This window comes from Onishia taeanensis (genome assembly GCF_013349955.1).
GTDB classification, from domain to species: domain Bacteria; phylum Pseudomonadota; class Gammaproteobacteria; order Pseudomonadales; family Halomonadaceae; genus Onishia; species Onishia taeanensis_B.
Genome location: NZ_JABVXC010000001.1, coordinates 114,092 through 171,762 on the forward strand (window position 1 = coordinate 114,092; position 57,671 = coordinate 171,762).

Genomic DNA, 57,671 nt, shown 5'->3' on the forward strand with positions numbered 1-57,671 from the left:
GTCAGCGCCGCCACTTTCGAGGTCAATGGCACGCCCTTGCTACACCCCACCGATCTCGCCCTGGCTCCCGGTCAGGTGGTGGGGCTGATCGGCCACAACGGTTCCGGCAAGTCGACCCTGCTCAAGCTGCTGGCTCGACAGCAGGCGCCGAGTCGAGGTGAGATCCGCCTGGACGGCACGACACTTGGCGAATGGAAAAGCCGCGCCTTCGCCCGCCGGGTGGCCTACCTGCCCCAGCAGCTGCCGCCCGCCGAGGACCTCACCGGCCGCGAACTGGTGGGCTTCGGGCGCTATCCCTGGCAAGGCCTGCTCGGTCGGCCAAGCCGCGAAGACAAGGCGCAGGTTGCGCGCGCCATGAACCTGACCGGCACTCAGGCCTTCGCCGATCGTATGGTCGACACTCTGTCGGGCGGCGAGCGCCAGCGGATCTGGCTGGCCATGCTGCTGGCTCAGGGCAGCCAGTACCTGATGCTCGACGAGCCGCTGGCGGCGCTGGACATCGCCCACCAGATAGAGGTGCTGGAGCTGGTGCGCCGGCTGTGCCAGGAGCTGGAACTTGGGGTCGTCATCGTACTGCATGACATCAATCTGGCCGCCCGCTACTGCGACCGACTCGTGGCGCTGCATGCGGGTCGCCTGCTGGCCGAGGGCACGCCGGAGACCATCATGACCGGCGACACCCTCAAGGCCATCTACGGCATCCCCATGCATGTCATCTCACACCCAAGCGGTGAGCATCGCGTCGCCGTCGCTCACTAAGCGCAGGACTCTCCATGTTTCATCCAAGCCACCTGCTTGCCAGGCTCATTGGGCCATTGGCCCTGCTGTTCGCCTTCGCCGCGGCGACAACGGCGACAGCGGCTCCAACGCGACTGGCCACTCTCGACTGGACGCTCGCCGAGACCCTCATCGCCCTGGATCATCCGCCAGTGGCGGCCGCCCAGGTCGATGCCTATCATGCCTGGGTCCGTGAGCCCAAGATGCCCAGTTCGGTCAGTGACCTCGGGTTGCGGACCCAGCCCAACCTCGAACTGCTGGCGAGCATCGATCCAGACCGCATTCTGATTTCGCCCATGTTTGCCAACCTCGCCCCCCGGCTCGAACGCATCGCCCCCGTCGATACTCTGACGCTCTTCAGCCCCGGTCGCGACACCTGGGACGAGATGTGCGAACTGACCCGCTCGGTGGCCGCTCTAATCGACCGCCCCCAGGCGGCCACGCGGCTGATCGAGGCCACGGAGGCCGAACTCGCTGATCTGACGTCGCGGCTGGACGATGACGCCACCCCGCTGCTGATCGTGCAATTCATGGATGCTCGCCACGTACGGGTATTCGGTGAAAACGGCCTTTATCAGGCGGTCCTCGAACGCCTGGGGCTGACCAATGCCTGGACCGGCAACACCAACGCCTGGGGCTTCTCGCTGGTGCCTCTCGAAGCACTGGTGGGAATCGATGCCCGACTGGTGGTCGTCAAACCCTACCCGGCCGGCGTGCGCGCATCGCTCGCCGACAGCGGCCTGTGGCAGGAACTCGTGCGTCGCCAGGGCGCCCCCTTGATCCTGGAGCCCGTGTGGAGCTTCGGCGCCCTGCCTTCCGCCCGGCGCTTCGCCGACCTACTGGTGACCGCCATGGAGAACGCCAATGCCCGCTGAGTCTTTGCCTCGCCCGCCTCTGCCACGGTTTCGGTTGACCCCCGGCCATGCCTGCCTGCTGCTTGGCCTGCTGGCAGCCACGCTTGCCGTCATGCACCTGCAAGCAAGCCTGGGGCTGACAGGCGGTCTGCTGGCTCTGTTCAGCGTGCCGGACGCCAGTGCGGACAGCCTGGTGCTGCACGTTGCCTGGTGGCCTCGGCTGGCCATGGCGCTATTGGCCGGCGGCGGCCTGGCACTGGCGGGGGTACTGATGCAGCAGGTACTCAGGAACCCGCTCGCCGCCCCCACCACCCTGGGCGTCACCAGCGGCGCCAACCTGGCGCTGATGGCTGCGAGCCTGATGGCTCCGGGGTTGCTGGCGCTGGGTCGTGAATGGGTGGCACTGGCCGGCGGCGGTCTTGCCATGGGGCTGGTCTTCCTGCTGGCCTGGCGGCGCGGCCTGTCGCCGATTGTGGTGGTCCTGGCCGGCCTGGTGATCAACCTCTATCTGGGGGCACTAGGCATGGTGTTGCTGCTTTTCCATCAGGAGGCCCTCAAGGGACTGCTGATCTGGGGAGCCGGGTCGCTTGCCCAGAATGGCTGGCAGGACGCCGCCTTTCTGGCCCCGCGCCTGGCACTGGCTGGCCTATTGGCCACTTGGCTAGTGCGTCCGCTCGCCCTGCTGGAGCTGGACGAAGCCGGCGCGCGAAGCCTCGGCATCTCGCTCAAGCATCTGCGCCTGGCGGGGCTGGGCCTGGCGGTCTTCATCACCGGTTGCGTGGTCAGCGTGGTGGGCATCATTGGCTTTATCGGCCTGGCCGCCCCCAACATCGTGCGCCTGGCCGGTGCCCGCCGGCTCGGGCCCAGGCTGATCTGGTCGACGCTGCTCGGCGCACTACTGCTGGCGGTTACCGACCTGCTGCTGCAGCGCTTCAGCGGGCTACTGCCCACCATGATCCCCACCGGGGCCTTCACTGCCGCGCTGGGCGCACCGCTACTGCTGTGGCTGATTCCACGCCTTCGCTTCGGCGGCAACGCGCCGCCCCGCGAGGCCCGAGCGGTCGGCAGCCGGCATCCCGCCCCTCGCCGACTCGCCACCAAGCTTGCCGCCGCGCTAATGGCGCTGGCCGTGATCGCGCTGCTGGCCGGTCAGGGCGTAGGTGGCTGGCAATGGGCCTCGATCGGCGATGGAGACCTGCTACAGTGGCGGCTACCGCGGCTGCTGGCCGCCGCCGGCAGCGGCGTGATGCTGGCCATTGCCGGCACGCTGATTCAACGCCTCACCGCCAACCCGATGGCCAGCCCCGAGATCCTCGGCATCAGCGGCGGCAGCGCCATCGCCCTGATCGGCGCGATATTTCTCTTGCCGGCACCGAGCAACCTGACGCTGGTTGGCGCTGGCGTGCTGGGGGCACTGGTCTCGCTGGCGGTGCTGGTGCTGGTCAACCGCAACAGCGGCTTCCAGCCCCAGCGGCTGCTGCTTACCGGGGTGGCGATTACCGCTCTGTTCGAGGCGATCAAGTCCCTGGTGCTGGCCGGCGGCGACCCTCGCGGCCAACAGATCATCGCCTGGCTGTCCGGCTCCACCTACTACGTCGACCTGACCAGCGCCCTGACGGTAACCGGGGCGGCTCTAGTGCTGGCGCTGGCCGCTGCACCGCTGACCCGCTGGCTGGATATCCTGCCGCTGGGGGCGCCCTCTGCCGCGGCACTCGGCTTACCGGTGGTCCGGGCCCGGCTCGCCCTGCTGGCGCTGGTCGCCCTGCTGACTGCCACCGCCACGCTGGTGGTCGGTCCGCTCTCGTTCGTCGGCCTGCTGGCGCCCCACATGGCAAGGCTGATGGGCTTTAGCCGCGCCAGGGCACACCTTGCAGGCGCGGCACTTACCGGCGCACTGCTGATGGTGCTGGCCGACTGGCTGGGCCGCCAACTGCTGTTCCCACAGGAGATTCCCGCCGGCCTGGTTGCCTCGCTGCTGGGCGGCGCCTACTTCATGTGGGGGCTTGGCCGCCGCTGACGTTGCTGTCACGCCGCCCCGGTCCAACCAGACCAGGGCGGCGAAGCACGCAAAGGCTACTGGCAAGACCTCGCCCGGCCCTCGAGAAAACCGCCGCCCGCCATCGAAAAGACCGCGCCCGGCATGACGCCAGACGCGGTCGATGAAGACACCTAACCAAGAGTCGAATCAGAAACGGTAGCTCAGGCTGCCGATCACGCTGCGCGACTCGCCGTAGTAGCACCAGTAATCACAGCTGGCGATGTATTCCTTGTCGGTCACGTTATTGACGTTGACCTGCGCCCGCCAGCTGTCGGCGAAGTCGTAGCTGGCCATGGCATCGACCAGGGTATAGTCCGGCACGGTGATCTGGTCGTAGACGCTTTCGCCAACATAACGCACGCCGCCGCCCAGCTTGAGCCCTGCCATAGCGCCTTCCTGGAAGCGGTAATCCAGCCAGGCCGATGCCTGGTGACGCGGAATCAAGCTCTTGCGCTCGTCGCCTTCGCGCTGGGCATCCGTATAGGTATAGGCGGTGGTGAGCTGCAGCTGATCGGTGAGGTAGCCAACGCTCTCGAGCTCGAAGCCCTTGGAGCGCTGCTTGCCCACCTGCTCCTGACGCCCACCCCCCGTGGTGACCAGGCTGTTGCGCTGCTCGAGGTCGAAGACCGCTGCGGTGACATAACCATCCCAGCTACGGGGCGCCACCTTGACGCCGGCTTCCCACTGCTCACCTTCGAGAGGCTCGTAGAGGCGCCCGTTGCTATCGGCGCTGGCTTGCGGCTCGAACGACTCGGTGTAGCTAAGGTAAGGGTTGATGCCATGATCGCCTAGATACATCACCCCACCGGACCAGGAGACCTGGTCATCATCGGCACGCTGGGTAGTGCCGTCGGTGCGGTTGAAGTTATCGGTTTTCGCCTGGTCATAGCGCACGCTGCCCAACAGCACCCAGCGGTCGTCGATACGCAGCTGATCCTGCAGATACAGGCCGGTCTGCCGTTTGTCGATCTCACGCTCGGTCAGCTGATCGCCGCTCACCGGCGTGTAGTTGCCATACTGGGGGTCGAAGATGTCGATGGGGTCGCCGAAGCTGAAGAGGTCTGCCTCCTGACCTTCCAGGCCAAGATCCTGATAGCCAAGGCCGATCATCAGGGTATTTTCGGTGCGGTCACCATACCAGGTCCCGATCAAGCGATTGTCCAGCATCCAGCTCTCGATATCGCCATCGCGATACACCAACCCGCGGGATGCCAGGCGCTCGCTGCCAGCTTGGCGAGCGGAAATGTAGGTGCTGCGAAGTTTCAGATCCAGATGGCTATAGCGCAGGTTCTGTTCGAAGCGCCAGGTGTCGTTCAACCGATGACGAAGCTCATAGCCCAGAGACGCCTGGGTGCGCTCGTTGGTGTCGTAGTCCGGCTCACCGTAACTCGTCTGAGGATCGACCTTGCCAAAGGGCGTGTCCTCGACGGTGCCATAAGTCAGTTTGAAGGGGTTGGTGGGGACCGCATCGTCTTTCTGGACGCTGGCCAGGAAGGTGATGCTGGTATCGTCGTTGACATCCACCTCAAGACTCGGCGCGAAGTAATAGCGCTCGTTCTCGGTATTGTCGAGATCGCCATCGCGCTGCTTGGCCATGCCGACCACGCGATACCGCACATCTCCAGTCTCGGTCAGCGGACCGGAGGTATCGATGCCCAGCTGGCGATGATGCCGGTTCCCGACCTGAAGATTGACTTCACCCCGCCGCTCGGCCGTCGGTCGTTTGCTGACGGCATTGACCAGGCCACCGGCCGGCGCCTCGCCGTAGAGAATCGACGCCGGCCCCTTGAATACATCAACGCTCTGCAGGCCATAAGGCTCAGGCAACCATTGATAGTAACCGGTTCGATAAATGCGCAGACCGTCCTGGTAGGTGGCCTGATCGAAGCCCCGCACCTTGAACCAGTCAGTGTCGTTGTCGGCGCCATAATGTCCGGACAGCACGCCTGAACGGTAGCGGAAGGTCTCGTCAAGACTCTGGACATTGCGCTCGTCGAGCTCTTCGCGTCCGACCGTGGATACCGCCCGCGGTGTTTCGATCGTTGGGGCGTTGACCTTCAGCGCGGTGGCGGTCACGACCATAGGATCGGCCTCGGTGCTGGCGGCCTGCTCGTCCTGAGCCATCGCCAGCTGTGGCGCACAGAGCAGGGATAACGTCAGACCATAGCGAACGGCGACGGTCAGTGGCGATAGCTGCAGGTGCTGTTGCGAGTGGTGTTGCGAGTGGTGAAGAGGTGAGTGCATGGATCTTACCTGATAGTGGGAGGCGGGATGCGTCAGGGGATGACGGTTGTGACATATCAAGAAATTAAATGATAATTTTTTTTATTTAGATTAACAATGCCAACCCCTGATGCCGTTCAGCCCTCCCCCTGATCCAGTCTCGCCACCGCATCGCGACTGACTCGCTCCCGCTGGTCACCGGTCAACTCGCTCAGCCGGCCGCCGTGCATCTCCAACAGCCGATCGGCATGGTCGAAGTAGTGGTCGTCGTGGCTGATGGCGAACACCGTCTTGCCCATCGCCTTCAACTGGGGCAACAGGTCGCGGTAGAAGACCCGGCGAAACTGCGGGTCCTGGTCGGCGGCCCACTCGTCCAGCAACAGCAGGTCACGTTCCTCGGCGATCGCCATCAGTAGCGCCAGCCGCTTGCGCTGCCCTTGGGAAAGCTCGGGATTGGTCACCCGCTGGCCCTCGAACATCAGCTTGTCGCGCATCGCCAGATAGTCGAGCCACACTTCGACGAGCGCCGGATCGGCTTGGCCCCCTTCAGGGCCGACCAAGTCCGTGAACTGATGAAAGTCGGTGAAGACCGCAGAAAAGCGCTGCCGATAGGCCGGTATCAGGGCATCGTTCAGCGGCTTATGGTCCAGCAGCAGCTCCCCTTCCTGGGGCTGGTAGAGGCCTGTCAGCAGCTTGGCCAGAGTCGACTTGCCGCTGCCATTGCCGCCGATCAGAAACACCAGCTCGCCGCGCCTCAGGGTCAAATCCAGAGGGCCGACCCGGAAGCCTGGCAGAGCATCGCTGCCGGTATAGGTAAAGCTCACGCCGCGCAGCGTCAGGGTTTGCCAGTCCGCCGTCGCCGGCTCGGCCACCGCGAAATCCGCTTGCGGTTCGGCCAGCTCCAATGCCGCAATCTTGTCGAAGGCGACCTGAGCGCTCAGCAGCGTTGGCAAGGCTCCCACCGCCTGAATCAGCGGTGTGCGCAGGAACAGCAGCGTCAGCGAATAGGTCGCGGCGACGGCGGTGCTTGCCCAGCCCAAGCCATTGGCCAGATAGAACACCACGCCAATGGCGCCGAGCATCATGATGTTCGACCAGTTAACGGCGCTTAAATGGTAGGTGTCAGCCCGGATGATATGGTCACGATAAGCGCACGCGTCATCGGTATAGGGTCCCTCGAAGAGGCGCCGCGCCCGGCTGCGGTTGAGTGCCAGTTCCTTGCACCCCTGGATGACGGCCTCGTAGTCCTGATAAAGCCTGTCCTCGCTTTCACGCACCTTGGCCAGATGGCGATATACCCGCGCCACCAACCAGGAACCGCCGGCAATCGTGACCACCAGCCACAGGGCCGTGACCAGCAGGAGACTGGGCGACAGCCAGCCCAGATAGACCGCCGATCCAATGGTCAGCACGACGCCCTGCACCAGCTCGGGCAGGCGCACGAAGGCGATGGTGACGTTACGCACATCGCTGGACAGGCTCGCCAGCAGCTCAGCGCTGCCCAGCCGCTCGAGCCGCTCCACATCGGTATCCAGAATCTGCTTGACCAGACGGCCTCGCAGTCCATAGACGAAATGGTGCCCAAGCGTGGTCAACGCCAGCTGAGAGGCCAGGGTCACCACCAGCAGTGCGACGATCACCCCGAGAAAAGCGGGTAAAACGTTTGAGGGATCACCCACCGCCTCGATCAGCCGACGGTTGATAAAGGCAATGGCGCCGATGCCGAGCCCGGCGCTGGCCAGACTAAGCAACATGACGGCAAGAAAGTGCCAGCGATAGTGGCGAAAGATAACGCGAAGCAGATCCACGGCGGGTCCTTGTCCTGAGTCAGTGGGCCTTCGACCCCGTCGATGACGATGCCACTGACACAAAAATGAAAAGCATTATTAATTGCATTTGCAATTTTACCGAAACCTCGCGCCGTCACAATGCCAGCGCCCGCTGACCGCATGACGTCGCACCAACCGGCTGCTGTCTGGCTCGGGCCCCGCTTTCGTCGACATAGGCCCAACCAGCGCAAGACCCGGTGTAACGCAAGCGTCACGCCCTTGAAATTCCCCCAATGCCCTCAAGATATGAGGGTATGGCGCAGCATCCGGCCATGAAAAGGAATCTCAATCAGGAGTACTCGTTCATGACAGCACGGAATTCGCTCAAGACCGATCGCACAAGCAACCTGAAAGGTGCCCTGTTCGGCGCCATGCTCATCGGTGGCATGAGCGTCGCAGGCTCGGCCCTCGCCGCCCCTCAGGGACTTTATTCCGCCAATGAACTCAACGATGCCGACGTCGTCCTGAAGGCGACCCCCAGCCAGCAAGTCGGCGAAGTCGAGGATATCCTGCTAGATGACGACATGAAGGTTCGCGGCTTGGTCGTCGAGACCGACGATCAGTTTGGCCTGGCCGAAAAGGCCTACGTGGTCAACACCGGCGACTTCACTGTTGAAACACTCAATGGCAACAATCTCGATGAGGTCAGCTATGTCGTGCATCTCGACATGACGAGTGAAGAGATCAGCCAGCAGCCCGAATACACCAGCACCTGGTGGGCTGAGACCAAGGAGGCCACGAGCAAGGCCTGGGCCAATACCAAGGAAGGCGCCAGCAGCGCCTGGGAAACCACCAAGTCCGCGACCGCCGATGCGCTGACCAGTGCCGGTAACGCCCTCGAATCCGCCGGCGACAAGGCTCAGCAAGCCGTCGACGGCAATCAGTAAGCCTCTGCTGAGCCGGCTTGACGCTGGCTCCAGCAAGTAGCTTCAAAGACACGCGGCCCGGTCATCGACCGGGCCGCGTTGCGCCTGGCCTATGTTGTTCAAGATCGGCAGCGCCTAGCAGGCCCGTATGCTCCCCACTCGGCCGCCGTTCTGCAGTACCTGCCACACCTGGGTCTCTCGCTTGGCCTGACGGCTATATGCCCCTCATCGGCCAGCCCCATCGCGACCAATGTCTAAGCGAGGTCGACGGCAAAGTGATTGCCAAAAATGTCTGACATTAATATATTTAAATCAGATATTTTGGAGACCGCCGTGACCGCACTCTCATCACACGCCAAGCCCTCGCAACTTTCTCAGCTGCCCCAGCCCGCCGAACCCGGTGGCGCCAATGCGCTGGCAACGGTGCTGGCGCATGCCATTCTGTCCGGACACTGGGCGAGCGGTGACACCTTCCCCCGCGAGCTGGACCTGTGCCAGCACTTCGCGGCCAGCCGTAACCGCATACGTAACGCCCTGGCCGCGCTTAGCGCCAGCGGGCTGATCGAGCGCACCGCCGGCCGCGGCACCGTGGTTCGCGACATCGTCGAGTGGCACCTGCTCGACCCGCAGATGAGCGAATGGATGGCGGGGCTGGAGTCACCACATCCGCAATTGGTGCGCGAGGTCTTCGCCTTCCGACTTTCCGCCGAACCCTTCGTCGCGGAACTCGCAGCCCTTGCCGCCACGGCCCAGGACCTGGCGCGCATCGAGACCGCCTTCGACGGCATGTGCGAAAGCGCCGATGATCCGGCTCGCCGCGTGGAACATGCCGAACATGACGTGGCCTTCCATGACGCCATCTATCGGGCCAGCCATAACCTGGTCTGGCGGCAGATGGGCCTGTTACTGCGGCCCTCGATCGTCGCGCTGATCCAACACTCCCACCATCAGGCTGACTCGCTCGACGACAGCCTGGCGCGCCATCGTCGGGTGCTCGAGGCGATCCGCCTGCGCCAGCCGGACGCAGCCCGCGAGGCTACCGAGCAGGTACTGGCCCGCACCGCCGCCGACCTGGGCGTCGACAGCGGCGGTCGCCAACTAAGGCACCCGGTCGCCTTTACGAACGAATGAACGCTAGCTGACCGATAGCGGCCTCGCGCCGCCCGCTGCTGCGCCACACCCGACGCCAAGACCAACGTCAGGCCCGGCTCTTAGCCCGACACTTCGCCCAACATAAAAGGATGCATCGCATGAAAATCACTCGACTCAAGACCTGGCAGGTGCCGCCGCGCTGGCTGTTTCTCAAGATCGAGACCGATGAAGGCTGCTACGGCTGGGGCGAACCGGTCGTCGAAGGCCGCGCCGCCACCGTCGAAGCGGCCGTCCATGAGCTTTCCGATTACTTGGTCGGCCAGGACCCGCGCCATATCGAGCACCTATGGAACGTCATGTATCGGGCCGGCTTCTATCGTGGCGGCCCGATTCTGATGTCGGCCATCGCCGGCATCGACCAGGCGCTGTGGGACCTCAAGGGTCGTGAGCTGGGCGTGCCCGTACACCAACTGCTGGGCGGCCCGGTGCGCGACAAGATGCGCATGTACGCCTGGACCGGCGGCGACCGTCCCAGCGACGTCGGCACCGGCGCCCGTGCCCTGGTCGATCAGGGCTTCACCGCCTTCAAGATGAACGGCACACCGGAAATGCAGATCGTCGACTCCCATAAGAAGATCGACGATGCCGTGGCTCGTGTCGCCGAGGCCCGTGAAGCCGTAGGCCCGGATGTGGGCATCGGCATCGACTTCCATGGCCGCGTGCACCGGCCGATGGCCAAGGCGCTGATTCGCGAGCTCGAACAGTTCCATCCGATGTTCATCGAAGAGCCGGTCGCCCCCGAACATCTGCCGGCCCTCAAGCACATCGCCGAAGGCATCGCCACGCCGATCGCCACCGGCGAGCGCCTGCATACCCGCTTCCAGTTCCGCGACCTGCTGGCCGACGGCATGGTCGACATCATCCAGCCGGATATTTCCCACTGCGGCGGCATCAGTGAGGGGCTCAAGATCGCCACCCTGGCCTCCGCCTACGATGTGGCGCTGGCCCCGCACTGCCCGCTCGGGCCGCTGACGCTGGCCGCCTCGCTGCAGCTGGATGCGGTCTGTCACAACGCCTTCATCCAGGAACAGAGCATGGGCATCCACTACAACAAGGACAACGACGTGCTCGACTACCTCACCGACAAGTCGGCCCTCGAGATCAAGGACGGCTTCTGCGCCATCCCTCAGGGGCCGGGGCTGGGCGTCGAGATCGACGAGGCCTTCGTCGAGGAGCGTGCCAAGGTCGGCCACCGCTGGCGCAACCCGGTGTGGCAGCACGAGGACGGCTCGGTGGCCGAATGGTAAACGAGCGGTAAACGCCTTGCCCTACAGCACTTGCCGATGATGCAGGCGCCCTTGCCAGGGCGCCCAGCAATGGAGAACGCCACGATGACCGCTGATCAAGCCGCCCCCCTCGCCGACCGCCTTTCCTGGATCGCTGTCGACTGGGGCTCCAGCAACCTGCGTGCCTGGGCCCTGGACGACGCCGGTACCATCATCGCCGACGCCAGCGGCCCGCGCGGCATGCTGGGGCTGGCCCCGGATGAGTTCGAGGGCGCCCTGCTCGAGACGGTCGGCGACTGGCTGGCCTCAATGGCACACGACGAGGCCATCGAGGTACTGGTGTGCGGCATGGCCGGTGCTCGTCAGGGCTGGGTAGAAGCGGCCTATCTGCCGCTGACCGATGACAGTGATGTCCTCGCCGAGCTCGGCAGTCGCTTGACGCCGGTCCCCACTAAGGACCCGCGCTTGCAGGTGCGGATCGTACCGGGCCTGTGTCAGCGCCCGAGCGCCGAGGCGCCACAGCGTCTCGATGCAGGAGGTTTCGATGTGATGCGCGGCGAAGAGACCCAGCTCGCCGGGCTGATGAATCGTCACCCGGCATTCGATGGCGCCGTCTGCCTGCCGGGCACCCATGCCAAATGGGCCCGGCTCGAGAACGGCCGCATCAGCGGCTTCACGACCTTCATGAGCGGCGAGCTCTTCAAGCTGCTGAGCCAGCACTCGGTGCTCAAGCATTCGCTGGCAACCGATGACCGTGCCGGCAACCTCGGCGACGAGGACCAGCGGACGGCCTACCTGGACGGCATCGATACGGCCATGGCGGCCCCGGAACGCCTCAGCGCCGAGCTGTTCGGCATCCGCGCCCGGGACCTGCTCGACAGCCGGCTACCCGCAGGCGAGGCCCGAGGCACTCGCTTGAGCGCCCGCCTGTCAGGCCTGGTGTTGGGCCTGGAACTGGCGGGCGCCACGGCAAACCTGGCGCCTGGCAGCCGTGTGGTGCTGATCGGCGATACAGCGCTGTGCCAGCGTTACCGGCTTGCGCTTGAGCACCGAGGCTTCTCGGTCGACATCGAGGCCAATGCCGACATGATCCTGGCCGGTCTCGGGCGTATCCATCAAGCAAGCCTCGCCGCCAGCGGCTGAATAAGCCCCAATCCAAGATCCGTCATCTTGTGATTCATCAATGATGACCCAGAGCGCGCGACGCGGCTGTCTGAGCGATCCATGTCGTGCGAGTCACATCACGCTATACACATCATGCTACCTAAGGAAAGCCCATGAGCCTGCCACTGGTCGCCATTCTGCGCGGTGTCACCCCCGCCGAGATCATCGATATCGCCGAGGCCATCATCGCCGCCGGCATCACGCGTATCGAGATTCCCCTCAATTCGCCCCAGCCTCTCGAGAGCGTGGAGAAGCTGGTACGCCACTGCGCCGAGTATCATGGCGAGCGCATTCTCGTCGGGGCCGGCACCGTGCTGACGCCCGAACAGGTCCGCGACGTGCATGCGGTGGGGGGCCGGCTAGTCGTCTCGCCCAACTGCAACGTCGAGGTGATTCGCGAAAGCCGCCGCCTGGACATGGTCTCCATGCCCGGCATCGTCACTCCAACCGAGGCATTCGCGGCGCTCGAGGCCGGCGCCTCCGGGCTCAAGCTGTTCCCCGCCACTCAGGTCGGCATCGCCAACATGAAGGCCATGCAGACCGTGCTGCCTGCGGGCACCGAACTCTATGCCGTCGGCGGCATCGGCACCGACAACTTCGCCGAGTGGCGGGCGGCCGGCGTGCATGGCGCCGGGCTTGGCACCGCCATTTACACCCCGGGGCTGAGCGCCGAGCAGGTCGGCGAACGGGCCCGCGCCCTGGTCGCCGCCTGGCAGGCGGCCGACTGATTCACACCAGCCGACCTGGCGCATCTCGTACCTAGCTCGCATCTAAACAAGGAGCCCCCGCATGAGTGATGTCCCGACACCGTCATCCCCCTGCCTAGGTCATGCCAGGGTCTGCGTCGCCAGCGGCTGCGAGCTTGGCGAAGGCCCAGGCTGGGACGCCGAGCGCGGCGAGCTGCGCTGGCTGAATATTCTAGCCGGCGAGCTACACCGCGCCGGGCCTGATGGCCTCGATCACCGTGTCAGCCAGCTCGACCGGCGAACCTCTTACGCGGCGCTGACCACTGATGACGACTACCTGCTGGTCGCGGAACACCAACTGTCGCGCTTCGATCCGCAAACCGGCGAGATCAGCGCCTTCATGCCCTTCGAGGCCGACAACCCCGTCACCCGCAGCAATGATGCCCGGGTCGATACGCATGGCAGCCTGTGGCTTTCCAGCATGGGGCTTGGTGCCGAGCCAGGTGCCGGGAGTCTCTATCGCCTGCATCGCGGCGAGCTCACCTGCCTGCGCCGGGGAGTGACCATCCCCAACGCACTGTGCTTCTCGGCGGATGGCCGCCACGCCTATTTCAGCGATACCGCGACCGGCTGGGTGATGCGTTGGGCACTGGACGCCGAAGGCTTCCCTCAGCGCAACCGCGCCGGCGCCTTCATCGAGCCCGAGCCCTGGTCCGACCTGCGCCTGTCGGGCGGCGGACCGGATGGCGCCGTGATGGATGCCGAGGGCTGTATGTGGATCGCCCTGTGGGGCGCTGGCCGAGTGGCCAGGCTCGACCCCCAGGGCCAGGAGATCGCCCATGTGTCGCTTCCGGCGAGCCAGCCTTCTTGCCCCGTCTTCGGCGGGCCAGGACTAACCACCCTCTATGTGACCACGGCACGAGAAGGCATGGCTGACCCACAGCCCCAGGATGGCGCTCTCTGCGTCATCGACCTCGCCACCCATCTGCCCGGCTGTCACGGTGCTGCCGAGCCTGCCCTGCGCCTTGCCTAAACCTTGACGGAATTCTGTCCAAGCCGTGCCAGAACTGCTGGCCAGCACTGTTCGCCCATCCTTTTAGTCAGCGCTGAGCAAGCGACCCGTTTTACGAGACCGACGCAGGACTCAAGCCCGAGAGAGAGAACGCATGACCACCACCGCTTCGACCTCAGCGCCTCACAGCCAGCACCTGCAGGAGGCGCGGTGGCTGACCCTGACCGCCGCCGGCGTTCAGCTGCAGCTAGACCTTGACCAGGACAGGCCGCGCATCGCGCATTTCGGGCATACGCTGGCGGTCGATCCCGCGACACAGCGATTGATGGCCAGTGCCGCGACTCCCCAAGCGAGCCTCGACCAACTGCCGACCAATACGCTCTTCAATGACGCAGGAAGCGGTTTCGCTGGCCAGCCGGCATTGAGTGGCGATCGCGACGGCCAGGACTGGCTCAGCGACCTGCGAGTCGTCGACATCGCCTGTCACCACGATGCGCAGGCCGCCCACGCCCATCTGACCCTGCGCGACGAGCTCAGCCAGTTGGAGGTGCGCCTCTCGCTTCAGCTGACCGCCGAGGGCGTGCTACGCCAGCAGAGCACCCTACGTAACCAGGACAGCCGCGCTTATCGCCTCGAGTGGCTGGCCGCCGCCTGCCTGCCGCTGCCGGTGCGCTACGAGGAATGCCTGACCTTCGGCGGCCGCTGGGTGCAGGAATTCACCGAGACCCGTCATGCCATCGGCGAGGGCATGTTCGCCCTGGAAAACCGCCGCGGCCGCGGCTCGCACCAGCGTGTACCGTCGGTGATCGTCGGCACTCGGGGGTTCAGCGAGCAGCGTGGCGAGGTCATCAGCGCTCACCTGGCCTGGAGCGGCAACCATCGCGTGCTGGTCGAGCGTCAGTTCGACGGCAGCACCCAGCTGCAGCTGGGCGCCCTGCTGCTGCCGGGCGAACAGACCCTGGCGGCCGGCGAATCGATCACCACCCCGGAGGTGGTGCTGGCCTGGTCCGACAGCGGCATCAACGGCGCCAGTCAGCGCCAGCATGCCGCCCTGCGCGCACGCCTCGACTGGCCGCAATCGCACAAGCCGCGCCCGGTGCACGTCAACACCTGGGAAGCGCTCTACTTCGACCACGACGCCGCCCGTCTCGATGAGCTGGTGGTGGCCGCTGGGGACGTGGGCGCGGAACGCTTCGTGCTGGATGACGGCTGGTTCGTCGGTCGCGACGGAGAGCGTGCCGCCCTGGGCGATTGGTATCTCGACGAGGACAAGTACCCCAACGGCCTCGATCCGCTGATCGCGGCGGTCCACGCCCAAGGCATGGAGTTCGGCCTGTGGGTCGAACCCGAGATGGTCAACCCGGACAGCGAGCTCTATCGCCGCCACCCGGACTGGATCCTCGGCCTGCCCGGCCGCGACCAGCCGCTGGGCCGCTACCAGTGCGTACTGGATCTGACGCGTCCCGAGGTCGGCGACTACCTGTTCGAGCGCCTCGATGCGTTGCTCGCCGAGTACCCTATCCGCTATCTCAAGTGGGACATGAACCGCGACCTGACCCATGCGGCCAGCCAGGCCGGCGAGCACGCCGGTCGCCCGGCGGCTCATGCCCAGGTCGAGGCGCTCTATGCCCTGCTGGCCCGGCTGCGCGCCGCGCATCCCGAGGTCGAGATCGAGAGCTGCGCCTCGGGTGGTGCCCGCACCGATCATGGCATCCTGCGCCACACCCATCGGGTCTGGACCTCGGACTGCAACGACCCTCACGAGCGCGTGCATATCCAGCGCGGCGCCGGGCGCTTCTTGCCACCGGAGCTGTTGGGCGCCCACATCGGGCCCGCGCATGCTCATACCACTTCACGCCGCACCAGCCTGGCCTTCCGTGCCAGCACCGCCCTGTTCGGGCACCTAGGGCTTGAGCTGGATGTCAGTCGGCTCGACCACGACGAACGCGCCGTGTTGAGAGGCTGGACCGAGCGCCACAAGGCACTGCGCGGCCTGCTGCATGGTGGCATTAGCTGGCGCCTGGATTGCCTCGACCCGCACCAGCAGGCGCATGGCGTGGTTAGCCCCGCCGCTGATGAGGCGCTCTTCAACGTCAGCCAGCTCGCCATGCCACGCCACGCCTTGCCGGCATCTCAGCCACTGGCGGGACTCGACCCAACGCGGCGCTACCGGGTCGAACTGCTCGAGCTCCCCGAACACCCCGAGCGGCGCATGAAGGCCCTGCCGGCCTGGATCGATGCCCAGCTCAACCGAGGGGAAACACTGGAAGCGAGTGGCGAGCAGCTGATGATGCTCGGGCTGGCCCTGCCGGTGCTTGACCCCGACCAGGCCTTGCTGCTGCACCTGCGGGCCTGCGGCTAGGCCAAGACAACTATTTGGACCAACAGACTTTCTTATGTAGCCGCCCATTTATAACTAAGGAGTAACGTCATGCAGCTAGGCGTTTGCTATTACCCCGAGCATTGGCCCCGCGAGCGCTGGGCACAAGATGCACGAGACATGCTCGCCGCGGGCATAAGCACCGTGCGCATTGGTGAATTTGCCTGGAGCCGGCTGGAACCCCGCCCGGGTCAATTGGACTTTAGCTGGCTGGACGATGCCGTGGAGGTGCTGGCAAGCGCTGGCCTTAAGATCGTCATGGGCACACCAACTGCCACGCCTCCGAAGTGGCTGGTAGATGCGCACCCAGAGATTCTCGCCGTCGATGAAAACGGCGACGTCCGCGGCTTCGGATCTCGTCGGCACTATTGTTTCGCCTCACCGGTCTACCGGGAGCTTAGTGAGCGCATCGTGCGCCTGATGGCTGAGCGCTACGCAGGCAACCCGGCTATCACGGCTTGGCAGACCGACAATGAATACGGCTGCCATGACACCATCCTCAGCTACTCGGCTGCTGCTCGCTCACGTTTTCCAGAGTGGCTCGAAGCCCGTTATGGCACCGTCGATGCGCTCAACGACGCCTGGGGCACAGTATTCTGGAGCATGGAGGTCACGGCTTTCGACCAGGTCGAGGCCCCGGTGGGAACCGTCACTGAGCCGCACCCGGCTATCGTGCTCGATTACCGCCGTTTCTGCTCCGATATGGTAGCGGAATACAATCGTCTGCAGGTCAATACACTTCGCGCAGCGGGCGTGAACGTGGATATCGTGCACAACTTCATGGGCCTCTTTACCGAGTTCGACCATTTCGATGTATCCAAGGATCTCGATATCGCCAGTTGGGATAGCTATCCCCTCGGCTTCCTCGAGCGGGGTGCCCACGATGATTCGACCAAGGCCTTGTACAGGCAACAGGGCCATCCGGACTTTGCCGGCTTCCATCACGATCTCTACCGCGCCATGTGCAAAGGTCGCTGGTGGGTCATGGAGCAGCAGCCGGGGCCGGTCAACTGGGCGCTAAGCAATGCCGCGCCACTCGATGGAATGGTGCGACTTTGGAGCCATGAAGCCTTTGCCCATGGAGCCGAACTGGTCTCCTACTTCCGGTGGCGACAAGCGCCCTTCGCGCAGGAGCAAATGCACGCTGGCCTTCTACGGCCCGACGGCAGTCAGGCCGCAGCTTGGCAGGAAGTCATTGCGGTGCGCGACGAAATCAACGTAATGGCAGATGCCGCACTTGACCTAGCCGCCAGCACGCAGTCCCCGGTCGCATTGATGTTCGACTACACGGCCATCTGGGCCTGCCAGATTCAGCCGCATGCCGAGCATTTCGACGCTCTCGAGCTTCATCTGCTCTGGTACAGCGCACTGCGGCGACTCGGCCTGGATGTGGATATCGTCTCTTCACAAGACGACTTAAAAGGCTATTCACTGATCGCACTGCCTTGCCAGGTGATCGCCGATGATGCCTTGGCGAAGCGGCTGGAAGAAGCACGTGATAGTGGTAGCCGCATCATCATCGGTGCGCGCTCCGGCTCGAGAACGGTGGACTTTCGTGTCCCCGAACAGTTGTCACCCGGTGCACTGACGGGGCTGACCGGCGTAACGGTGGATCGTGTCGATGGCCTGCGTCCTGGTGCAGAGCCAGCACTTACCCTGGCAAACGGCCATAGAGGTCATGCCCTTCGATGGCGAGACCTGCTCGACTCGGAGCGTCAGCAAGCCAAGATCATCAGCGTCTTCGATGATGGTGAGCCCGCCGTCACCGAGCATCACTCGGTGACCTATCTGACAGGTTGGCTGAATGAGGACAGCATGGTCGCACTGTTCGAGGGCGAATGTCGCAAGGTGGGTATAGCCGTCAACCCGATGCCGAGTGGCGTTCGGCTGCGGCGTCGCGGACCGCTTTGCTTCGCCTTCAATTATGCGCCCGAGGCGCGTCGACTGCCCGAGAGCCTGGTGCCAAGCGATGGTTACCTTGTGGGCGCCACGCGACTGCCCCCGGCAGGAGTCAGCATCTGGCGCGACGCGTAAGTCACTTGCTGTAGCGCATGCGGAGAGCGTAACGACAATGCCCAGGCACTTGGCCTGGGCATTGTCATTGAGGGGGCAACGCTGGGACGAGGCTCTAAATGAAAGCGATATAGATACCCAATACCAGCATCAGCAGCACGACGCTGGCTATCTTAGTGCCTGCCCAAGGCGTCATGTCGATAGCGCCAACGTCTTTCTGAATCCATGGTTCTTCTCGAGGCGCCACCTTACCGATGATCAGCATCATCGACACGAGCACCACTAGCACGATGGCGATGAAGTGGAAGTTGTGAACCGCATCCACCAGCTTGGCCAACGGCGGCACGAAGTAGAACAGGCCAATCAGGGCGCAGCCCAACACCAGTGCCAAGTTAGCAGCGATGGCTGGCACACGCTTGGATACCAGCCCCACCACGATCACCGACAGCAGCGGAATGTAATAAATGGAGTTCACTTTCTGCACATAGACGAACAGGCTTTCTTGGCTGGCCATCAATGGAGCGATGGTCATGGCCGCGGCGGCCATGATCCAGCCAGCCCACTTCGAGATCCTCACTACCTGCTCGTCACTCGCCTCACGGTTAAGGCGTGCCTTGTAGACATCCAGGCTGAACAAGGTAGCGGTTGAGTTCAGCGCCGAGTTGAAGGACGACAGGATGGCGCCGACCATGGCGGCGGCGAAGAAGCCGGTCAGCGGCGCCGGCAATACATCGTATACCAGACGACCATAAGCGGCATCGGCCTTGATGCCCTCCCCAGCGTAGAGCTGAAAAGCAATGATCCCTGGCAACACAAGATAGAGTGGACCAAGCAGCTTGAGCAGCCCGGTCAGCAGCACGCCCTTCTGGCCTTCGGCCAGAGTCTTGGCGGCAAAGGTACGCTGAATGATCTGCTGGTTGGTGCACCAGTAGAACATGTTGAGCAAAAGCACCCCGGTGAACAACGTCGAGAAGGGCACCGACTGGTCCTCGTTACCCAGCGAGCGCAGCTTTTCGGGGTTAGTCGCCTTCAGTTCTTCCCAGCCGGCCATCACCCCCTGACCATCGCTCACCGCATTGAGACCGAAATAGACGATCAGCAGCCCGCCAATCAGCAGGCCAATGCCGTTCAGGGTGTCAGAAATGGCGATAGAACGTAGCCCGCCGAACAGTGCATAAATTGCACCACCAAGCCCTACCGCGACGACTGTTCCGATCAACAGTGTATACGTGGACTCGATACCGGTGAGTGCCTTGAGATCCAGCAGCCCCATCAGGCCTAGCGCCCCCGAGTACAAAATACTCGGTAGCAGAATCACCGCGTAGGCGACCATGAATATGATGTTGGCCAATAGCTGCGTCGTTCGATCAAACCGCAGCGCTAAAAGCTCTGGCAACGTGGTGATACCGCTCTTCAGGAAACGCGGCAGAAAGAACATGGCCATCGCCACCAGCGAAACCACTGCGACTACCTCCCAGGCCATGACCGAGAGCCCATCGGTGAAGGCAGCACCGTTAAGACCCACCATCTGCTCGGTGGAGAGATTGGTCATCAAAAGTGAACCGGCGATGACCGGGAAGGTCAGGCTGCGCCCCGCCAGAAAATAGCCTTTGGAGTGCCGGTGATCATCATGTCGGGTCATTCGCCAGGTGATGAAAGCCACCAAGCCGGTGAAAAAAACGAAGGAAAGTAGTGTCAGTGAATTCATGAATTGTCCTTTTTGTGGACGCAGGCAAGTACTCGCGATGGAGCTGATAGCCAGTCTAACGAGTCAAGTAACCGACACCATTACCCATTTGTCTCACTTGATATATAATTTGTCTGACAAATAGGGCACATTTCTCAGATACGCTCGCCCTCAGGCCGGCGTTGCATGGAAGTTGCAAAGTTGTGAACAAGGTCATGACAATACGCTGACCGACTCCACCGCCGACAAGGATTGCTGATGTTTGCCCAACTCTTCGCCGTGATGGCCCCCGTGTTGATCGGTGCCGGTCTTGGCTTCACCTGGGTGAGGCTCGGACATGACTTTCCGGTTCCCTTCGTCACCAAGCTGGTCTTCAATATTGGCACTCCGGCGCTGATTCTGGCCTCGCTGGCGGGAGCCGAAGTCGATGCTCAGAGCTTCACTCTGACCATGCTCGGCACCCTGCTGGTGCTCGCCGTCATGGCCCTGGCGACCTTTCTGGTGGCCCCGCTGCTCGGCAAGTCCTGGCAGGTGCTGCTATCGCCGATGATGTACCCCAACACCGGGAACATGGGCCTGCCAGTGGTGCTCTATGCGTTCGGCCAGTCGGCCTTCGCCTTTGCGATTGCGGTGATGGTTACGGTATCGCTGGTGCAATTCACCTTTGGCATTGCCATGTCGAGCCGCAGCGGCCGGCCGCTACGCACCCTGGCTCGCACTCCCGCCCTCTATGCGATCGCAATCGCACTGACCCTGCTGCTGACCGACACCGATCTGCCACTGTGGCTCGACAACACGCTGGAGTTGATATCGGGCTTCACCGTGCCGCTGATGCTGATCACCCTCGGGGTGTCGCTGGCCCATATCCGCGCCAGCAACCTCTCTGCCGGCATCGGCTTCAGCGTGATTCGCATTCCACTTGCCGCCCTATTGGCCTTCGTCGTCGGGCACCTGCTCGGCCTGCCGCCGCTCGCACAGAGCATTCTGGTCATGCAGATGAGCATGCCCGTCGCGGTGTTCAACTATTTGTTCGCCCAGCGCTCGGGCCGTGAGCCCGAATACGTGGCGAGCCTGGTGTTCTGCTCGACGCTGCTGGCCTTCCTCTATCTACCGCTGCTGCTGGCCTTTCTGCTTTAGGCGGGGTCATGCCAGAGCAGCGCCCTGGGGGCATTGCGGCTCGGCCCAGGCCTGACGAGGCGCATGCGCGTCCCGGCAATATGCACTCTTCAACAAATGGACATGGTTCGGTCATCATCACTGCGGACAGTGGCTGTTCCCGGCTTTCGCATCGGGCAACGCCCCAGGAGTCTGTCCATGTCCACGCATCTATTCCATCTACTCCGTCGCCAGCCCCTTTCAGGCAACGGCCAATCGACTGATGAGACCTGCCCTGCGCCGGCAGAAAAAGCAGCTCCGTCTTCGCCATTGAACCTAGGCCGCCGTCAGCTGCTCTCGCGAAGCCTGCAAGGCGCAGGGGCCGGACTGCTTGCGGCTAGCGGCCTGCTGGGCGCACCAGCGATTGTCATGGCCGAAGGCCGTCGCCCAAGCATGCCTTCCGGCGTGATGAGCGGCGATGTCACGGCCGACCGCGCCATGCTTTGGAGTCAGACGGACCGCCCATCGCGCATGATGATCGAACTGGCCGATAACCCTGAGATGCGCGGCGCTTTCGCCGTGCGAGGCCCGACCGCCCTGCCCACCGATGACCTGACGGCGCGCCTCGACTTGGCCGGCATCGGCCGCCATGCCAACGCAGAGGGCGAAGTCTTCTACCGCGTCCGCTTTGCCGATCTAAGCGACCACCGCGCCATCAGCGAGCCGCTGGATGGGCGCCTGGTACTGCCACCCAATGCGCAGAAGCCTCGAGCGCTGCGTTTCGTCTGGTCCGGCGATACCGTGGGGCAAGGCTGGGGGATCAACCCGGATTTCGGCGGCCTGCGCCTGTACGAGACCATGCGACGGGTGCGACCGGATTTCTTTCTCCACTCCGGCGACACCATTTATGCCGATGGCCCCCTGCAGGAGACTGTGACCGAACATGACGGCAGCATCTGGCACAACATCGTCACCCCGGCCAAGTCCAAGGTCGCCGAGACCCTCGACGAATACCGCGGTCAGTACGCCTACAACCTGATGGACGACCACCTGCGCCGTTTAAATGCCGAGGTGCCGATGTTCGCCCAGTGGGATGACCACGAGACGCTGAACAACTGGTACCCGGGAGAGATTCTCGACGACGCGCGCTATGCCGAGAAAAACGTCGATGTGCTGTCGGCCAATGCCCGCCAGGCCTTCCTCGAGTACATGCCGCTGCGCACCTCACTGGCGGCACCAGAGCGCGTTTATCGCAAGTTCAGCTTCGGGCCGAGCCTGGAGATGTTCATGCTCGACATGCGCAGCTTCCGGGGCCCCAACTCCGCCAACCGCCAGTCACAGCAAGGGCCAGAGACCGACTTTCTCGGCCGGGATCAGTTGACCTGGCTAAAGCAGTCCCTCAAGGCCAGCAATGCCACCTGGAAAGTGATCGCCTCGGATATGCCATTGGGCATCATGGTGCGCGACGGGGATAACTTCGAGAACTCGTCGAACGGCGACGGCCCGGTGCTGGGCCGGGAGCAGGATATCGCCGAACTGCTCAAGTTCGTACGTGACGAAGGCATCGAGAACCTGGTGTGGCTAACCGCCGATGTGCACTACACCGCAGCGCATCACTACTCGCCGGAGCGCGCCGTGTTCAAGGAATTCACGCCGTTCTGGGAGTTCGTCAGCGGCCCGATTCATGCCGGCACCTATGGACCGGGCGAGCTGGACAACACCTTCGGCCCGAAACTCGAGTTCGTGAAAGCGCCGCCGGAAGGTCGCGCCAACATGTCCCCCAGGGAAGGCTTCCAGTTCTTCGGTCAAGTGGATCTCGACCCACAGAGCGAAGCGCTTACCGTCACGCTCAAGGATATTCAGGGCGACGCGCTCTATTCCAAGGTGCTGATGCCGGCTTGATCGCTGGCCGGCAGCGTCCCTGAAACACCACAGCCAGCAAGCAAACAGCAAGAGGCCGCGCCCAGTCGCGGCCTCTTGCTGTACAGATGTGCCGCCCGTTGCGTCAGGCGATGCCCCCTACCCCCTCTATCTCGCGCTCTAAAGTGCTACAGTGTTGCTATGCAGCAAGGCCAGCAAGACAACCAGACCATGGAAGACTTGGACGTTGCCCCCAGACCCTTGAGGTTCGGGAAAGGAGGCTCGCGACAGGATGCTCGAGACAGAATGGGGGCTGGAATGGTAGCGCCACATAAGAGCGGGAGTGACTCTGGCCCTAAAAGCCGGTCGCTAAATTCTTGTTCCTGAAGAATCAGCGTTTTGCGTCGAGTTTCGTTCATAATAGTCATTCTCCCACACCGAGTTCAGCGCACAAGCGAGCTCAGGCAGCACCGGACATAACGGCGTGGCACAGCGCAGAGTGCTTGTGATATCCCACGAGAAACGCACTAGAGCCGACTCATGTGTGCTTGCATGGTGAGCCAGATACCAATCTTCCTCGAAAAAACGACATTGACCGCCGGTCTTGCCGCTGCGCCAGAATGAGCTTGGAAACGCCGTCATTCCTTTATAATCAAGGATCTTAAAAGATTCTCATCGGCACACCGCGAATTTCCGGCGCAAGCGCAAAGCATGGTATTTTCTGGTTTATCCACTCTTTTAACTGACATCAAGTCATCCAAACGGACGGGAGAGCGTCATGAAGGTGTTTATCATTGGGGCGGGCATTATGGGCACCACCCTTGCAACGCTGGCCAAAAAGATCGCTCCCGAGCTTGAAATCACCATTCTTGAAAGGCTGGAACGCGCTGGAGCCGGTAACTCCTCTGCGTTCTGGAACGCAGGCACCGGCCATGAGGCGAACTGTGAGCTCAACTACACACCGGTGGACGGAGAGGTTATTGCCGTTGAGAAAGCGCTAAAAATCCATGCGCAATTCAACGTCGCCAAGCAGTTCTGGGCGCACCTGCTGAAGAATGGCGTCATCGAAGACCCAAAAACCTTCATTAACCAGACCAAGCATTGCACCATCGTGCCTGAGCCGGCCATCGAAGAACTGAAGCTTCGATTCCGCGAGATGTCCAGCCATCATTTCTTCGAAAAAATGCAGTTTTCAGAAGATTTTGACGAAATCAAAAGCTGGATTCCCTACACCATGGAGGGGCGTTCCCGCGACGAAAAGATGGCCGCGACCGTCATCGAAACGGGAACCGACGTCAACTTTGGCGCCTTGACGGAACAGCTGGCCGCTCACGCAGAGAATGACCTGGGCGTAAACATCGAATACGGCACTCATGTAAAACGCGTGCACAAAAGCCCATCGGGGCAATGGGTAATTGAAACCCAAAATAAAGAGGGTGCTACTCAGCACCGAGCAGATGTGCTGTTTGTTGGTGCCGGTGGTGGTGCCTTCCCATTGCTAAAGAAAAGTCACCTGCCATTCCGGAGTCGATACGCCGGCTTTCCCGTTGGCGGCCGCTTTCTAAAAGCATCGATAAGCCCGGAAGAGGCAGAGAACTATCACGCCAAGACCTATGGCAAAGCCAAAGTGGGCGCTCCCCCCATGTCTGTGCCGCACCTGGATTTGCGGGTGGTCAATGGTCAGCACTACCTGTTATTCGGGCCATTTGCCTCATTCAATCCTGTGCTCGAAAGAGGACGGGGCGTGTTCGACTACATGAAGGCTATCCGTCTGCATGATATTCCCAACCTGCTAAACGTCGCGTTTGAACACTTCCCTCTGGTCAAATATCTGGTATCGGAGACCTTTACGGGCGAAAAAAGCATGTTGGCACAGCTGGAAGATTTTGCCCCAGGTCTAAGCAAAAAATTCGACTGGGAGCCCATCCATGCTGGCCAGCGTGTTCAGATCATCAAGGATGGGGATCTTCAGATGGGTACCGAAATTGTCGTGTCTGAGGATAAGACCTACGGCACCTTGTTGGGGGCGTCACCGGGCGCGTCGGTCTCCCCGGAAGTCATGTTGAGGTGTCTGGAGCAACTCCTCCCGGCGATTTTCACCAAAGGCGATGGCGATAAACGGAAGAAGGAGATCTTCCCGGAAGACAATCTGGACACGCTGATCAACGATGCAGATCGCTATCGTGAAGTGCGAGATTCGGTGAATGAAGCACTGGGCATCGTAACGTCAGTCGACTAGCGCAAGATTGCATATACCTTCTGCCCAATCAGGGGAGACCCTGAAACGCTTCGGCCAGACAGTAAGAGGCCGCGCCTGAGCGCGGCCTCTTGCGTAACAGATACCCCGGCTTTTATATCAGGCGCTGGCGATCATTCGCCGGCAGCCGACAGATAAGCCGTGCTGCCCTGACGCTTGACCCATACCGGATTGCTCCAGGCTTGGTCGCCATCGGCGTCCTCGACTTCCAGGGCAATCCAGCCGTCGATCTCGGCATCCAGCGGGAACGCCAGACTCGCCTCCTTGCCGTCGAGCTCACGGGTGGCGATAACCTCACCACCGCGGCCAATCAGGCGTGCCTCGGCCAGACCGTCCACCGCCTCGACATCGACATGCCAGGTGGCCGACTCATCACCTGCCAGGCGCAGGGTATCGCCGAACAACGCGTTCTGCGGATACAGCAACGGGCCCTGGGTCGCATAGCCGTGACCATCTTTGAGGGCACGAGCAAAAGCACGCGGCGACAGCTCGCCGGGCACCCGCGCCATCATGCGGATGCGGCCGGTCAGGTCGTTCCAGGCGTCGTGGGTGTCAGTACCGGCGGTAAAGTAGATCGCTGTGCCTTCATCCCACAGCGCATGAGCGGTCTCGAGGGTCTTGGCGTTATCGACCTCGGCGTTGAGCTCGAGCAGGTCGAAGTTCGGCGTAAAGCCGCCCGGCACCTTGTCGTTGGACAGATTGTTCAGATAGCCATAGTCGTTGTACGGATGGTTCATCGGAATCACTTCGGCGCCCAAACGGCGGGCATCCTGGATGATGTCCTGCACTTCGTCGGTGCCCGGATCGACCATCAACTCACCGCCCAGGGCAATGGGGAAGGGATTCATGTGACCCCAGGACGGCGAGATTTCGATCGACGGAATGAAGGGCACGCCGCGGCGATCGGAGAGCTCCTGGAAGCGCTGATGATTGGCCGTGGAGTCATGGTCGCTGACGAAGGTAAGATCCAAGTCGGTAGCGAGCTGGGCGCTGACTACCGTCTCGGGGGGCGTGGTGCCCTCCAACACGTTGGCGTGGTGGTGCAGGTCGGCGCCGTACCAGCCACGGTCGTTGGGCTCGGCCAAGCGATCGATCTCGATGGTACGCGACACCTGCTCACCGGAATCAAGGCTCACGTCGAGGGTTTCGCCCTCAGCGGTAAAGCCCGCGCCGGCGTTCACGGCCAGGCGGTAGTCGCCCGGCGCCAGCGAAAGCTCGGCACTGCCGGCCGGGTCCAGCGAGGTGAAGAAGGTCTGCTTGCCGAGGAACTCCACCGGCGGCTGCTGGCCTTCGAGGATGGTCAGGCGTGCATCCCGTGCCACACCGCTACCGGCCTCGACGATATCCATCGACAGAGTACCCGGACCCTTGAGGCCCTCGAAGGTCAGCGTCTGCTCACCGTCGACAGTCACGCTGATATCGCGGGGCGCGCTGTTGGCATGGCCAAGTCCGGTGGCATAGATCTGGTAATCGCCCGCCGGCAAGTCCATCGCGAACTTGCCATCTTCAGCAAGGGTCCAGGCATAGGGGTGGCCCTGCTTCTCGACCATCACCAGGCCATCCTGCGGTGCCTCACCGTCATCGTTGCTCAGGGTGCCGCTGATCCGGCCAGCCTCCTGATCCTTGCGTTCGATCTCGTTGGCCACCACCGGCGCCAGGTCGCCGGTGGGCACTACCTGCAGCGCACCTTTGAAGGTGCGGCTTTCTCCCGGTGCCAAGTCATGCTCGAGGTACATGTCCTGGCCTTCGTAGTTGACGCGGTCGAAGTACGGCGCATGCAGCGCGATCACCCAATCCCGGTCATAGGCGACCATGCGATCGGTCAGCGCCTGGTCGGCGACGGTTTCCTTGGCATCGCCAAGGCCCGGCACGCCAAACAGGAAGCCGGTGTCCGGCCACAGGGTGAAGCCGGAACGGATTGCCGTCAGGGCCTCTTCGCCGGCGTTCTCGAGCTCGGTCTCAAGCTCGATGCGGTCGCTGCCGGCCTCGAGAGTGTAGGTGGTGATCACCCAGGCATCGCCCCAGTTACGGCGTACCTGCACCACGGCACGCTCGGGGCTGTCTTCGAGGATCATGACTTCCTTTTCGCTGTTCGGCCAGGCCGACCAGTTGTTGGGAATGAAGTCAGCAAAGGCGACGCGATCCAGGTCCAGCTCACCGTCCTTGACCGCCGCTAGATCCACGAGGGTGCCGCGAGGCACGCCCCAGGGCGGGCGGGACTCTACCGCCAGGGCAAAGGCCAGATGCTCATTGGCGATGGTCAGGTCTTCGTCGGCGGTGGCCTCCCCGTCAGGAATCGAGGTAGCGCCCCGGGTCAGGCTGACATCGGCCTGAGCGGGACCGGCAAGTCCTAGCGCCAGTCCTGCCGCCAGCCAAGCGCGTCGCGAATGCATCATAATGGGCATGGTCCTTTATTATTCCACAGCGTTATCGAATTCAAGAAAAAGGATTATCAGATATTTTATTTAATCATTCAAATTACCTCATGAGCACCAGGTTCAACGCGGCATTGCCTCTATTCGGCGCCTATCAAGCATAGGTCTTTGAGCCAATAACGGAGAGGCCTGCTAGGGTGAAAAGGCTCATACCGAGGAAGGGAGCTCTATCCATGCGACGACTGATTTGGCATGCCGCGTACTCGCGACCAGCGACGCTGCTACTGATGACGCTGCTTGGCGCGACGCTCCTGGCAACGACCCTATTGTCATCGCCATTGGCCCATGGGGCGACGACCATCGCCGAGCGACTGCCCGGCACTCCCCATGCGTTCCGTCTCGAGCGTCTGGCCGAAGGCCTCGAACGCCCCTGGTCGCTGGCTTTCCTGCCCGATGGCCGCTTCCTGGTCAGTGAGCGCCCGGGGCGGCTGGCACTGATCGAACCCGGCGGCGCCATCACGCACGTCGCGGGGATACCGCGAGTGGTAGCCCGCGGCCAGGGCGGGCTTCTGGATCTGGCCCTGCACCCGGACTTTGGCAATAGCAGCGGGGGCAAAGGCGACGACGGTGAGCACGACTGGCTCTACTTCAGCTATGCCAAGGCCGGTCCCGATGGCAGTGGCACCGCCGTGGCCCGGGCGCGGCTGGCCCTGAATGCATCGAGCGGCCCTCGGCTCGAGGGCGTAGAGACGATCTTCGAACAAAACCGCTTCTCGATGCCCAACCATCACTATAGCGGGCGGCTGGTGTGGCTACCCGATACCACGCTGCTGTTGAGCATCGGCGATCGTGGCCACGGCGATCGGGCACAGGACGGCGCCGATCATGCCGGTAGCGTGCTGCGACTGACCGCAACCGGCGAGGCACCTGCCGACAACCCTTTCGTCAATGATCCAGGAATGGCTACCGCGCTCTATACCCAGGGCAATCGCAATATCCAGGGCATGACGGTGACGAGCAACGGCACCGTGTGGTCAAGCGAGCATGGGCCGCGTACCGGCGATGAGATCAACCGCATCGAGGCGGGGGTGAACTACGGCTGGCCGGAAGTGACGCTGGGGCGCGATTACGCGACCAACCTGCCAATGGGTCGCAACCATGCGCCGGGCATGCGCGACCCCGCCTATGTGTTCGAGGGGCGCTATGCCCCGTCGGGACTCGCCTGGGTGGATAGCCCGCACTTCCCGGGCTGGCAAGGGGACCTGTTGGCAGGGGGCCTTGCCAGCGAGGCGCTGACACGGCTGACGATCGACAACGGGAAAGTGTCTCGCGCCGAGGTACTGCTCGACGGCCAGATCGGACGCATCCGCGATGTGCGCCAGGGGCCGGACGGGCTGATCTATCTGCTCAATGACCAGCCCAACGGCGGGCTCTTTCGCCTGACACCTGAGACACGCTGAAGGGTCGGCTTGATACACGTCGGTCGAGCATCCCAGCACCAGGCGAACAATCCGCCGGTTAGCGACAGCCTGCCTCAGAAGTCGACGACGACATTGCCGGTGGGCTTGCTGCAACAGGAAAGAATATAACCCTCGGCGATGTCGTCATCGGTAATGCCACCGTTGTGGTCCATCTCGACCTGCCCTGAGCTCAGCGGTACCCGACAGGTACCGCAGATACCCATGCCGCAGGCCTTGGGAATGTGCAGGCCGAGTTTGGCGGCAGCGGCATGCACGGTTTCGCCGGGCTGCACCCGCACGCTCTTGCCGGTGGCACTGAACTCGACGCTGTACATGTCGGCGACGTCGAGCTCTTCGGCCTGCGCCTCGGCCTGCTCGGCCAGTTCCAGCACCTCTTCCTGCACGTCCAGCGGTGTGGCACCGAAGGACTCCTCGTGGTAGCGGCTCATATCGAAGCCATTGTCGCGCAGGATACGCTTGACCGCGTTCATATAGGGTGTCGGGCCGCAGCAGAAGATCTCACGCTCCATGAAGTCCGGCGCCATCAGCTCGAGCATGGCTTGGCTCAGGTAACCGCGAAAGCCGGCCCAGGCCTCGCAGAGTTCGTCGCTGCGCTCACAGACGATATGCAACTTGAATTCGGGAATCCGCGAGAAGATGTGCGCCAGCTCGCGGTGGAAGATGATGTCCTGCGGCGAGCGGGCACTGTGCACGAAGGCCAGGTCAACCGCGGCGTTGGTATCGAACAACCAGCGGGTCATCGACATCAGCGGCGTGATGCCGACACCACCGGAGAGCATCAGCACCTTGTCGGCGGCATGATCGATGATATTGAAGTTGCCAACCGGCCCGTGCACCGCCAGCTCGTCACCGGCCTTAAGGTTGTCGTGTAACCAGTTGGAGACCACGCCGCCCGGCAGCCGCTTGACGCTGATCGAGAAGCTATAGGGCACCGACGGGGAACTGGAGATGGTGTAAGAACGCATCACCTGCTCGCCGTCGATCTCGAGTTCCAGGGTCACGAACTGCCCCGGCTTGAAGAAGTACAGCACCGGCTGCTCGGCCATGAAGCAGAAGGTGCGCACGTCCCAGGTCTCCTGTATGACCTTCACGCAGCGCACCTGATGGCGCCCGTTGATCCAAGTCTGCGTGGTTACCGGATTGAGAAAGTCTGACATCATGATGGTTTCTCGCTTGGACGTGCCGACAGGCGCCTCGATGGTGCCCCATGCCTGAGGTTATGAGGCCGTGGAGCCTTGCCTGAATTCTGCGCTACCACCAGGCGTGCCAACTTGTCTGCCGGCGACCCCGGCATATCCATGGCCTCCAGCCGGCATGCCGCTGACGGCGGTTCTTGTCGCCTTCGCATCACAAGATGTCGCCAACAGGATGCCAAGGCCTGCCGCGATGCAAGGATATGGTGGTCGACCGCATCGTGGTGTCCGACTCCCCCCTATGGTCATACCGCTTGGGCGTGATGCTCGAAAAATCCCGGGCTGCCGGGCCTGATGCCGATTCTCTTGTCGCAGATCGTCGGCGAATCGGTGGGGGCACTGGGCAGCCTGCTGATCGCGCTGCCGGAACCTCGCAACCCTCAAGGCGACCCTACACGGCACTCTGATCATCGCCGCCATGGTCTACTTCATTCTGCGGTAGGGGTTGTGCCTTTCGTCGGGCTGCAAGTCCTTGCCGTTGCGCTGGTATTCTTGTTCCCAGGCATTGCCACTTGGCTACCCCAGGCGATCGGCTGGTAGCCGTCATCCATAAACGCGGGGCGCCATGGCTACCCGCGCCATGACACATCGACAATCACTGAATTAGGAAACCACGCCATGGAACTGCTGGATTCGTCATCGCTGACCGGGATCCTCGGACTGATCGCGGCCCTGCTCGCGACAGGCGTCGTTGCCGGGATAATGGCCGGACTGCTCGGGGTCGGCGGTGGCATCGTCATCGTGCCGGTACTCTTCCACCTGTTCAGCCTGCTCGGCATCGACGAAGCGGTGCGCATGCACCTGGCGGTAGGCACCTCGCTTGCCACCATCATCCCCACCTCGATCATGTCGGCCCGGGCCCATCGCCAGAAGGGCGGCCTGGATGCGGGCGTGCTCAGGCGCCTGGTGCCCGGCGTGGTGATCGGCGTGCTGCTGGGGGGCGTCGCCAGCCGCTACCTGAGCGGCGAGGCACTCACCGGGCTCTTCGCCACCATCGCGCTGCTGGTCGCCGCCAACATGTTTAGGCGCAACACCCGCATCATCCGTGACGGCATGCCGGGCCCACTGGGCAGTGGCCTGATCGGCGCGGTGATCGGCGGCATCTCCTCGCTGATGGGCATCGGCGGCGGCACCCTGAGCGTGCCAATCCTGAGCGCCCTTAACACCCCGATCCGTATCGCGGTGGGCACCGGCGCCGCGCTGGGTCTGGTGATCAGCATTCCCGGCACCCTGAGCTTCATGCTCAGCGGTCTGGGAGAGCCCGGCCGGCTTCCGGGCTCGATCGGCTACGTCAATTTGCTGGGCTTCGCCGCTATCGTGCCGATGACCATGCTCTGCGCTCCGCTGGGGGCCAGGCTCGCCCACGCCATCGACCCGGCCATGCTCAAGCGGCTGTTCGCCCTCTTCCTGCTCGCCACCGCGGTGCGCATGTATATCGACCTTTTCTCCTGAGGCGCCCCATGCAACATACCACCCGTGCTTATGGCGGCATGACCGTCGCTCCCCACCACCTGGCGGCTCAGGCCGGCCGCGACATCCTCAACGAGGGCGGTAATGCCGTCGAGGCGATGGTCGCCATGGCGTCGACCATCGCCGTTGCCTACCCCCACATGAACGGCATCGGCGGCGACGGCTTCTGGCTGATTCATGAACCCGGCAAACCACCCCTGGCCATCGATGCCAGCGGGCCGTCGGCAGGCCTTGCCACCCGCGCCTTCTACGCCGAGCAGGGCTATGGCGCAGCGCAAGGCATTCCCAGCCGTGGACCGCTCGCCGCCCTGACCGTGGCCGGCACCCTGGGTGGCTGGCAGGTAGCGCTCGATCAGGCCGCCGCCTGGGGCCCTACCCTGCCGCTGTCACGCCTGTTAGAGGCGGCCATCGGCCATGGCCGGGAGGGCGTGGCGGTGAGCGACAGTCAGACGGCGCTCACCGCCAAGCACCTGGCAGCGCTCGGGGCGACGCCGGGTTTCGCCGCAACCTACCTGAACGCCGGCCAGGCACCTGCGAGCGGCTCGCGGCTGCGTCAGCCAAGGCTTGCCGACACCCTCGAGCACCTGACCCGCGCCGGGCTCGACGACGCCTACCGGGGAGAGCTCGCCGCCAGCATGGCCGCGGATCTCGAGGCGCTGGGCAGCCCGCTGCGCCGCGCTGACTTCACGCGCTACCATGCCCGGGCCGTTACCCCACTCGAAGTCAGGCTCAAGGATGCGCGCGTCTTCAATCTGCCGCCGCCTACCCAGGGGTTGGCCACGCTGATGACGCTGGGCATCTTCGAGCGCCTGGGCGTTAGCGAGGGTGAGGGCTTTGCACACCTGCACGGCCTGATAGAAGCCACCAAGCGAGCCTTCATGGCCCGCGACGCCACGGTCACCGACCCCGCCCGGCTGCCCAAGGATCCGACGAGCTGGCTGGCACCCGAGGCCCTGGATCGAGAAGCTGCACGGATCGAGGCGGAGCGCGCTCTACCCTGGCCCTACGAACCCGCCGAAGGCGACACCATCTGGATGGCTGCCGCCGATAGGCAGGGACGGATGGTCAGCTTCATCCAGAGCGTTTATTGGGAGTTCGGCAGCGGCGTGGTGCTGCCGCAGAGCGGGGTGATGTGGCAGAACCGCGGCATCAGCTTTTCGCTGGACCCGCAGGCGCTGCAGACGCTGGAGCCCTATCGCCAGCCCTTCCACACCCTGAACCCATCGCTTGCTCGCTTCGATGACGGCCGGGTGATGAGCTTCGGTACCATGGGCGGCGAAGGCCAACCCCAGACTCAAGCCGCGATCTACAGCCGCTACGCGCACTTCGGCGAGGACCTGCAGCAGGCAATCAGCGCACCGCGCTGGCTGCTGGGCCGCACCTGGGGAGAAGCCAGCACCGGGCTAAAGCTCGAGAATCGCTTCCCGGCACCCCTGGTAGAGGCGCTCAAGGCTGCCGGCCACGAGGTCACGATGCTCGACGAGGGTTTCAGCGACACCATGGGCCATGCCGGCGCCATCGTGCGCCACCCGGATGGGCTGCTGGAGGGCGCCCACGACCCCCGCAGCGATGGCGCCGCCGCCTCGCTATAAGCGCCGGCAGCGGGTGCCTGAAAAGCAGGCTCCCGCTGCCTTGTTAAACGACAAGAGCCCGCTCAGGACGAGCGTGGCAGTTCGAATGCCGGCAGCAGGTGGGCTTCGATAGCCCGGCGCACCGAGGGCAGCATCACATCGGTGTGGGCCATCAGTTCGGCGATCGTAGACTCGAGGTCTGGCACATCGGTCTCCAGGTACTTGCGACGCGCCATCCGCGCGCAGGTCTCCGGACAGGCGCCCTCCGGAATCAGCACCCCAAGCCCCACCAGTTTGTTGCGGAAATCATCCCCATCGATCAGCTCGACGATCATCATGGCGGTTTCCTCCAGTCTCATGTCGTGTCGTTGTTATCGGCCAGTCGCTGCAATCTGTCGCTGTGTAAAGACTCGCACTGGCTCGGTGGCCGACTCAAGGCATCGCCACCGGCGCCTCGGCCGGTACCAGCCGACAGGCGGCGTACTTGAACTCGGGAATCTTGCCGAACGGATCCAGCGCCGGATTGGTCAGGATGTTGGCGGCCGCCTCGGCGTAGCAGAAAGGCACGAACACCATGCCCTCGGCCATCTGCGGGTCGACCCTCACCCGCAGGGCGATTCGGCCACGCCGAGTGGTGATGGACAGCCACTCCCCCGGCGCCAGGCCGAGGCGGCGCAGCTCGCCCGGGGCAACGCTGGCCACCGCCTCCGGCTCCAGGGCATCGAGCACCCGGGAACGCCGGGTCATCGAGCCGGTGTGCCAGTGCTCGAGCTGGCGGCCGGTGGTCAGCACCGTGGGATAGTCGGCATCGATGGGCTCATCCGGCGGCAGCGGCAGAGTCGGCGAGAACTTCGCCTTGCCCGAGGCGGTAGGGAAGGCATCACCGAACACCACGTCCGCCCCTGGGGCGTCGTCCGCCGGGCAGGGGTAGGTCACCGAGCCCTCGCGTTCCAGGCGCTCCCAAGTGATGTGATTCAGCGACGGCATGCCTCGCTCCATCTCAGCGAAGACCTCGCGGGGGTGCGCGTAGTCCCAGGCTAGCCCAAAGCGCTTGGCGATCTCCTGAATGATCCACCAGTCGGGCCGGGCAGCGCCGGGCAGCGGAACGGCAGCGCGGCCCAATTGCACCTGCCGGTTGGTATTGGTCACGCTGCCCTCCTTCTCCGGCCAGGCCGAGGCCGGCAGGATGACGTCGGCGAACTGGGCGGTCTCGGTAACGAACAGATCCTGCACGACGAGATGCTCGAGCTTGGCCAGCGCCGCGCGAGCGTGGTCGAGGTCCGGGTCGGACATCGCCGGGTTCTCACCCTGGATGTACATGCCCTTGATGGTGCCCGCTGCGATGGCGTCCATGATCTCGACCACGGTGAGCCCGGGCGTCTCGTCGAGCTCGCTGTTCCACAGTTCTTCGAAGGCCGCACGCACCTGGGCGTCGCCCACCGGCTGGTAGTCGGGCAGCACCATCGGGATCAGGCCGGCGTCCGAGGCGCCCTGAACGTTGTTCTGGCCGCGCAGCGGATGCAGGCCGGTGCCAGGGCGGCCGGTGTGGCCGCAGGCCAGCGCCAAGGAAATCAGGCAGCGGGCGTTGTCGGTGCCATGCACGTGCTGGGAAATACCCATGCCCCAGAAGATCATCGCCCGTTCGGCGGTGGCGTACTCCCGGGCCACGGCGCGAATGTCTTCGGCGGGCACGCCGCAGCTCTCGGCCATGGCCTCCGGCGTCAAGTGGCGAACGTGTTCCTTGAGCGCTTCGAAGCCCTCGGTATGCTCGCGGATGTAGTCCGCGTCATAGAGCTCTTCGGTGACGATGACGTTGAGCATGGCGTTGAACAACGCGACGTCGCTGCCCGGGGTGAAGCGCAGGGTCTGGTGGGCATAGGCGCCCAGCGCCTGGCCCTTGGGATCGATGATGATGATCTTGGTGCCGCGCTTGGCCGCCTGCTTGAAAAAGGTTGCCGCCACCGGGTGGTTCACCGCCGGGTTGCAGCCGGTAAGGATCACCACATCGGCCTCGGCGGCCTGCATGAACGATGCCGTCACCGCCCCGGAGCCGATACATTCCATCAGTGCCGCGACCGAGCTTGCATGACACAGGCGGGTGCAGTGGTCGACGTGGTTGGAGCCAAAACCGGTGCGCACCAGCTTCTGAAACAGCCAGGCTTCTTCGTTGGAGCACTTGGCGCTGCCGAAACCGGCCAGGGCGCCGGGGCCGTGGGCATCCTTGAGCCCCTTGAGGCCGCCGGCAGCGGCGTCGAGCGCCTCGTCCCAGCTGGCTTCGCGGAAATGCGTGGCCGGGTCGGCCGGATCGAAGGCGGGATCGACGCCCTTGGGCGCCCCGGGCTTGCGGATCAACGGGCGCGTCAGCCGCGCAGGATGGCGCGGGTAGTCGAAGCCGAAGCGGCCCTTCACGCACAGCCGATTGTGGTTGGACGGCCCGTCGCGCCCCTCGACGAAGAGGATCTCTTCATCCTTGATGTGATAGGTGAGCTGACAGCCCACCCCGCAGTAGGGGCATACCGAATCGACCTGACGATCGGCGGCCGCCGAGTCGCCGCGACCAGCCTCGTCGATCAGGGTCGCCGGCATCAGCGCACCGGTCGGACAGGCCTGGACGCACTCGCCGCAGGCCACGCAGGTGCTCTCGCCCATGGGGTCATCGAAGTCGAAGACGATCTTCGCGGCCGCCCCGCGGTTCGCCAGGCCGATGACGTCATTGACCTGAACCTCGCGACAGGCGCGCACGCAGAGGTTGCACTCGATGCAGGCGTCGAGCTTGACGGCCATCGCGCTGTGCGAAGCATCGTGGTTGCGAGCGCCGTCCAGCGTACCCTCGCGGGACTCTACATGGTGCACGGTGGGCGCCTTGCGCTCCTCACGCCGGGGTAGCCACTCGCGCACCGCCGTGGCGTCGACGGCCAGCTGATCGGCCATGGCCCAGAAGTGACTGGAACGGTCGGGACCGGCGTCGCGGTCGGGCTGATCGACGGCCAAGAGCTCCAACACGCCTTCACGGGCGATGCGCGCACGCTCGGAGCCGGCACTATGCACCACCATGCCAGACCGGGCCTCGCGCAGGCAGCTGGCGGCCAGTGCCCGCTCCCCCTCGATCTCGACCATGCAGGCGCGGCAGTTGCCGTCGGCGCGGTAGCCGGCGGCGTCCTTGAAGCACAGGTGGGGAATCGTCTCGCCGGCCCGCTTGGCCACCTGCCACAGGCTCTCGCCGGGGTAAGCGGTTACCTCGGCACCGTCGAGGGTCAGGGTGAAGGCGTCGGCTGCGACCTGCGTCTGGTTCTGGCTCTGGTTATGCGTCATCTTCGCTCTCCTGGCCTCAGCCCTTGATGATGATCTGCTGGGCCGCGAGCGGCGCGCGGAAGTCCTTGAGCAAACCCAGGACGGGATTGGGAGCGGCCTGGCCGAGCCCGCAGATCGAGGCATCCATCATCACCGTGGCGAGGCGCTGCAGGGCCGCGGCGTCCCAGCTCTCGCGCTCGAGCAGGGTCAGCATCTTTTCGGTGCCGACCCGGCAGGGCGTGCACTGACCGCAGGACTCGTCGGCGAAGAAGGCCAGCAGGTTGGTGGCCACCGCACGCAGGTCATCCTGGTCCGAGAGCACCACCACCGCCGCAGAGCCGATAAAGCAGCCTTCGGCCTGCAGGGTGTCGAAGTCCAGAGGGATGTCCGCCTTGCTTGCCGGCAGGATGCCACCGGAGGCGCCACCGGGCAGATAGCCGGCCAGGGTGTGGCCCTCGGCCATGCCATCGCAATATTCCTCGATCAGCTCGGCCAACGTAATCCCCGCCGGCGCCAGGTGGACGCCCGGGCGCTTGACCCGCCCGGAAACGGAAAAGCTGCGCAGCCCCTTGCGTCCATGGCGCCCATGGCCGGCGAACCAGTCAGCACCGCGCTGGTAAATCAGCGGAATCCAGTAGACGGTCTCGACATTGTTGACCAGGGTCGGTCGATCGAACAGGCCTCGCTGCGCGACGAAGGGCGGGCGATGGCGGGGCTTGCCCGGTTTGCCCTCCAGCGACTCGATCATCGCCGACTCCTCGCCGCAGATATAGGCCCCGGCGCCGCGGCGCATCACCACATAACCGGGCGCGACGAGGCCGGCGGCCTCGAGCTCGGCGATCGCCTCATGCAGCACCCGATGCAGGCCCGGGTATTCGTCACGCAGATAGATATAGAGCGCGCAGGCCTCCACCGCCCAGGCACTGACCAGGGCGCCCTCGAGGAAACGGTGTGGGGCATGTTCCAGGTAGTGTCGGTCCTTGAAGGTGCCGGGCTCGCCCTCGTCGGCGTTGATCGCGCAGTAGCGCGGGCCGGGCTCCTGGCGCACGAAGTACCATTTCTTGAAGGTCGGGAAGCCTGCGCCGCCGAGCCCGCGCAGGTTGGCGCGCTCGAGCTCCCCCATCAGCGCCTCGACGCTCACCGCACCGGCTCGACACTGGGCGAGCAGCTCATAGCCGCCTTCGCAGCGGTAATCCTCGAGTCGCTGCCAGTCGAGCGCTTCGGGGTGGAAATGGCCAGTGTCGATGATGGCCTCGACGGCCTGCCGGGTCGCGTAATTGACGTGACGATGGCCGACTTCGACCACCGGCGCCATCTCACAGCGACCCATGCAGGGCGCCCGCAGCACGCGGACCTCTTCTGGATCGGCACCATCCGTCAGCGCCTGCTTCAAGGCGTCGGCTCCGGCCAGCTGACACGACAGCGAATCGCAGACCCGCACCGTCACTGCCGGGGGGGGTGCCTCATCGTCGTGCACCACGTCGAAGTGGGCATAGAAGGTGGCGGTTTCATAGACGGCCGCCATCGGCAGGTTCATGTAGGCCGACAGGGCGCGCAGCACAGGCAGCGCCAGATGGCCGTGGGTGTCCTGGAGCACATGCAGGTGCTCGATGAGGCGGTCGCGACGAGCAAGCTCGGGGTGCTCGCGCTCATCGCCAAGACGCTGGCGAAGCGCTACTAGATGATCGGCCTCAAGCTCGCGGCCGCGGGGCTGGCCGCGAAAGCGGCGCTTAGGCGTCAGGGTATGAACGGTCATGGCGGGCTCATTATTGTGATGGTCGCGCTCTTGCTTGCGGCGCTTTGCTGTCATGGTGGCACCGGCCACAAACGCCGACAATAACCGCATTCACGCTCAAGAGCGGGTAGCTATGCGGGTGTCGCTCTCGGCTATGTAGGCCCTGACGCCGTCTCCCTTATTCCAGCGGTTCACTCCCCCCCCTCCACGGTAGCTGGCCGAATCCTTCGTCATTGCCTGCCGCTCAATCCTTGGGCCCAGCGTTGACAGGGCAGTTGATGCCTGTAAGTAAGCCGGCACTGGCAATTCTCCTGGCAAATCCTCAAACTAGCGAGGTCATTCAGGCCAACAGATCGTGACGTAGAGGTACATCAGCTAACAAAACCCTCGAGGGGTCTCAAATATGTTCAAGAAAATCATGGTCCCCGTGGACCTGGCACATAAAGAACTCTTGAAGCCTTCTCTCGACCTGGCGGCGGATATCGCCAAGCTGTATCAGGCCGATACCTGCTACATAAGCGTAACGGCGAACACGCCAGGCGCTCTGGCCAAGACCCCTGAAGAGTATGCACAAAAGCTCGAGGCCTTCGCCAAGGAGCAGGGGCAGCTGCATGGACAAGTGGTCAGCTCCAAGGTCATCACCTCTCCCGACCCGGTTGCCGACATGGATGACGCCATCATTCAGGCTATTCATGACACGAACGCAGATCTGGTCATCATGACCACGCATCTGCCTAGGCGGCTGGACATCGTCATGCCGTCCACTGGCGGCAAGGTCGCCTCTCATACCGACGTATCTGTATTCCTGGTCCGGCATAGCGACTGACGGCCTGCACAAGACGACACCCTTTCGTTTCACCAAACGGAGACTTCCCTGTGGAAAAAAACTCCCCTAACGCGAGCAGTGACAAGGACGCCCCTGTCTCTGATGGCGTGCCAGCGCCGGAAGGACCGGCGAACCTGATCGATACCGATTACGTGATCGGCCAGGATAACGTCACCACTCGCCGTTTCGGCCTCGATGTCGACCTGCATGGCAAGGTTTTCACCATCTCGTCATTGCTGATCCTGTTCTTCGTGTTCCTCACCTTGGCGCTCCAGGACCAAGTTGAGCCGATCTTCAATGCGATCTTCGCGTTCCTGACCGGTAACATGTCTTGGTTCTTCCTGCTGGCGGCCAATATCTTCGTGCTGCTTGCCGTGGTCCTTATCTTCACGCCCATGGGCAAAATCAGGATTGGCGGTGCGCACGCCACACCGGACTTCAGCTATCTCGGCTGGTTCGCGATGCTATTCGCCGCCGGCATGGGCATTGGCCTGATGTTCTACGGTGTTTCAGAGCCCCTGACTCACTTCGGTACTGCCATCGGCGGCACCAGCATGGAGGATGGTGTCAGGACCGACTGGGCACCGTTGGGCGCCGCTGCCGGCGACCAGGACGGCGCGATGTCGCTGGCCATGGCCGCTACCATCTTCCACTGGGGCCTGCACCCCTGGGGTATCTATGCGGTTGTGGCCTTGGCACTGGCGCTGTTCTCCTTCAACAAGGGCCTGCCGCTGACCATGCGCTCGGTCTTCTACCCGATCCTGGGTGAGCGGATCTGGGGCTGGCCGGGCCATGTGATCGACATCCTGGCCGTGTTTGCCACTCTGTTCGGCCTGGCGACCTCCTTGGGCCTGGGTGCCTCACAGGCGTCTGCCGGTCTTGCCTATCTGTTCGATATCCCCAACAACGACGTCACCATGGTGCTGCTGATCGTGGGCATCAGCGCGGTGGCGCTGCTATCTGTCCTTGCAGGCGTCGACAAGGGTGTACAGCGCCTTTCACAGCTCAACATGGTGTTGGCCTTCCTGCTGCTGGCCTTCGTGATTGCCGTCGGCCCGACCATGGCGATCGCCACCGGCTTCTTCAAGAACCTGGGCGCCTACCTGGTGGACCTGCCGGCACTCTCAATGCCCTTTGGCCGTGAAGATGCCAACTTCAGCCAGGGCTGGACCGCCTTCTACTGGGCCTGGTGGATTTCCTGGTCACCGTTCGTCGGCATGTTCATCGCCCGCGTCAGCCGTGGCCGTTCCGTGCGTGAATTCCTGATCGCCGTGCTGCTGGTACCGTCACTGGTTTCGGTGCTATGGATGACCGCCTTCGGCGGTACCGCCATCGACCAGGTGATCACCGACAACTTCCAGGGCGTCAAGGACGCGGCCCTCGAACTGCAGCTGTTCACGATGCTGGGTCAGCTGCCGCTGACGTCCATCACGTCCTTCGTGGGGATCGTGCTGGTGATGGTGTTCTTCGTCACTTCCTCGGATTCCGGTTCACTGGTGATCGACTCCATCACCGCCGGCGGCAAGGTCGATGCGCCCAAGCCGCAGCGCATGTTCTGGGCCATCATTGAGGGTGTGATTGCCATCGCCCTGTTGCTGGGTGGCGGCCTGACCGCACTGCAGACGGCGGTCATCACCACCGGCCTGCCGTTCACGCTGGTACTGCTGGTGGCCTGCTATGCCATCATCAAGGGACTGCTCTCGGAACCCAAGGGCTAAATCCCGGCATCATCCGGCCTTGGCCGGATGATGCTATGCGCCACAATGCCACAGGCGGTCCATTGGACGGTCTGTGGCGTTTTGTTCTGATCATGCGAGGCCTCGGCTGGTGGTGCAGATGACGTGCAAAAGCGCCTTGCAGGTGCTAAAGCGGCGCCACTACCCGCAAGCGAGCCCTCCGCTTGTTCTGTTAGCCTTTTCCATCAGCATGTGTCCTTAACCCCCGCTGTGTCTCGCAACCAACCGGCTTTGTTGATAACGCCTTGGTCGCTTAGTTTTTTAGCGACCAAGGGCCAGCAGAAAGCCGAGCATGGAAGCGGAGCTGGAATTTCGCCGGGCACATGCCCAGACTGTGAGGCACCTAAAGCAACATCAAGGAACTACAGCCAATTACAACCCGCCGGAGACACCAAGATGTTCAAGAAGATCATGGTCCCCGTGGATCTCGCCCACCTCGATGTGATCGAGCCATCGCTGAAGATTGTCGCTGACCAGGCGAAGCATTACGACGCGGAAGTCTGTTACGTCGGCATCACCGCCGCCACGCCCGGCGCCGTGGCCCGCACGCCGGAGGAATACACCCTGAAGCTAGAGGCTTTCGCCCAAGAGCGCGCCAAGGTCCACGGCCAGCCGGTCAGCACCCACACCATCGTCAGCCCCGATCCCATCTCGGATCTCGATGATGACCTCATTAAAGCCATCGACGAAGTAGGCGCCGACCTAGTGGTGATGCCGACCCACCCGCCCAAGCATGTGGATGTGATCATGCCCTCTCATGGGGGTAAGGTGGCGACCCACACCAAAGCCTCGGTCTTCCTGGTGCGTCCGGAAGCCGGCGAATAACCGCGTTGAGACTTACACCTATCGATAATCGCAAGGGAGACGTCTAGTGACTAAGCAACCCAACGACGATAAACCCAACGATGGCAAGCCCAGGGAGCCGGATGATACCGGCACCGAAGGTATTCCAGCGCCCGAAGGCCCGGCCAACCTGATCGATACCGACTATGTGATCGGCCAGGACAACATCACCGCTTCTCCCCTGGGGATTGATGTGGACCTGCACGGCAAGGTCTTCCTCTTCTCGTCGCTGGTGATTCTGTTATTCGTGATCGCCACGCTGGCCCTTCAGGATCAGATGGAGCCGATCTTCAATGCGATGTTCAGCTTCCTGACCACCAACCTGAGCTGGGTCTTCCTGCTGGGTGCCAACGTCTTCGTGCTGCTGGCGATAGTGTTGATCTTCACACCAATGGGCAGAGTCAGGATCGGGGGTGCCAATGCCAGACCTGACTTCGGCTACCTGGGCTGGTTCGCGATGCTGTTCGCCGCCGGCATGGGCATCGGCCTGATGTTCTACGGCGTATCGGAGCCACTGACGCACTTCGGCACCGCGATCGATGGCATCAGCATGGAGAACGGCGTGCGTACCGACTGGGCGCCGCTGGGCGCCGCTGCGGGCGACCAGACCGCCGCCATCGACCTCTCCATGGCTGCCACCATCTTCCACTGGGGCCTGCACCCTTGGGGCGCCTATGCCATCGTCGGCCTGTCGCTGGCGATATTCGCCTACAACAAGGGCCTGCCGCTGACCATGCGCTCGATCTTCTACCCGATCCTCGGGGAGCGCGTCTGGGGCTGGCCGGGGCATGCGATCGATATCCTGGCAGTCTTCGCCACCCTGTTCGGCCTGACCACCTCGCTGGGGATCGGCGCCACCCAGGCGTCCGCGGGTCTCCACTACCTGTTCGGCGTCCCCGACACCAACACCACCCTGATTCTGCTGATCATGGGCATCACCGTGGTGGCACTGGGCTCGATCATGTTGGGGGTGGACAAGGGTGTGCAGCGCCTGTCGCAGCTCAATATGGCGCTGGCCTTCCTGCTGCTGGCCTTCGTCATCGCCGTCGGCCCGACGTTGATGATCGCCATCGGCGTGTTCGATAACCTACTGGGCTACGTCCAGAACCTACCGGCGCTGTCGATGCCCTTCGGCCGCGAAGATGCCAACTTCAGCCAGGGCTGGACCGCCTTCTACTGGGCCTGGTGGATTGCCTGGTCGCCGTTCGTCGGCATGTTCATCGCCCGGGTCAGCCGCGGCCGCACGGTGCGCGAATTCCTGACCGCCGTGCTATTGGTGCCGTCACTGGCTTCGGTGGTATGGATGACCGCTTTCGGCACCACTGCCATCGATCAGGTGATCAACCAGGGCATCACCAAAGTTCAGGATGCCGCATTGGAGCTGCAGCTTTTCACGATGCTTGAGACCCTGCCGCTTTCCAGCATCACTTCTTTCGTGGGGATCGTGCTGGTCATCGTGTTCTTCGTGACGTCCTCCGACTCCGGCTCACTGGTCATCGACTCGATCACGGCGGGTGGCAAAGTCGATGCACCGAAGCCGCAGCGCATCTTCTGGGCATTGATCGAAGGGGCCCTGGCGATCGCGCTGCTGCTCGGCGGTGGGCTGAGCGCCCTACAGACGGCCGCCCTGACCACCGGCCTTCCCTTCACCATTGTATTGCTGGTGGGCTGCTATGCGATCGTCAAGGGCTTGATGTCCGAACCACGAAGCTGAACCATGTCATCGGGCTACGGGCCTGATGACGACCCGCTAGACGCATCAAGGGCGGCCTATTTAGGCCGCCCTTGATCGTTTTGGGTCAGCGGATATCGTCCACCCCGTCCCCTCTCCCAGGTTCGACACGCCGTGTCACCCGCTCAGTGCCACAGTTGGTAAAGCGGCGTTTCGGGATCGAAGTGCGTCGCCAGTTGAGCCTGAAGAAGCTCGGCGGTAGCCAGGGCATCGACCAGCGCATGGTGACCCTGGTAGGGCGGCAGGCCATAGCGCAGCCGACTATCATGCAGACGTATCGACTCCGGCGGCCGGCCCATCCATCGCTTGAAGCGCGCCCACCGCGACTGACGATGCAGCCTGGCCTCCAGCGACATGGTATCGATCACCGGAAAGCGCACGCCCTCCCCGCGACGCGCCTTCACGGCCGCATCCAGAAAGGGGCGTTCGATATGACGAAAGTGCACCACGACCAAACGCCCGGCCAGGGCTTCGAGCAACTCATCCAGAATGTCGTCCAGATCCGGCGCCTCGGCTATTTCCGAGTGAGTGATGCGGTGAAAGGTGATCGAGCGCTGGTTCAACGGGCGCTGAGGCTTGACCACCCAGTAACGCCGCCTGGGCAAGTGGATACGCTGCTGGGAAAAGGGAACCAGGCCGACGCTGACGATGGCATGGCGCCGTTCGTCGAGACCGGTGGTTTCCATGTCCAGCGCCACCAGCGGCACCTCGCCGATCGGCATGTTCGGATCGAGATCGTAAGCGGCGAAAAAACGCCGCAGTGCAGGATCACGGACTTGGCTAGCCCGACTAGCCAGATACTCGGGCCAGGCATGCTGATCGACCTTGGCGTGACGAAACGGAAACTTGAGCATAGACCTTCGCGACGGTAGTTAGCCCCCTAGGGCAAGGGGTAGCGGAACTTCAGGAACTTCTGGGCATTGCTCAACACCTGAAAGGCATCCTTGAGGTTGTGCCGCTCGGTATCAGACACGTTTTCGGGCTCGATATTATTGTCCGGCTCGCGTTCTTCCTCGATATCGATGACCTGATGGCGAATACGCACGATGGAGATGAACTCCATGGCATAACGGATGCGTTCACTGGAACGCCCCACCAGTAGCTGGGTCTGGGCGATGGCATCGAGCCGGTCAAAGGAATTCTGAGCCCGAGACCCGCAGGCCAGCGCATGGACGCGAATCAGGTCGACCATCGGTGCGGTCCCCCGGCGCTTCAGATTGATCGAGTTGTTCTGCTTGCCGTCCTTCTCCATCACGAAGGTGCGGAAAAACCCCAGCGGCGGCGTGCGATTGAGCGCGTTGCGCGCCATGGCCGCCAGAAAACGCGGGCTCTTCGAGGCCTTGTCGGCGACCAAATCCTGAAGCTGTTCGACGAAGTCTTCCTCGCCATAGACATGATCCAGATCAAAGAAGATCGAGCTGTGCAGCAGACGCTCAGGATTGGGATCATCGATCCAGTCATTGAAGTACTGTCTCCAAACCCGCAGCGGCTGTCGCCACCGTGGATTGGTGGCCATGATATCGCCTTTGCAATAGGTATAGCCGCAGGCATCCAGCCCATCGCTGACTCTCTGAGCCAGGGTCAGGAAGTAGGCGTCATGTTGTTCTGGATCAAAGCTGTCATCGAGGACCAGGGCGTTGTCCTGGTCGGTGACGATGGCCTGCTCGTTGCGGGCCATCGATCCCATCACCATGAAGCAATAGGGTACCGGCGGTGGACCCAGTTCCTCCTCGGCCAGCTCAATCAGTCGCCGGGTGAAACTGCGGCCGATGGTCGATAGGGCACTGCCCACCATCTGCGAGCTCGCACCGTCGGCGACCAGGCCGACGAAGGTGCGCCGCACATCGGACCCCAGCCGCGCTAGGCCCTTGTGGCTGGTCTGGTTGAAGATATTGTTGACCAGGTACAGGCTGCTGTTGGTCTCGTAGCGGATGATATCGGAGAGATGCAGCATCCCCACCGGGCGGCGACGATGCAGCACCGGCAGATGGTGGATATTGTTGCGCAGCATGCATAGCATCGCCTCATGCACCGACTCATCGGACTGGATAGCTATCAGGTGAGGGCTCACCACCTCGGATACGGCAGTCGCCGCATCGAGCCCTGCTGCCAGCACTCGGGTGCGCAGGTCCTGGTCGGTGAGAATCCCTAGAGTGCGCCACTGTTTGCCATCGCCCAGCACGAAGGTCCGTGCCGAGACCTCGTCCTCGGCTCTCAGCACCAGCACCGAGGACACGTTCTGCTCACACATTTTCGCGGCGGCGGCCTGGATGGTGGAATCAGCCTCGATCATCACCGGTAGGCGCGTGATCAACTTGCGCACCCGGGTCGTCATCATGGTGTTATCGTGGTGCTGATGATCCACCGTCGTCTCGAGGCGCGGGCGGCCTACCTCGACGAAGTCAGCAAATGTCTCATCGGCATCGCAGAGGCGACGGAACAGCTCGCCGGGGATGAAATAGACCAGGGTGTCTTCGATCGCCTTGACCGGAAAGCGAACCTGCTGGTTTCTGAGCAGGTCGAAGTAGCCAAAGATATCGCCCTCGCCGAAGCGGTTGAACAATTCCCCGTTGCGCCGATAGACCTCCACGGCGCCGCTGCGGATATAGTACAAATCCTGCGTTGGCTGGCCGTCCTCACAGATCATGGTACCGGCGCGGAAATACGTGATCTCGACGGCACCGGCTACCTCGTCGAGCAGATCGTCGCTGAGCGTATCGAAGGGCGGATTGCCCGCGATGTGCTGGCGAATTTCCAACAGTTCCACTTCCATGCTCACCGCCTCGCCTTGGGTGTCTAGTCGGCCTCTAGAGTGTGAGGAGAATTTGAATCAGTTCGTCCTGCATCAGGGTACCTCGAGGGCTCAAGTCTCCAACGCCCGCCATGGCCTGTAAAGAGCTACCCCACGCAGAAACGCTCAGGCATGAAAAAGACCACCCGAAGGTGGCCTTTGTTCTGATGCAATCGGCCCAGATATGGCCGCATTCCGGCATCACTCGGCTTGCGGTTCGACCATGGCCTGGACCCGTTTCATCAGTTCAGGATCCTGCTGGATAGCCTGACCAATGGCGTTGAAGGTACTGACCTCGAGACCACTGTCCTCGACGATGCTGACCATATCCTTGTTGGCCTCCATACGAACTTCCTGTTTGGCGGCTTCGTCCTCGGCGTTCTGCAGGCGCTCGGTGTACTCACGAGACACGCTGGCGATTTCCTTGGAGGCGTCGGCGAACTTCTGGAGTGTCTCGTCGGAGAAGTCAGTGGCCGGTGCGGCCGCCTGGGCTTGTGCAGCCTCGGAAGAAGCGGCGTTTTCCTGCGCCATGGTAGGCGCGGACATGATACCGGCGCTCAGCAGCGCAGCCGTAAACAGGGCAGTCAGGCGTTGCATCTAAAAAATACCTCCAGGGGAAATACAGTGTATGTAGCTATCATGGGACGACAGAGAGCCGCTGGCGTTCAACTGCGTCATGTGAAAAATTGTAACAATGAAGGCTGCCGCAACGAATTCCGACCAGGATAGGGCCTGGCGCAATGCCCGGCCCTGAGTGCTGCAGGCCCCAGACAGACGCCTGGCGACCTTTTCGGGCGACCTTTTCGGGCGGCTTTTTTGGACGAACCAGCCACAGCCCTTAGCCACAGCCCTTAGCCATAGGCCAGGCCAGGCAGCCAGGTCACCAGTGCCGGGAAGAGGATGACCAGCAGCAGACCCAGCGCCTGGATTCCCAGGAACGGGAAGGACGCCTTGAAGATCTGGGCCATGGTGATATGCGGCGGACACACGCCCTTGATATAGAACAGCGCATAGCCAAACGGCGGACTCAGGAACGACATCTGCATGTTGACCAGATAGATGACGCCGAACCACAGTGACACATCAGCCGGCGCGACCCCGGGTAGCCCGAACACACCGTCGAAGCTCAGACCCTGGATCAGCGGCACGAAGATCGGCACGGCCAGCAGCAGGATGCCCACCCAGTCGAGGAACATGCCCAGCGCCACCAGTAGCACCATCATCAGCGCCAGCACCGCATAGGGGCCGAGGCCGGCACCGGAGATCAACTCCTGCACGAAGGTCTGGCCGCCCTGAAGGATGTAGAAGCCGACGAAGATGCTGGCGCCGAAGATGATCCACATCACCATCGCCGATGCGACCAGGGTCGTCATGCAGGCAGCATGCAGGTTCGGCCAGGTCAGACGCCGGTGCATGGCAGCCACGACCAGGGCACCAAAGGTGCCGATGCCGGCCGCTTCAACGGGTGTCGCGATGCCGGTGAAGATGATGCCGAGCACCAGCATCACCAAGATGATCGGCGCCAGCATATTGCGCAGCAGGCGCAGCTTCTCCTTCATATCGACCCGGTCCTCGATCGGCATCGGCGGCGCGATGTTGATATTCAGCGTACCGCGCATCCAGCAGTAGAAGCCGTACATGAAGGCCAGCATCAGGCCGGGGATCAGCGAGCCGAGATAGAGCTCACCCACCGACTGCTGGGCGATGACGCCATAAATGATCGCGAGGATCGATGGTGGAATCAGAATCCCCAGGGTCCCGCCGGCCATGATCGAGCCGATGGCAATTTCCGGGCTGTAGTTGCGCTTGAGCATCGCCGGCAGGGCGATCAGCCCCATGGTCACCACCGCGGCGCCGATGACGCCCACCATGGCGGCCAGCAGGGTCGAGGCGATGACGGTGGCGATGGCCAGGCCCGCCTTGAGACCGCCCATCCACTTGTAGACAACGTCGAACAGCTCCTCGATGATGCCGGCCTTCTCCAGCACCGAGGCCATGAAGATGAACAGCGGGATGGCCGACAACTGATAGTTGGTCATCATCGGGAAGATGCGCGACGGCATCAGATTCAGCATGGCCTGGTCACCGACCAGGTAGAGAAAGACCACGCCCAGGCCACCGGTGACGAAGGCCAGCGGCAGGCCCGCCACCAGTACCACCATCAGCGAGCCGAACATCACCAGGGTCAGACCCCCAATGCCGACCGAGCCCAGGCTATTTTCGATGCTGAACGGGAGGCTCTCATAGTCGGTCACCGCGACATTGATCATCTCGAACAGTGTCCAGGCGCCTAGCACCACGGCGATGATCAGCAGCACGAGAGCGAAGGTCCGGCTGCCTTCATGCAGACACCAGTGATGGCGGCATGATTGGATGTCACGAATCAGTTGGCCAAAGCCCTGCAGCAGCAACAGTAGAGCACCGAAGAAGAGCATGAACTTCACCGGATAGAACTGAATGGCCCATTCGGTAAAGGACGTCTCATTGGCATAGCTCGAGCCGAAGAAGAACTCATCGCTCACCGACTGGGAGAAGAACGTCCAGCCGGTGACCATCAGCGCGATCGTGAAGATGAAGAAAAACACCGATGTCAGCACGTCCAGCGCCGCCTTGTTCACCGGCTTGGCACGCTGATAGAGGATATCGACACGCACATGTCCGCCCTCGCGCAGGGCGAAGGCGCCAGCGACCAGGTACTGCATGCCGAACATCAGCGTCATCGACTCGTGAACCCAGTTGGTCGGCGAGTTGAAGGCATAGCGCATCAGCACTTCGTAGGCGAAGGCGAAGGGAGCAACCAATGCCCAGTAGGCCACGTAGCGACCGGAAAATCCGGAAATACGGTCGACGATGGCGGTGAACAGATTGCCGGGAGGCTGATAGCCGACCTCGACATCACCGCCAGCGGGAATTTCAGCGGTGTCGCCGCCATCAACGCTGGCACCACGGCGGAAGCTGCGGTCGACGAAAAACATCACCACCAGGGGTAGCAACAGCAGCACTGACCAATAAAGCCAGTGCGGCAGAACAAAATTGATCTCAAGATTCATGGGTACTCCTCCGCGATACCACCAGCTCCCGGCGATGGCAACGGAACATCGAGTCAAGGGGATGTAGGATAGGCAGTGATCATGCGGCTCATGCCGGGGCTGCAGTCCGTGGACCACAGCCCCGACATAGAGGGGCAGGTCAGACTTATAGGTTGAGTTCGTAGCCCTTGATGTCTTCAGGGGTCAGCAGCGCCACCGCCGGATCCATCATGGTATCCAGATGGGCCTTGAACAGACGAGCCGCATCCTTGTCCTTGTTGGCCCACTTGAACCACAGCGGCACGGCGACCTCGCGGAAACGGTCGGCATCGTTCTCGGTAAGATGGATGATCTCGACGCCCTTCTCCTTGTACTTCGGCCAAGCCTCGGCGTTAGCCTTCTGGATCGCTGCATAGTGCTCGCGGGAATAGGCTGCCACCAGGTCATGCATCAGATCCTGAGTCTTCGGCGACATGCGCTCGAACACGCGACGGTTGACCGCGACATCCATGAGATCGACGGCCTGATGCAGGCAGGGCGTGGAGGGTGGCCCCATGATGATGTAGTCGGCAACCTGCCAGAACCCCAACTCATAGTTGACCGCCGCACCTACATAGTCGGCGGCGTCGATGGTGCCCTTCTCCAGCGCCGGATACACTTCGGAGCCCGGCAGCAGGGTGGTACGAGCGCCGGCAGCGGCGAAGGTCTCGGCGACGATACCGCCCGGCATGCGCAGCTTGACGCCCTTGAAGTCATCAAAGCTTCGCAGCGGCTTCTTGGAGTGGATCAGGTTCATGTCGTGGTGGACGTAGCCCAGCAGCTCGAGCCCCTGCTTGCGATACAGGTCCTTGGCGAGGCCGAAGCCACCGTAAGCACCGAACATGATATCCCACTGATGGGGCATCGACAGGCCCATCGGATAGGCCGTCAGGAAGACGCCGGCTGGCATCTTGCCGGGCCAGTAAACGGTGAACCAGTTCTGGCCATCCAGCACGCCGTTGCGAACGGCATCGGCCACCTCAAAAGCACCTGCAACCGCACCTGCCGGGAATGGCTCGATGGTGACTTCACCGCCGGTCTCCTCGGCCACACGCTTGCACCAAGTTTCGAAGATGCTGTAGCCGGTGGTGCCTGGCTGCCAGGAAGACTGCATGCGAATGCGGATGCCCTCCTGCGCCTGAGCATTGCCGATCCAGGGAGCCGCCACGGCGGCCGCTGAGCCTATGGCGGCGGTCTTGAGGAAGCTACGGCGACTGGCTGGAGTCTTGGTTAACGTGTCGCTCGCTGAAGCGAGATCGGTGGTCAAGCGAGGGGGATGCTGGTTATCTTGCATGACATGAACTCCTGGGGTGGCATCTCGCCTCGGTCGGGGCGAGATGAGGCTATTGTTTTTTGAATACCCGTTGTACTCGTCCGCAGACAAGTCGCGCCGATCGGCAAGGCCAGCACGCCAGAGCACTGATGCCGTCGTCGATCATTCACGCTTACAAGCTAGCGAAAAAAGTCGTGAGCGCCATACCCCTCCCAAAGCATCACATCAACGCTTACAGATAACAAAATTGGTCTGACCAACGCCCAGGCATTGCCAGCACGGGCTTTTGGAAATCTTTTCCGCTGAAAATCTTTAAACGCATCAGGTCCTTTTTACGACCAAAGAACGAAGTCAAACGCGGCGAAGCCACGCATTCCCTAGCCAATTTCCAACCACTGGCGGTCCAAAGAGTCGGTATGACCATGTGCAGAAACGTACGGTAGAGATAAAGTGCCTGGGAGTACTGCGGCGAAACATCTCGGCTGAGCATAAAGCTGAGGGCCAGAAAGCCGATATGTCTTTCAGTAGTCGGTCACGCCGGATGGGTGAAGCCGCAGATGGACTTGAAGGCCTCATGACGAATACTGCGTTCATGTATAGTTTTAACAAGCCGAATAATGCCGAAATGGATGACAACATGGCGGGATGTGCGAGACATGACCACTCCTGTGGCCGCTGTGAAGGGCCCCTGCCCTTCGACTTCACGATGGCCTTCCAGCCAATCGTCGATCTGAAGGCGGGCCGCATTCACTCCTACGAGGCCCTGGTACGCGGCCTGACAGGGGAGTCGGCGGGTAGCGTGATCGGTCAGGTCACCGACGAGCTCATGTATCGCTTCGATCAGACCTGTCGGGTCAAGGCCATTGAGATTGCCAGCCGGCTGGAGATGCGCGAGCCGCTATCGATCAACTTCATGCCCAATGCCGTCTATGAGCCGGAAGCCTGCATTCAGGCCACGCTGGAAGCCTGCGAGCGAGTGGGGTGGCCTACCGAGCGTATCAACTTCGAGATCACCGAGACCGAGCTGGTCCAGGACCGCCAGCACCTGCGCGGCATCATCGATGCCTACCGGGCGATGGGGTTCACTACAGCGCTGGATGACTTCGGCAACGGCTATGCCAACCTCGACCTGCTCACTGACCTGCGACCCGATATCTTGAAGATCGACCGTGAGCTGGTGCGTGAGTGCGATCATGACCGCCGCCGGCAGGTGCTGCTAAAGGCAGTGATCGGATTGGCCGGCGAACTCGAGGTCAAGCTAGTGGCTGAGGGCATCGAACGTGAAGAGGAAGCGCTATGGCTTTGCGATCACGGTATCCATCTTCAGCAGGGCTTCTTCTTTGCCCGCCCGGCGCTCGAAGCGTTGAACCCGGAGCTCGCCAACTCCCTCCAGGCCTTACGGCGCAAGACCTCGAGCCGCTGATACCCTTGTTTTGAAGCCGATAGTCGGGTCTTGATGGCGCTACAGTGCCGGCGACGTGATGGAAACCTTGAGGCCTTGCACAGCAAGGCTAACTCAGCACGCCGCCCCCACTAGCGGGTGAACACCACCGTGCGGCGCTTATGCAGGAAAACGCGTCGTTCCACGTGGTAGGACACGGCTCGCGCCAGCGTCAGACACTCGACATCGCGCCCCTTGGCCACCAGATCCTCCGGGTAGTCGGCATGGCTTACCGGGTCCACCCCCTGGGTGATGATCGGCCCTTCATCGAGGTCGTCGTTGATATAGTGGGCAGTGGCCCCGACCAGCTTGACGCCCTTTTCATAGGCCTGATGGTAGGGCTTGGCCCCCTTGAAGCCGGGCAGCAGTGAATGGTGGATATTGATCGCCCGACCGCTGAGTTTCTCGCACATCTCACTGGATAGCACTTGCATATAGCGGGCCAGGATGACCAGTTCGGCGCCGGTGTCCTGCACCACCTGCCATACCTGGGCTTCCTGTTCGGCCTTGGTCTCGGGCGTGATCGGGAAGTGGTAATACGGCAGGTCATGCCAGGCAGCCAACGGCTCGAGATCCGGGTGGTTGGACACCACCGCCCGGATGTCGATGGACAGCTGGCCGGTGCGATAGCGATACAGCAGGTCATTCAGGCAATGGTCGGCCTTGGACACCATGATCACCACCGGCAGCCGCGCGTCGGGGGCGGTCAGTTCGAAGGCCATCTCGAACTCCCTGGCCCGCGAAGCGAAGTTGGCTTGAAAAGCCCCGGCGTCGAACTCGGGATCCATGGGACGGAACTCGGTGCGGATGAAGAACCGCTCGGCATGGCGGTCATCAAAGGACTGCTGCTCGGTAATGTAGCAGCGGTTTTCCTTGAGGAAGCGGGTCACCACGTCCACGGTACCCAGCCGGCTGGGACACTGGGCGGTGAGGACCCAAGTATCGGCGCTCTTGTCGACACTGCGATTCATGTGGCTCACGGGATGTCTCCATACAAAGCAGGCCGGGACGAACCCGGCCTGGAAAAGCAATCGAGAAGGAAGCCGGGCTCAGCGCTCGACGCCGATGCCGAACTCCTCACCAGCGTCGAGCAGCCAGCGATAGGTGTAATCGGCGAAGCTACGGCGCACCACCAACTCCCAGCGCTCTTCAGAAGGCCGGCGCAGGATCACCGAGGCCTTGGCAAATACCGTGGTGACGGCCTTGCCCACCGGGAAATGACGCGGGTGGACATCATAGGCCACCGACTTCATCAATACCTCGCGTGCCGCCTCGCCCTTGAGTTCCAGCAGGGTCTGGCCGCCGCTAACGTTGCTGATGGCGAAATGGGCATCCCCCAGCGCTTCGCGCAGACGACGCTCGACGTCGAATTCCTCGCCGCCCGGCACGATCAGCAGCCACTCGTCCGGGGACAGCCACTGAATCGAACACTCACCGGCTGGCCCGTCGAATGAAGCCTGGACAAGCCCCAGGGGCTCTCCGGGTAGGCTCATGCCGAGCACGTCGCGCAGGGCCTCATCGAGGACGATGGCACCGCCACGCAGCGTCAAGTGCCCGAGAAAGGCACGCTCGCGCAGCGTTACCCTGGTGTCGGCCTTGACCTTCGGCGCCCCCGAGCGATGCATGCTGTAAGCCAGCGGCGACTCGACGGCGATCTCGCTTGCATGTTCACCGGCGGGGCGCGTATCGAACTGTTGTGCGTTAGACATTCTGACGCTCTCCCTTGGGATCGAGGAAGATGGGGCTGACGATTTCGGCCTCGTGGACCTGGCCGTCGACCATGGGCAGATAGACGGTCTCGCCCATCTTCTGGTGGCCACCCTTTACCACGGCCAGGGCGAAGCCTGACTGCAGGGTCGGGCTGTAGTAGCTGGAGGTCACGTGACCCTTCATCGGCATGGGAATCGCGTGATTGGGGTCAAACACGACCTGTGCGCCTTCTTCCAGCACCACCGACGGATCCTTGGGCTTGAGGCCCACCATCTGTTTACGGTCGGTGCGCTTGGTGTCAGGCCGCGTGAGGGCCCGCTTGCCGATCCAGGAATTGGGCTTGTCGTAGCCGATCGCCCAGTGCATGCCCAAGTCTTCCGGGGTCACCGAACCGTCGGTGTCCTGACCGGCGATGATGAAGCCCTTCTCGGCACGCAGCACATGCATGGTCTCGGTGCCGTAGGGCGTCAGGCCATACTTGTCGCCGTGGGCGAACAGCTTTTTCCAGACATGCATCGCGTAGTTGGCCTGGACGTTGATCTCGTAAGCCAGCTCGCCGGTGAACGAGATGCGGAAGACCCGCGCCGGCACGCCGGCCACGTTGCCTTCATGCCAATCCATGAACTTGAAGCTGTCCTTGTCCAGGTCGATGTCGGTCAGCTCGGCCATCAGCTTGCGCGCTTCGGGTCCTGTGACGGTCATGGTCGCCCAGTGATCGGTCACGGAGTTGAAGTAGACGTCCAGCTCCGGCCACTCGGTCTGGTGCCAGATTTCGAGCCACTCCAGCACGGTGGCGGCGCCGCCGGTGCTGGTGGTCATCAGGAAGTGGTTCTCGCCCAGGCAGCTGGTGGTGCCGTCATCGAACACCATGCCGTCGTCCTTGCACATCAGGCCATAGCGGACGCGGCCAGGCGCCAGCTTGGCCCACTTGTTGGTGTAGACGCGCCCCAGGAACTCACGCGCATCCGGTCCCTGGATGTCGATCTTGCCAAGCGTCGAGGCATCCAGGATGCCGACCTTCTCGCGCACGGCGCTGCACTCACGAGCCACCGCCTCGTGCATGGTCTCGAGGCGTTCGCCGTTCTCTGCGCGGCGCTTTTGTGGAAAGTACCAGGGACGCTTCCACTGGCCCACGTCCTCGAACTCGGCGCCATTCTCGACATGCCACTGGTGCATGGCGGTATAGCGCTCGGGATCGAACAGCTCGCCGCAGTGACGACCGACGATGGCGCCAAAGCTGACCGGCGTGTAATTGGGACGGAACACCGTGGTGCCGACCTCGGGAATCGTGCGTCCCAGGCAGCGCGCAGCGATGGCCATGCCGTTGATATTGCCAAGCTTGCCTTGATCGGTGCCGAAGCCCAGCGCGGTATAGCGCTTGACGTGTTCGATGGACTCGAAGCCCTCGCGGGTCGCAAGCTCGATCGCCGCCGCCGTGACATCGTTCTGCATATCGACGAACTGCTTGGGTCCGCGCAGGGTCGCCTTCTGGTGCGGCACCTGATAGAGGGCCACGGCAGCGCCTTCACGGCGCTCATCGACCTTGGGTAGGCTCGCATCCTGGCGCTCGAAACCACAGGCCTCGCCCGCGGCGCTGCCGGCCTTGAAGCCGTCTGCGATTACCTTGCCGAGCGCATAGACACCGTGCGCTCCGCCCGTCGGCGTCATGCCCTTCACCGGAGACGGCACGAAGCCAAGAAGCTCTTCATTCCAGGTCGGCCGGCTGCCGGTATGCGACGCCAGATGTACCACCGGGCTGAAACCGCCGGAGCTGGCGATGGTGTCGCAGGCAAGCTCTTCGACCGGACCTGAGACCTTGAAGCCTTCGATATCGATCTTTGCCACCTTGGCGACGGCGACACGCTTGTCGCCACGCGCTTCGATCACGGCGCTACCGGCGATGACCCGAATGCCCTTGGCACGCGCCTGTTCGACCAGTTCACCGTCCGGGTTCTGGCGCGCATCGGCAATCGCTACCACTTCGCGGCCGGCCTCGGACCAGTCAAGCGCCGCGCGATAACCATCGTCATTGCTGGTGGCGAGCACCAGGCGATTGCCCGGCACCACGCCATAACGGCGGATATAGGTCGACACCGCACCGGCCAGCATGTTGCCGGGCACATCGTTACCGGCATAGACCAGCGGACGCTCATGGGCACCGCTGGCCAGGACGACCTGGCCGGCACGGACCCGGTGCATGCGCGAACGGACCTGGCGACGACCACCGACGTGCGGCGCGATATCCGCCAGGTGCTCGGTGCAGCGCTCATGCAGCGTCACGAAGTTATGGTCGTGATAGCCGTTGGCGGTGGTGCGCGGCATTAGGGTCACGTCTTCGAGCGCGGACAGCTCCTTGAGCACTTTCTCGGCCCAGGTGGTCGCCGGGGCATCGTCGATGCTTTCGCGGGACGACAGCAGCGAGCCACCCATTTCTTCCTGCTCATCGACCAGGATCACGCGGGCACCGGCACGACCCGCAGCTAACGCGGCAGACAGGCCAGCAGGGCCCGCGCCCACCACCAGCACGTCACAGTGCTGATGACGGTGATCATAGATGTCTGCGTCATTCTCGGTGGGACTGCGCCCCAGGCCCGCGGCCTTGCGAATGTACTTCTCATAGGTCAGCCACATGGAAGCCGGCGCCATGAAGGTCTTGTAGTAGAAGCCCGGCGGCATGAACTGGCCCCCCAGCTTACCGACCAGGCCCATCAGATCACGCTGAACGTTGGGCCAGCCGTTAGTGCTGCGAGCCGATAGGTTTTGATAGAGCGCCTGCTGAGTGGCCCGCACATTGGGGACCTGACCCGCCTCGCTGCTACCCAGCTGGACGATGCCATTCGGCTCTTCGGCACCGGCGGCCACGATGCCGCGGGGACGCGAGTACTTGAAGCTGCGATTGACGATATCGACACCGTTGGCAAGCAGCGCCGAGGCAAGCGTATCGCCGGGATGCCCCTGGTAGCGCTGGCCATTGAAGGTGAAGGTCAGCTGTCGTGAGCGGTCAACGCGACCGCCGGTCTTGAGTCGGTTCGGCTGGCTCATGCCCGGACTCCTTCTTGATGCTTGGCCTGAGACGCGTTGCGCTCTTTATCGGCGGATGCAGCGCCTTGCTGGGCCGCATAGTGCTCTGCGGTGATCGACGGCTGCTCACCCATCTTGTAGACCTCGAGGATCTCGTAACTCACGGTGTGGCGCGTGATGTTGAAGAACTTGCGACAGCCCACCGCGTGCACCCACAGCTCATGATGAACACCGCGCGGATTGTCGCGGAAGAACAGGTAATCCCCCCATTCTTCGTCGCTGGTGGCCTCCGGGTCCGCCGGGCGAGAGATATGCGCCTGGCCCTTCGGGTGGAATTCCTCTTCCTCGCGGTGCTCACCGCAGTAGGGACAGAAGATATAGAACATGGCAGGTCTCCTCTGCGGTGGATCAGTGGGCGACGCCGGCGGCGCCGTGCTCGTCGATCAACGCGCCGGTATTGAAGCGGTCGATGGAGAAGGGCTTGGCGATCGGATGCATCTCGCCCTTGGCGAGACTGGCCGCGAATACGTGCCCCGAGCCCGGCGTCGCCTTGAAGCCCCCGGTGCCCCAGCCGCAGTTGAAGTACAGCCCCTTGACCTTGGTCTTCGAGAGGATCGGGCAGGCATCGGGGCAGGTATCGACGATACCGCCCCACTGACGGTTCATGCGCACCCGCGAGAAGATCGGGAACATCTCGACGATCGCCTGCAGGGTGTGCTCCACGGTCGGGTAGCTGCCGCGCTGCCCATAGCCGTTGTAGCCGTCGATGCCGGCACCGATGACCAGGTCGCCCTTGTCGGACTGGCTGATATAGCCATGAACGTGGTTCGACATCACCACGGTATCGAGGACCGGCTTGATCGGCTCGGAGACCAGCGCCTGAAGCGGGTGTGATTCCAGTGGCAGCTTGATGCCGGCCATCTTCGCCATCACCCCGGAGTTGCCGGCAGTGACGCAGCCGACGGTCTTGGCTTCGATGTCACCGCGATTGGTGT

General features: G+C 62.9%; 41 protein-coding genes (2 of these 41 running past the window's edge). 23 read left to right on the plus strand and 18 right to left on the minus strand.

The genetic code is table 11. The features are described 5' to 3' along the window. The 3 genes in view from HUS66_RS00565 to fhuB are tightly spaced (at most 14 nt apart) and all read left to right on the plus strand, a layout consistent with a single transcriptional unit that may run on beyond the window. On the plus strand, positions 1 to 759 hold the 3' portion of the coding sequence (locus HUS66_RS00565; protein WP_175069055.1) for an ABC transporter ATP-binding protein. The gene continues 9 nt to the left of window position 1, outside the view; the window shows 759 of its 768 coding nt (coding positions 10-768); its start codon lies off the left edge, out of view; it ends in the stop codon at positions 757 to 759. 14 nt (positions 760 to 773) lie between these two features. Next, positions 774 to 1,652, plus strand: coding sequence for an iron-siderophore ABC transporter substrate-binding protein (locus HUS66_RS00570; RefSeq protein ID WP_175069056.1), 879 nt, complete (start codon positions 774 to 776; stop codon positions 1,650 to 1,652). After that, complete coding sequence (gene fhuB, locus HUS66_RS00575) at positions 1,642 to 3,648, plus strand: Fe(3+)-hydroxamate ABC transporter permease FhuB (protein WP_175069057.1); 2,007 nt, start codon at positions 1,642 to 1,644, stop codon at positions 3,646 to 3,648. Before HUS66_RS00570 ends, fhuB begins: the two co-directional genes overlap by 11 nt. A 168-nt stretch (positions 3,649 to 3,816) precedes the next feature. On the opposite strand, the gene HUS66_RS00580 is transcribed toward fhuB, so the two are convergent. After that, entirely contained in the window at positions 3,817 to 5,793 is a 1,977-nt protein-coding gene (locus HUS66_RS00580) for a TonB-dependent siderophore receptor (protein WP_175069421.1), read from the minus strand. A 236-nt stretch (positions 5,794 to 6,029) separates the two neighbouring features. Beyond that, positions 6,030 to 7,700, minus strand: coding sequence for a multidrug ABC transporter permease/ATP-binding protein (locus tag HUS66_RS00585; protein WP_175069058.1), 1,671 nt, complete (start codon positions 7,698 to 7,700; stop codon positions 6,030 to 6,032). A 326-nt stretch (positions 7,701 to 8,026) separates the two neighbouring features. On the opposite strand from HUS66_RS00585, the gene HUS66_RS00590 reads away from it, so the two are divergent. The 8 genes from HUS66_RS00590 (at position 8,027) to HUS66_RS00625 (ending at position 18,241) form a co-directional block, all read left to right on the plus strand. Further along, a complete protein-coding gene (locus tag HUS66_RS00590; protein WP_175069059.1) occupies positions 8,027 to 8,608 on the plus strand; it encodes a PRC-barrel domain containing protein in 582 nt (193 codons plus the stop codon). Positions 8,609 to 8,920: 312 nt separating this feature from the next. Beyond that, complete coding sequence (locus HUS66_RS00595) at positions 8,921 to 9,718, plus strand: FadR/GntR family transcriptional regulator (RefSeq protein WP_282847725.1); 798 nt, start codon at positions 8,921 to 8,923, stop codon at positions 9,716 to 9,718. A gap of 119 nt (positions 9,719 to 9,837) precedes the next feature. After that, the gene (gene dgoD, locus HUS66_RS00600; protein ID WP_092523510.1) at positions 9,838 to 10,986 is read left to right on the plus strand and encodes a galactonate dehydratase; all 1,149 of its coding nucleotides are present in this window, start codon (positions 9,838 to 9,840) and stop codon (positions 10,984 to 10,986) included. An 84-nt stretch (positions 10,987 to 11,070) separates the two neighbouring features. Next, positions 11,071 to 12,108 carry a 2-dehydro-3-deoxygalactonokinase gene (locus HUS66_RS00605; RefSeq protein ID WP_175069061.1) on the plus strand — a complete coding sequence of 346 codons (1,038 nt, stop codon included), beginning with the start codon at positions 11,071 to 11,073 and terminating at the stop codon, positions 12,106 to 12,108. A gap of 134 nt (positions 12,109 to 12,242) precedes the next feature. Continuing rightward, a complete protein-coding gene (locus HUS66_RS00610) occupies positions 12,243 to 12,857 on the plus strand; it encodes a 2-dehydro-3-deoxy-6-phosphogalactonate aldolase (RefSeq protein ID WP_175069062.1) in 615 nt (204 codons plus the stop codon). A gap of 61 nt (positions 12,858 to 12,918) precedes the next feature. After that, positions 12,919 to 13,848, plus strand: coding sequence for an SMP-30/gluconolactonase/LRE family protein (locus HUS66_RS00615; protein ID WP_175069063.1), 930 nt, complete (start codon positions 12,919 to 12,921; stop codon positions 13,846 to 13,848). A gap of 133 nt (positions 13,849 to 13,981) precedes the next feature. After that, positions 13,982 to 16,189: an alpha-galactosidase gene (locus tag HUS66_RS00620; RefSeq protein WP_175069064.1), complete on the plus strand. Its 2,208-nt coding sequence runs from the start codon at positions 13,982 to 13,984 to the stop codon at positions 16,187 to 16,189. A gap of 69 nt (positions 16,190 to 16,258) precedes the next feature. Beyond that, positions 16,259 to 18,241, plus strand: a complete 1,983-nt coding sequence (locus HUS66_RS00625; protein WP_175069065.1) for a beta-galactosidase — start codon at positions 16,259 to 16,261, stop codon at positions 18,239 to 18,241. 94 nt (positions 18,242 to 18,335) lie between these two features. Here HUS66_RS00625 and HUS66_RS00630 read toward each other — a convergent pair whose 3' ends face one another. Then, a complete protein-coding gene (locus HUS66_RS00630; protein WP_175069066.1) occupies positions 18,336 to 19,928 on the minus strand; it encodes a solute:sodium symporter family transporter in 1,593 nt (530 codons plus the stop codon). A gap of 237 nt (positions 19,929 to 20,165) precedes the next feature. On the opposite strand from HUS66_RS00630, the gene HUS66_RS00635 reads away from it, so the two are divergent. From HUS66_RS00635 to HUS66_RS00645, 3 genes are all read left to right on the plus strand, one after another. Next, positions 20,166 to 21,044 carry an AEC family transporter gene (locus HUS66_RS00635; RefSeq protein ID WP_175069067.1) on the plus strand — a complete coding sequence of 293 codons (879 nt, stop codon included), beginning with the start codon at positions 20,166 to 20,168 and terminating at the stop codon, positions 21,042 to 21,044. Positions 21,045 to 21,221: 177 nt separating this feature from the next. Next, positions 21,222 to 22,904: an alkaline phosphatase D family protein gene (locus HUS66_RS00640; RefSeq protein WP_175069068.1), complete on the plus strand. Its 1,683-nt coding sequence runs from the start codon at positions 21,222 to 21,224 to the stop codon at positions 22,902 to 22,904. A gap of 736 nt (positions 22,905 to 23,640) precedes the next feature. After that, positions 23,641 to 25,101 (plus strand): malate:quinone oxidoreductase, encoded by a 1,461-nt coding sequence (locus HUS66_RS00645; RefSeq protein WP_175069069.1) that lies wholly within the window; start codon positions 23,641 to 23,643, stop codon positions 25,099 to 25,101. A gap of 131 nt (positions 25,102 to 25,232) precedes the next feature. On the opposite strand, the gene HUS66_RS00650 is transcribed toward HUS66_RS00645, so the two are convergent. After that, positions 25,233 to 27,515: a CehA/McbA family metallohydrolase gene (locus tag HUS66_RS00650; protein ID WP_175069070.1), complete on the minus strand. Its 2,283-nt coding sequence runs from the start codon at positions 27,513 to 27,515 to the stop codon at positions 25,233 to 25,235. 212 nt (positions 27,516 to 27,727) lie between these two features. Between HUS66_RS00650 and HUS66_RS00655 the strand changes: the two genes are divergently transcribed. Then, positions 27,728 to 28,954: a PQQ-dependent sugar dehydrogenase gene (locus HUS66_RS00655; RefSeq protein WP_254628637.1), complete on the plus strand. Its 1,227-nt coding sequence runs from the start codon at positions 27,728 to 27,730 to the stop codon at positions 28,952 to 28,954. Positions 28,955 to 29,028: 74 nt separating this feature from the next. Here the strand turns inward: HUS66_RS00655 and HUS66_RS00660 are convergent, their stop codons facing one another. Continuing rightward, the gene (locus HUS66_RS00660; protein ID WP_175069071.1) at positions 29,029 to 30,135 is read right to left on the minus strand and encodes a hybrid-cluster NAD(P)-dependent oxidoreductase; all 1,107 of its coding nucleotides are present in this window, start codon (positions 30,133 to 30,135) and stop codon (positions 29,029 to 29,031) included. Between the two features lie 327 nt (positions 30,136 to 30,462). Here HUS66_RS00660 and HUS66_RS00665 point away from each other — a divergent pair, with 327 nt between their 5' ends. The 3 genes from HUS66_RS00665 (at position 30,463) to HUS66_RS00675 (ending at position 33,230) form a co-directional block, all read left to right on the plus strand. Next, the gene (locus HUS66_RS00665; RefSeq protein ID WP_175068958.1) at positions 30,463 to 30,708 is read left to right on the plus strand and encodes a hypothetical protein; all 246 of its coding nucleotides are present in this window, start codon (positions 30,463 to 30,465) and stop codon (positions 30,706 to 30,708) included. A 78-nt stretch (positions 30,709 to 30,786) separates the two neighbouring features. Next, positions 30,787 to 31,620 (plus strand): sulfite exporter TauE/SafE family protein, encoded by an 834-nt coding sequence (locus tag HUS66_RS00670; RefSeq protein WP_175069072.1) that lies wholly within the window; start codon positions 30,787 to 30,789, stop codon positions 31,618 to 31,620. A gap of 8 nt (positions 31,621 to 31,628) precedes the next feature. Next, the gene (locus tag HUS66_RS00675; RefSeq protein ID WP_175069073.1) at positions 31,629 to 33,230 is read left to right on the plus strand and encodes a gamma-glutamyltransferase family protein; all 1,602 of its coding nucleotides are present in this window, start codon (positions 31,629 to 31,631) and stop codon (positions 33,228 to 33,230) included. A gap of 62 nt (positions 33,231 to 33,292) precedes the next feature. Here HUS66_RS00675 and HUS66_RS00680 read toward each other — a convergent pair whose 3' ends face one another. The 3 genes from HUS66_RS00680 to HUS66_RS00690 all read right to left on the minus strand — a co-directional run bounded on the left by HUS66_RS00680 (position 33,293) and on the right by HUS66_RS00690 (position 38,256). Continuing rightward, a complete protein-coding gene (locus HUS66_RS00680; protein ID WP_340162720.1) occupies positions 33,293 to 33,568 on the minus strand; it encodes a hypothetical protein in 276 nt (91 codons plus the stop codon). A 73-nt stretch (positions 33,569 to 33,641) separates the two neighbouring features. Beyond that, positions 33,642 to 36,521, minus strand: a complete 2,880-nt coding sequence (gene fdhF, locus HUS66_RS00685) for a formate dehydrogenase subunit alpha (RefSeq protein ID WP_175069074.1) — start codon at positions 36,519 to 36,521, stop codon at positions 33,642 to 33,644. Between the two features lie 16 nt (positions 36,522 to 36,537). Beyond that, positions 36,538 to 38,256, minus strand: a complete 1,719-nt coding sequence (locus HUS66_RS00690; protein WP_175069075.1) for an NAD(P)H-dependent oxidoreductase subunit E — start codon at positions 38,254 to 38,256, stop codon at positions 36,538 to 36,540. A 382-nt stretch (positions 38,257 to 38,638) separates the two neighbouring features. Here HUS66_RS00690 and HUS66_RS00695 point away from each other — a divergent pair, with 382 nt between their 5' ends. The 4 genes from HUS66_RS00695 (at position 38,639) to HUS66_RS00710 (ending at position 43,354) form a co-directional block, all read left to right on the plus strand. Next, positions 38,639 to 39,061 (plus strand): universal stress protein, encoded by a 423-nt coding sequence (locus HUS66_RS00695; RefSeq protein ID WP_175069076.1) that lies wholly within the window; start codon positions 38,639 to 38,641, stop codon positions 39,059 to 39,061. Positions 39,062 to 39,111: 50 nt separating this feature from the next. Next, the gene (locus tag HUS66_RS00700) at positions 39,112 to 40,779 is read left to right on the plus strand and encodes a BCCT family transporter (RefSeq protein ID WP_175069077.1); all 1,668 of its coding nucleotides are present in this window, start codon (positions 39,112 to 39,114) and stop codon (positions 40,777 to 40,779) included. A 414-nt stretch (positions 40,780 to 41,193) separates the two neighbouring features. Then, a complete protein-coding gene (locus HUS66_RS00705; protein WP_175069078.1) occupies positions 41,194 to 41,622 on the plus strand; it encodes a universal stress protein in 429 nt (142 codons plus the stop codon). A 46-nt stretch (positions 41,623 to 41,668) separates the two neighbouring features. After that, positions 41,669 to 43,354 (plus strand): BCCT family transporter, encoded by a 1,686-nt coding sequence (locus tag HUS66_RS00710; RefSeq protein WP_175069079.1) that lies wholly within the window; start codon positions 41,669 to 41,671, stop codon positions 43,352 to 43,354. A gap of 143 nt (positions 43,355 to 43,497) precedes the next feature. On the opposite strand, the gene HUS66_RS00715 is transcribed toward HUS66_RS00710, so the two are convergent. The 5 genes from HUS66_RS00715 to dctP all read right to left on the minus strand — a co-directional run bounded on the left by HUS66_RS00715 (position 43,498) and on the right by dctP (position 50,525). Beyond that, on the minus strand, positions 43,498 to 44,226 hold the full coding sequence (locus HUS66_RS00715; protein WP_175069080.1) for a 3'-5' exonuclease: 729 nt from the start codon (positions 44,224 to 44,226) through the stop codon (positions 43,498 to 43,500). Positions 44,227 to 44,252: 26 nt separating this feature from the next. Then, complete coding sequence (locus HUS66_RS00720; RefSeq protein ID WP_175069081.1) at positions 44,253 to 46,145, minus strand: DUF294 nucleotidyltransferase-like domain-containing protein; 1,893 nt, start codon at positions 46,143 to 46,145, stop codon at positions 44,253 to 44,255. 219 nt (positions 46,146 to 46,364) lie between these two features. Beyond that, a complete protein-coding gene (locus tag HUS66_RS00725; protein WP_175069082.1) occupies positions 46,365 to 46,760 on the minus strand; it encodes a DUF4168 domain-containing protein in 396 nt (131 codons plus the stop codon). A 254-nt stretch (positions 46,761 to 47,014) separates the two neighbouring features. Next, on the minus strand, positions 47,015 to 49,213 hold the full coding sequence (locus HUS66_RS00730; protein WP_175069083.1) for a TRAP transporter large permease subunit: 2,199 nt from the start codon (positions 49,211 to 49,213) through the stop codon (positions 47,015 to 47,017). Between the two features lie 145 nt (positions 49,214 to 49,358). Further along, positions 49,359 to 50,525 (minus strand): TRAP transporter substrate-binding protein DctP, encoded by a 1,167-nt coding sequence (gene dctP / locus HUS66_RS00735; protein WP_175069084.1) that lies wholly within the window; start codon positions 50,523 to 50,525, stop codon positions 49,359 to 49,361. 616 nt (positions 50,526 to 51,141) lie between these two features. Between dctP and HUS66_RS00740 the strand changes: the two genes are divergently transcribed. Then, the gene (locus tag HUS66_RS00740) at positions 51,142 to 51,927 is read left to right on the plus strand and encodes an EAL domain-containing protein (protein ID WP_175069424.1); all 786 of its coding nucleotides are present in this window, start codon (positions 51,142 to 51,144) and stop codon (positions 51,925 to 51,927) included. A gap of 110 nt (positions 51,928 to 52,037) precedes the next feature. Here the strand turns inward: HUS66_RS00740 and purU are convergent, their stop codons facing one another. The 5 genes from purU to HUS66_RS00765 all read right to left on the minus strand — a co-directional run. Continuing rightward, complete coding sequence (gene purU, locus HUS66_RS00745; protein ID WP_175069425.1) at positions 52,038 to 52,916, minus strand: formyltetrahydrofolate deformylase; 879 nt, start codon at positions 52,914 to 52,916, stop codon at positions 52,038 to 52,040. A 78-nt stretch (positions 52,917 to 52,994) separates the two neighbouring features. Next, the gene (locus tag HUS66_RS00750; protein WP_175069085.1) at positions 52,995 to 53,654 is read right to left on the minus strand and encodes a sarcosine oxidase subunit gamma; all 660 of its coding nucleotides are present in this window, start codon (positions 53,652 to 53,654) and stop codon (positions 52,995 to 52,997) included. Then, positions 53,647 to 56,697, minus strand: a complete 3,051-nt coding sequence (locus HUS66_RS00755) for a sarcosine oxidase subunit alpha (RefSeq protein ID WP_175069086.1) — start codon at positions 56,695 to 56,697, stop codon at positions 53,647 to 53,649. Before HUS66_RS00755 ends, HUS66_RS00750 begins: the two co-directional genes overlap by 8 nt. Beyond that, positions 56,694 to 57,062 (minus strand): sarcosine oxidase subunit delta, encoded by a 369-nt coding sequence (locus HUS66_RS00760; protein ID WP_175069087.1) that lies wholly within the window; start codon positions 57,060 to 57,062, stop codon positions 56,694 to 56,696. Before HUS66_RS00760 ends, HUS66_RS00755 begins: the two co-directional genes overlap by 4 nt. A gap of 22 nt (positions 57,063 to 57,084) precedes the next feature. Further along, on the minus strand, positions 57,085 to 57,671 hold the end of the coding sequence (locus tag HUS66_RS00765; RefSeq protein WP_175069088.1) for a sarcosine oxidase subunit beta family protein. 664 nt of this gene lie beyond the right edge of the window; 587 of the gene's 1,251 nt are visible here — the last part of the coding sequence; its start codon lies off the right edge, out of view; its stop codon occupies positions 57,085 to 57,087.

Excerpts from the sequence above, each read along its gene's own strand:
- HUS66_RS00675 (WP_175069073.1), top strand. The coding sequence starts at position 31,629 with ATGCAACATACCACCCGTGCTTATGGCGGCATGACCGTCGCTCCCCAC.
- HUS66_RS00645 (WP_175069069.1), top strand. The coding sequence starts at position 23,641 with ATGAAGGTGTTTATCATTGGGGCGGGCATTATGGGCACCACCCTTGCA.
- HUS66_RS00570 (WP_175069056.1), top strand. The coding sequence starts at position 774 with ATGTTTCATCCAAGCCACCTGCTTGCCAGGCTCATTGGGCCATTGGCC.
- HUS66_RS00610 (WP_175069062.1), top strand. The coding sequence starts at position 12,243 with ATGAGCCTGCCACTGGTCGCCATTCTGCGCGGTGTCACCCCCGCCGAG.
- HUS66_RS00740 (WP_175069424.1), top strand. The coding sequence starts at position 51,142 with ATGGCGGGATGTGCGAGACATGACCACTCCTGTGGCCGCTGTGAAGGG.
- HUS66_RS00590 (WP_175069059.1), top strand. The coding sequence starts at position 8,027 with ATGACAGCACGGAATTCGCTCAAGACCGATCGCACAAGCAACCTGAAA.
- HUS66_RS00680 (WP_340162720.1), bottom strand. The coding sequence starts at position 33,568 with ATGAGACTGGAGGAAACCGCCATGATGATCGTCGAGCTGATCGATGGG.
- HUS66_RS00630 (WP_175069066.1), bottom strand. The coding sequence starts at position 19,928 with ATGAATTCACTGACACTACTTTCCTTCGTTTTTTTCACCGGCTTGGTG.
- HUS66_RS00665 (WP_175068958.1), top strand. The coding sequence starts at position 30,463 with ATGCCGATTCTCTTGTCGCAGATCGTCGGCGAATCGGTGGGGGCACTG.
- HUS66_RS00725 (WP_175069082.1), bottom strand. The coding sequence starts at position 46,760 with ATGCAACGCCTGACTGCCCTGTTTACGGCTGCGCTGCTGAGCGCCGGT.
- HUS66_RS00605 (WP_175069061.1), top strand. The coding sequence starts at position 11,071 with ATGACCGCTGATCAAGCCGCCCCCCTCGCCGACCGCCTTTCCTGGATC.
- HUS66_RS00615 (WP_175069063.1), top strand. The coding sequence starts at position 12,919 with ATGAGTGATGTCCCGACACCGTCATCCCCCTGCCTAGGTCATGCCAGG.
- HUS66_RS00670 (WP_175069072.1), top strand. The coding sequence starts at position 30,787 with ATGGAACTGCTGGATTCGTCATCGCTGACCGGGATCCTCGGACTGATC.
- HUS66_RS00760 (WP_175069087.1), bottom strand. The coding sequence starts at position 57,062 with ATGTTCTATATCTTCTGTCCCTACTGCGGTGAGCACCGCGAGGAAGAG.
- HUS66_RS00625 (WP_175069065.1), top strand. The coding sequence starts at position 16,259 with ATGCAGCTAGGCGTTTGCTATTACCCCGAGCATTGGCCCCGCGAGCGC.
- HUS66_RS00750 (WP_175069085.1), bottom strand. The coding sequence starts at position 53,654 with ATGTCTAACGCACAACAGTTCGATACGCGCCCCGCCGGTGAACATGCA.
- HUS66_RS00640 (WP_175069068.1), top strand. The coding sequence starts at position 21,222 with ATGTCCACGCATCTATTCCATCTACTCCGTCGCCAGCCCCTTTCAGGC.
- purU (WP_175069425.1), bottom strand. The coding sequence starts at position 52,916 with ATGAATCGCAGTGTCGACAAGAGCGCCGATACTTGGGTCCTCACCGCC.
- HUS66_RS00655 (WP_254628637.1), top strand. The coding sequence starts at position 27,728 with ATGCGACGACTGATTTGGCATGCCGCGTACTCGCGACCAGCGACGCTG.
- HUS66_RS00660 (WP_175069071.1), bottom strand. The coding sequence starts at position 30,135 with ATGATGTCAGACTTTCTCAATCCGGTAACCACGCAGACTTGGATCAAC.
- HUS66_RS00620 (WP_175069064.1), top strand. The coding sequence starts at position 13,982 with ATGACCACCACCGCTTCGACCTCAGCGCCTCACAGCCAGCACCTGCAG.
- fhuB (WP_175069057.1), top strand. The coding sequence starts at position 1,642 with ATGCCCGCTGAGTCTTTGCCTCGCCCGCCTCTGCCACGGTTTCGGTTG.
- HUS66_RS00580 (WP_175069421.1), bottom strand. The coding sequence starts at position 5,793 with ATGGCTCAGGACGAGCAGGCCGCCAGCACCGAGGCCGATCCTATGGTC.
- dctP (WP_175069084.1), bottom strand. The coding sequence starts at position 50,525 with ATGCAAGATAACCAGCATCCCCCTCGCTTGACCACCGATCTCGCTTCA.
- HUS66_RS00635 (WP_175069067.1), top strand. The coding sequence starts at position 20,166 with ATGTTTGCCCAACTCTTCGCCGTGATGGCCCCCGTGTTGATCGGTGCC.
- HUS66_RS00650 (WP_175069070.1), bottom strand. The coding sequence starts at position 27,515 with ATGATGCATTCGCGACGCGCTTGGCTGGCGGCAGGACTGGCGCTAGGA.
- dgoD (WP_092523510.1), top strand. The coding sequence starts at position 9,838 with ATGAAAATCACTCGACTCAAGACCTGGCAGGTGCCGCCGCGCTGGCTG.
- HUS66_RS00755 (WP_175069086.1), bottom strand. The coding sequence starts at position 56,697 with ATGAGCCAGCCGAACCGACTCAAGACCGGCGGTCGCGTTGACCGCTCA.
- HUS66_RS00720 (WP_175069081.1), bottom strand. The coding sequence starts at position 46,145 with ATGGAAGTGGAACTGTTGGAAATTCGCCAGCACATCGCGGGCAATCCG.
- HUS66_RS00695 (WP_175069076.1), top strand. The coding sequence starts at position 38,639 with ATGTTCAAGAAAATCATGGTCCCCGTGGACCTGGCACATAAAGAACTC.
- HUS66_RS00715 (WP_175069080.1), bottom strand. The coding sequence starts at position 44,226 with ATGCTCAAGTTTCCGTTTCGTCACGCCAAGGTCGATCAGCATGCCTGG.
- fdhF (WP_175069074.1), bottom strand. The coding sequence starts at position 36,521 with ATGACGCATAACCAGAGCCAGAACCAGACGCAGGTCGCAGCCGACGCC.
- HUS66_RS00730 (WP_175069083.1), bottom strand. The coding sequence starts at position 49,213 with ATGAATCTTGAGATCAATTTTGTTCTGCCGCACTGGCTTTATTGGTCA.
- HUS66_RS00705 (WP_175069078.1), top strand. The coding sequence starts at position 41,194 with ATGTTCAAGAAGATCATGGTCCCCGTGGATCTCGCCCACCTCGATGTG.
- HUS66_RS00690 (WP_175069075.1), bottom strand. The coding sequence starts at position 38,256 with ATGACCGTTCATACCCTGACGCCTAAGCGCCGCTTTCGCGGCCAGCCC.